The sequence below is a fragment of the Alkalimonas delamerensis genome (genome assembly GCF_030717955.1).
GTDB lineage: Bacteria > Pseudomonadota > Gammaproteobacteria > Enterobacterales > Alteromonadaceae > Alkalimonas > Alkalimonas delamerensis.
The window spans coordinates 517915-571990 of record NZ_JAUZVY010000002.1 but is presented as its reverse complement, the minus strand read 5'-3'; the positions used below and the strand labels follow the sequence as shown (position 1 = coordinate 571990).

Here is a 54076-nt window from a genome sequence, read left to right as displayed (position 1 = left end):
TTTAAGTTCGCGCAAGCGCAAACAAATCCGCAAAGAGCGGCAACGGGTGCAGGATGCCGGCGTCGAGCTGCGGGTCATTGCCGGTGCTGATGCCACCGGCCAGCTCTGGCAGCAGCTGCATCGCTTTTACCAGCGTACCTACTTAAAGCGCTCCGGTCATAAGGGCTATCTGACCGAAGCAACCTTTCTGCGTTGGGGTGAGCAGTTGTCCGATCAAGCGGTGATCTTTGCCGCTTACCACCACCAGCAGCGCCTGATAGCTGCGTCTTTGTGTTTTCGTTCGGCTGACACCCTTTATGGCCGGTACTGGGGCTGCGAAGCCGACTGGGATTTTTTGCACTTTGAAGCCTGCTACTACGCCGGCATTGAGTACTGCATCACCCATGGTTTGCAACGCTTTGATGCCGGCGCTCAAGGCGAGCACAAGCTGCAACGCGGCTTTGAGCCGGTTACGCGTTATGGCTGCTATTTGTTTCGCGATAGCCCGCTGAAAGATGCGATTAACCGCTACTTTGAAGGCGAAGAAGACATGTTGGCGCTCTATCAACGCCAGGCCCAGGCCCGGCTGCCATTTCGACAATCCAGCGAAGCTTAACGGCAAAATACCAGCAAGCGGTTATTGGCTGGCAGCGCATGGTCGGCCTGCAGCAGGAAGCCTTGTGCGGCAGCCAGTGCCACCACGGCTTCCTGGTCACGAATGCCCATGGCGGCATCGCGCTGTTTTAAGCTTTGATCAAATGCCTGATTGCTGGCGCTGGTAAATTGGCCCTGGTAATTAAAAGGGCCATAAAGGCAAAGGCTGGCACTTGATTGGCAAAACTCATCCAAGCGGGCAAAAAAGCGCTCGACCACGGGCCAAGGCATGATGTGCAGGGTATTGGCACTGAACAGTGCATCCACTTTGGCATAAGACCAGTGGCTTTGACGAATATCCAGCGGCAGAGCTTCGGGCAAGTTGGGTAAGCCGGCCTGCTGCAAGCGTCGGTTCAGATCCGGCAGGTAAGCCGGCTGGTCACTGCTTTGCCAGTGAAGGTGAGGTAGTTTGCGGGCAAAGTATTCGGCATGCTGACCAGTGCCACTGCCAACCTCCAATACCCGGCTGCAATTCACGAAGGCATCTCGCAACACCGTCAGTATCGGATCTTTGTTGTTTTCACAGGCTTGGGAAAAGGGCAAAGTTGCAATCATCGGCGGTAACTCCTGGCTGGAAACTGGGGTATACCATAACCAAGAAAAGGCGAGAATGCAGTGTAAAAGTGATCGCAGCTTCTTGGTTTGCGTACTCTAAGTAAATAATTTGACGAATCATTTGTTAGGAGAGGAGTCCTCAGTGTCGTTATCGGTCTATTCAAAACGCCAGCAAACGCTTGGTTTGCTGTTGTTTTTTGCGGTCACCTTTTGCGCTGCGGCCATCGGCAGTGTCGGCTCGATGAATGCGCCCCAGTTTTACCGGGAGCTGACCTTGCCAGACTGGGCGCCACCCGGCTGGCTGTTTGGTCCGGTATGGACACTGCTGTACAGCCTGATGGCGATTGCAGCCTGGCTGGTTTGGCGCAGTGCTTCCCTGAATACTACGGCACGGGCCATGCAGCTCTATGCGGTGCAGTTGGTGCTTAATGCGCTCTGGAGCTGGCTGTTTTTTGCCTGGTATCTGGGGGCAGCCGCCATGGTTGAGATCCTGCTGCTGTGGGTTGCCATTGTCGTCACCATGCTGCAATTTAACAAGCACAGTCGGCTGGCATGCTGGCTGCTGCTGCCATACTTGTTGTGGGTAAGTTTTGCGTCCGTACTGACGTACAGCCTTTGGCAATTGAACCCGCATTTGCTTTAAAGGAGATGGGATGACGAAGCATCAAATTCGTGTTGCACTCACCGCCACTTTACTGCTGAGTCTGCCTGCAATAATGGCCGCGGAAAGTGCCACGGAAAACCCACGCGCCGAGCCTGTGGGTTTTGTTTATGGCATTGGGGTAGGGCTCAATCAGGAGTTGTACCAGGACTACCGTCGCCGGGTGGTACCCATTCCGGTGATTGGTTACCGTGGCGATCGTTTGTCGGTCTATGGCCCTTTTATCAGTTATCAGTTGCTGCAACAAGATGGCTTGACACTAACGGCGCGGCTGGCCCCTCGCTTCGCCGGCACCGATGCCTCCAAAAGCCCGGTATTTGAAGGCATGAAAAAGCGCAGAACCTCTGCCGATGCAGGCTTTGGGCTGCGTTACGACTGGCAGCAACTGCGCTTTGAAACCAGTTGGATGCACGACATTCTTGGCAATTCCGATGGCTACGAGGTACGCAATCGCATTGGCTATCAGCATCGGTTTGGACCTGTTTTTGTGGAGCCGCACCTTAGCCTGGATTACAGCAACGCCCGCTTGGTCAATTATTACTATGGCGTGCGCCCAGAGGAAGCGACCAGCAGCCGGCCGGCGTATCAGGCGGGCAGTGCCTGGAATCCGGCCCTGGGTGTTTCGGTGGCAACGCCGATTTTCTTTGGTGGCATGACCCGTTTAGGTGTTGATCACCGCTGGTACCACGATACCATCGCAGACAGCCCTTTGACCGACAGGCAGCGCGGCTTTCAGGTGTTTTTTAGTTTTAGCCGGTTTTTCTAAGATAAAAAAAGCGCCGGCAAGCGGCGCTAAAATGTCAGCAGACGGTTGGTGTCTGGGTGTCACAAGGAACAAAAGCATCTTAGCCATACCAAGGTAGCCGGGCATTGATCTGCCGCAAAGTTACTGCTGTCAACCGCACAAATTTGTCAGTTGCAGACAGATAGGTTACAACTAACCATGATGATAACAACAGGACAAAAACATGCGTAAGACAGTGATGGCCGCGGCGCTAACCGCCGTTTTCAGTACAGCAGCAGTTGCAGAATCTCCCATCGGCTTAGTGATTCACGGTGGTGCCGGCACCATCGAGCGGGCCAACTTATCGGCCGAGCAGGAGCAGGCTTATCACGATGGACTGCGGCTGGCGCTGGAGCAAGGCTATGCGGTGCTGCAGGCCGGTGGCAGCAGCATCGATGCGGTGGTGAAAGCCGTTACCATCTTAGAAGACAATCCCCTGTTCAATGCCGGGAAAGGCGCGGTCTACACCTGGGATGAACAGCATGAACTGGATGCCTCCATTATGGAAGGCGCAACCCGCAATGCCGGTGCTGTGGCGGGTGTCAAACACGTAAAAAATCCCATCTTGCTGGCGCAAAAAGTCATGACGGAGTCGGTGCATGTGATGCTCTCGGGCGAAGGCGCCGGTCAGTTCGCGCTGGAGCAGGGTCTGGAGCAGGTGGACAACAGTTATTTCAACACCGAGTTTCGCTACGAAGCCCTCAAAAGGATGAAAGCGGCCCAAGGCTCATTGCCGCATCAAGCTGCTGTTGCCGCAGATCCCAACTGGCAAATGGGGACGGTCGGCGCTGTAGCGATTGACCGGGATGGTAACCTGGCTGCAGCCACTTCGACCGGCGGCATGACCGGCAAGCGCTATGGCCGGATTGGCGACTCGCCCATTATTGGCTCCGGCAACTACGCCGACAACAGCAGCTGCGCCGTATCTGCCACCGGCCATGGTGAGTACTTTATTCGCTATCAGGTGGCTTCTGATATTTGTGCCCGGGTGAAATATCAGGGCTTAAGCGCTCAGGATGCAGCCGATACGGTGATTCAGCAGGTACTGCTGCCAGCCGGAGGCACCGGTGGTGTGATCCTGGTGGATGCAGCCGGCAAGCTCGGCTGGTCCTTCAACACTCCGGGCATGTACCGGGGCATGATCGGCAGTCAGCAGCCTTTAACCACCGCTATTTTTGCTGAAGATTAATTGAATGAAAAAGCATCACTTGGTTGCATTTTGCTGGCAAAACAGCAGCAGTTTTGCCAGCTTGAACTAAGCTTACAGTAGGGCGTGTTGACCTAAGCCTTGATTCTGTATTTAGGGGGAAAGATGGACTTACTGAAAGTAGGTGACTACATGAACAACCATCCGGTGACCTTTACACCGGACATGACGGTTGAGCTGGCGGCTGATCGGTTGACCATCAGCAACCAGACTGGTGGCCCAGTGGTGGATGAGCACAACAAGGTGATTGGCTTTTTGTCCGAGCAGGACTGCCTGGCTTTGCTGCTAAAAGCGGCTTACCACGATCAGCAGGTGGCCCATGTGCGCGACATCATGCAAGCCGAGGTACTGTCGGTAAAGCCCTACGATGGCATCATCGATTTGGCGCAAACCATGTTGAAATTAAAACCCAAGCTTTATCCGGTGGTGGACGACAACAATCATCTGCTTGGCATCATCGGCCGCAGCCATGTGTTGGCCGCGCTTGATAAAGAAATGAACTCGCATTACCGCAAAGCCGTTTGATTGCAGCGCTTTGCGCTTCTTGCTAGCATAGCGCCCTCATTGTGTTGAGGGCCTTTTCTTTTGTCTGATTCCCAAACTTCCCAGGCGGCAAACCCTGACGTGGCAATTAACGTGCAGCAAGAGGCCAATCAGCTGCGCAGCAAGCTCGATACGCTGCTGTTAAAAGACCAGTTCTGGTTGCGTAAACGCTTGCAAGGGCTGGCTAAAATCACCAATCCTGCGAAGCAGCGCAAGGCTTTGGCCGCTATTGAAAACGATTTTCGGCGCTCGGCCAACACCCGTGCCAGCCGTGCCGCTCAGCAATTGAATCTGAATTATCCGGCCGAACTGCCGGTGGTGGCAAAAAAAGACGTTATCAAAGCCGCCATTGCCAAGCATCAGCTGGTGGTGATTGCCGGTGAGACCGGCTCGGGCAAAACCACCCAGTTGCCGAAAATCTGCCTCGAGCTTGGCCGTGGCGTTGCCGGCATGATAGGCCATACCCAACCACGGCGGCTGGCTGCGCGCAGTGTCAGCAATCGTATTGCCGAAGAGCTTGGGGTGGCACCGGGTCAGGAAGTCGGTTTTAAAATTCGTTTTGGCGATCACACCTCCGAGCAGACCCGGATTAAACTGATGACCGATGGGGTGCTGTTGGCTGAAATGCAGCAGGACCGTTTTTTAAACCAATACGATACCCTGATTATCGATGAGGCGCACGAACGCAGCCTGAACATCGATTTTTTGCTGGGCTACCTGAAGCAGCTGCTACCAAAGCGACCGGATCTGAAGGTGATCATCACCTCGGCCACCATTGATCCACAGCGTTTTTCCAAACACTTTAACGATGCGCCGGTTATCGAAGTCTCGGGCCGTACCTATCCGGTGGAAGTGCGCTACCGCCCCTTCGACGACAACGAGGGGCTGGACGATAAAGAGCGTGACCCCCTGCAAAACCTGTTCGATGCGGTGGAGGAGCTGTACCGCGAGCCGCCGGGCGACATTCTGGTTTTTTTAAACGGTGAGCGCGAAATTCGCGATACCGCCGATGCCCTGGAAAAACTGAAACTGCCGCACACCGAAATTCTGCCGCTCTATTCACGGCTCAGTGCTGGCGAACAAAACCGGGTCTTTCAATCCCATCCGGGCCGGCGCATCGTGCTGGCCACCAACGTGGCTGAGACCTCGTTAACAGTGCCGGGTATTCGCTATGTGATAGATCCCGGCACCGCCCGAATTTCCCGCTACAGCTACCGCTCCAAAGTGCAGCAGTTGCCGATTGAACCCATCAGCCAGGCCAGTGCCAACCAGCGCAAAGGCCGCTGTGGCCGGGTTGCGGCCGGTATCTGCATCCGGCTGTACAGTGAAGAAGACTTTTTAAACCGGCCCGAGTACACGGATCCGGAAATTCTGCGAACCAACCTGGCATCGGTGATTTTGCAAATGCTGTCGCTAAAACTGGGCGGTATCGAGCAGTTTCCGTTTTTGCAGCGGCCGGACAGTCGCTTTGTCACCGATGGCATTAAGTTGCTGGAGGAGCTGGCAGCGGTTGAAACCAAACGCAACGGCGGTCAGTTGCAAATGACCGAGCTGGGCCGCCAGTTGGCGCGCTTGCCGATTGACCCAAGGCTTGGCCGCATGCTGCTCGAAGCGCCCAAGCAGCAGGCACTGAGCGAAGTGGTGGTGATTGTCGCAGCGCTTTCGATTCAGGACCCGCGCGAGCGGCCGCTGGATAAACAGCAAAAAGCCGATGAGCTACACAGCCGTTTTGCCGATCAGGACTCGGACTTTGTCAGCTACCTCAAGCTCTGGCAGTACCTGCAACAGCAGCAACAGGAGCTTAGCAGCAATCAGTTTCGCAAACTGTGCAAAACCGAGTTGCTGAATTACCTGCGGGTGCGCGAATGGCAGGATCTGGTTTATCAGTTAACCCAGCTGATGCAGGAGCTGGGTTTTACCCCCAACCAGCAAACCGCCGGTTACGGTGAAATCCACCGCAGTTTGCTCAGTGGTTTGCTGGGCCAGATAGGCTGCAAAGATGCCGATGCCGATTATCTGGGGCCGCGTCAGACGCGTTTTTACGCCTTTCCCGGTAGCCACTTATTTAAACGCAAACCCAAATGGGTGATGGCGTCCGAGTGGGTGGAAACTTCCAAACTCTATGCCCGTAGCCTGGCAAAAATTGAGCCGGACTGGGTGGAACCGCTGGCCGAACATCTGGTTAGCCGCAGCTACAGCGAGCCGCACTGGCAGAAGAAGCGGGGCGCTGTCATTGCCTTTGAGCAAGTCAGTTTGTACGGCGTCATCGTGGTGGGCAAGCGGCCGGTGCAGTACAGCAAGATTGACCCTGTCACCAGCCATCAGATCTTTGTTCGTGAAGCCTTGGTGCACGAAGAGCTGGGGCAACAGGAAGCCTTTTTAGCGCACAATCGCAAACTGCTGGATGAAGTGATCGCGTTGGAAGACAAAAGCCGGCGCCGCGACATTCTGGTGGATGAAGAGGACCTGGTGCGTTTTTACGCCGAGCGGGTGCCGGTGGAGGCCAACAACAGAGCCGCCTTTGCCAAGTGGTGGCGGCAAAAGCGTAAAGAAGATCAGCGCTTTTTGCACTTTGATCCGGAAGCCCTGAAAAAACGGGCCGCCGATGATTTGGGCGAAGGTCAGTTTCCGGATCTCTGGAGCCAGGGCAATCTGAAGTTGCCGCTTCGCTACCACTTTGCTCCCGGCGAGCTGGACGATGGTGTCAGCCTGGTGATCCCGCTGGCCCTGCTGAATCAGGTGGAGGATAAGGGCTTTGACTGGCTGATCCCGGGTTTACGGCATGAGCTGTTGGTCGCTTTAATCAAATCCTTGCCGAAAAGCTATCGGCGCCACTTTGTGCCCGCGCCCAATTACGCCGATGCCTTGTTGCAATCGCTGGTGCCGGGCCAGGGCAAATTATTGGCTGCGATGACCGCTCAGCTCAAGCGGATGTCGGGCACCACAGTACCGGAAGATGCCTGGGATCTCGCCAGCCTGCCGGAGCATTTGCAGATGAACTTTCAGGTGCTGGATGCCAGCGGCAAACTGCTGGCTCAGGGCCGCTCACTGGCGCTGTTAAGGCAGCAGTTGCAAGGCGATGTGCAGCAAACCCTGAGCGAAGTGGCAGAGCCGGATATTGAGCAGGCGAAAATCACCGAGTGGAGCTTTGGTCACTTGCCCAAAGAGTACGTGCAGTTGCAGGCCGGTTATGAAATCAAAGCGTTTCCGGCGCTGGTCGATGAAGGCGACTCGGTGGCCATCAAGTTGCTGGATCACGCCGGGCAGGCCGAAGCCACCAGCTTGCTGGGGCTACGACGCTTGGTGCTGCTGAATATTCCGTCACCGGTCAAATACCTGCAGGAGTCCTTACCCAACAAGGCCAAGCTTGGGCTTTATTTCAATCCTTTTGGCAAGGTGCTGGAGCTGATTGACGACTGCATTGCCGCAGCGGTGGATGCGATGTTGGCGAAGCAGCCGTTTCCGGCGACAGCCGAAGACTTTGCCGCAGTCAAAGAGCAGGTACGGGCAGAGCTGAACGAGCAGGTGCTGCAAATAGCCCTGTTGGTCGAGCAGATTTTGTCGCTCGGTCATCAAATTCAAAAACGTTTAAAAGGCAAGGTCGAGCTGGCCCATGTGCAGGCACAGGGCGAGGTGAAACAGCATTTGGACAGCCTGTTGTTCAAAGGCTTTGTCAGTGCTCATGGCGCCCAGCGGCTGCCGGATTTGCTGCGCTATCTGAAAGCGATGGAAAAACGGCTGGAAAAACTGCCGATAGACCCGCACCGGGATCGCTTGATGATGCACGACTACCAGCGGGCCGAGCAAGCCTATCAGGCGCTGTTGGCGCAGTACAAAACGGCTGCTGTGGTCCCGGCTGGGGTGCAGGCCATTCGCTGGATGATTGAAGAATTAAAGGTGTCTTTGTTTGCGCAAACCCTGGGCACGGCCTATCCGGTTTCGGTGAAACGGATCCTAAACGCCATCGAGGAGTTTAAATAGTGCCTTTACAGGGACTGGAATCCGTTTTATAACTATCGAATACAAAAAAAGCAGGGACAAGCTCAGGAGTTGTTATTGTGAACCAAAGTGATAAGCGTCATTTTTACCGCATGATGGTCAATGCCGATGTGCAGTTGTTGATCACTGATCCGGAAGCTGGCCGCACCATCGATGGCATTTGTCGCGATTTAAGCGCTTCCGGCATGTCGGTTGATATCAATGAGCCGCTGGAAATGGGCACGTTAATTCGGGTTCGGTTGGAGTCCGCCAACAACAGCGTACCGCCGCTGGATGCAACGGCTAAAGTGATGCGTTGCGGTCAGGAAAACAGCGATTGCTACCAGCTCGGCCTGGCCTTTATTGATATGAATTAAGCAGCAGCCCGCCGGACGGGCTAGGGCGTGTTGACCTTTGCTGTTTAGATTTTGTTCGCTCTGGCGGCGCTTTGATCGCGAAACGAGGAGCGTAGTTTAGTTATTCTAAATGAGTGACGAGTGACAAAGAGCAGAGCGTCGCCAGACGAACCCTTCGGGCAGCGCTTGGCTGGCATTTCTACTGCGTTAAAGCTTGTTTCATGTAGAATAACTACACCTTACAACCTTTGCCTTGTATAAATACCAGCCAAGCAGCTGCAAAAACAAACAGCAAAGGTCAACACGCCCTTAGCTTTATTGTTCAAACCGCACGGTAAAAGTCACCGGCACCATGGGGTTGATGTTTTGCAGCCCCGCCAGATCCCGCAACCGGTTCAAACCTTCGGTTAAACCAAATTGGTCCCCGTTCACCATAATGGGTGCCTGGGTATTTACTTGCAGGCTGTTCGCAGCCAGGCGGGTGACCAAGACTTCACTTTGTACCCGTTGGGTTTGACCCACAATGCTTAGCTGCAAGGGTACCCGCAATGTGGTGCTGCTGCCTATCGCAAGGTCGGCAACGGCATCCGGATTGACGCTGCCTGTGGCGCTGATCACAGGGTAATCATCCAGTTTGAACAAATACTGCCACATGCGATCGTCGCGGATCGGGATATGGGTTTGCAGGCTTGAGACAGCAATCTCGATCTGCAAGCTGCCATCGGCTTGCCAGCTGCCGCTAAGCTGCGTGAATTGATGCACTTCGGCGGCCACATCATTTTTCAACGAAACAAAATCCAGCCGCGACGTACTGTTATCCAGCTGCCAGTTGGCACTGGCACCAAGGCTGGTCGCAAGCAGCAAAGAGCAAAGCACTGTTTTCATGCAAATACCTATCTGTGTCTGAAGGGAAAAAGCTGCTGGCAGCATACCAAAAGGCTATGCCAACAAACACCCGCCGTTTGTGTGGAATTGGCGGGTGAAGGCGGCACTTACGCGGTTAAGGCAGGTAGCAGATCAATCCTTTTAAGTAATGACCTTCCGGGTAGAAGCTGGCGACCGGGTGATCGGCATCTTGCTGCATCCGCTCCACAAACAAGCAGTCGCGACCGGCGTCCAGCGCTGCATCGGCCACTACTTTCTGGAACAAGCTGTCTTCCATCAGGCCGGAGCAGGAAAAAGTCAGAAGCAAGCCGCCCGGTTTTACCAACTGCATCGCCACCCGGTTGATGTCTTTGTAGCCACGGCAGGCGCCCATCAACTGGCCTTTGTTGTCGGCAAATTTTGGCGGGTCCAGAATCAGCAGGTCAAACTGCTTGCCTTCTTCTTTGTACTGGCGCAGCAGTTTAAACACATCCTGTTTCACATGGCTGGCTTGTTCTGGCTGCAGGCCATTTAACGCCAGTTGGCGCTCAGACAAGGCGAGGGCGCTTTCGGAGGCATCGACATTGATCACGGCTGTGGCCCCACCAAGCAGGGCTGCTACACCAAAAGTACCGGTGTAGCTAAAGCAGTTCAGCACGGTTTTGCCGGCCGCCAGTTGACGCAGGCGCAAGCGGTTGGCGCGCTGGTCCAAATAAAAACCGGTTTTATGGCCCTCGGCCACATCCACCAATATCTGCATGCCATGCTCACGAATGGTCACTTCGGTACTTGCCAGTGGCTGATGCAGCCAGCCGGATTTCAGTTCAAGCCCTTCTTTTTTGCGCACCTCGACATCGGAGCGATCGTAGATGCTGCAGCTGGGGTAGAGCGCTTTTAGCGCGGCCAGCAAATGCTTGCGATTGGCTTCGGCGCCCGCTGAAAGCAGCTGACAGACCAGCACATCGGCAAAACGGTCAATAATGATGCCTGGCAGGTCATCGGACTCGGCCGCCACCAGTCGGTAGCCAGTGGTATCCTGACCGGCAAACCAGAGGCTGCGCAGGCCCTGAGCCCGCTGAATGCGTTTTTCAAAAAAGGCCTGATCAATGGCTTCACTTTGTTGATCTGTCCAGACCCGTAAACGGATTTGTGACTTGGGTGAATAGGCCGCCCGGCACAGCCATTTTTGATCAAAGCTCACCACATCGACAGTATCACCGGCATTGGGGGTGCCTTTGACTGCATGCACCGCTTTGGAAAAGATCCACGGATGACGGCGTTTTAAGGCTTTTTCCCGGCCAGCGGCCAGGGTGACGATGGGGTAAGTTTTTGCATTGGACATGGTGCGGGTCGCCAAAGAGTAAAGGGCGGCTATTGTACTTGAAACGGATGGCGGGATCATCTGTCGGCTGCAAAAAGCTAATACTGGCAAGCTGGGACTACAACTTTGGTGTTATTGTCGACAATCTTTAGGTTGCTTTGCTTGACAATCGGTACAATAGCCACTAAAACTGCATTATCGTTTTAATCTGTCGACAATTTAGCTTGGGTGGTGTGGCAATTTGATGACAACGCAAAGCCCAATCTGGCGAATGCCGGTGACAGCAGCCGACCGTGTGCTGCTGGAAATACAGCGCGCTATCGTGGAAGGGGATATCCCGGCCGGCAGCAAAATCAGCGAGCCTGAACTGGCGCGGCGCTTTGATTTAAGCCGGGCACCACTGCGCGAGGCCCTGGCACGGCTGGAGCGCTGCCATCTGATTGAGCGCATCCCCAATGCCGGAGCCCGGGTCGTGACGCTATCGAAAGAAGGGTTGATATCGCTCTATCAATTGCGCGAAGAGCTGGAAGGCCTGGCCTGCCGCCTTGCCGCCGAGCAGATGACCGATGCCGAAATTGCTGAAGTGCGCGCCTTACTCGACCAGCACCTCAGCACCCAGCGGGTGCGCGAAGGGGAGAGCTACTACCAGGAGGCCGGCGACCTGGACTTTCATTACCGCATTATTCTAGGCAGTAAAAATCCATACTTAATCAACATTTTATGTGATGAGCTATACTTTCTGGTCCGGATGTACCGGGTGCAGTTAGGCATGAACGGGCCGCGGGTATCGCGGGCCTTTGATGAACACAAAGCCATCATTCATGCCATTGCTAACCGCGATGGTGAACTGGCCGATTTACTGATGCGCCGCCATATTGGCGCGTCGCGGCGAAACATTGAATTGCAACTAACGGGGAATCAAGCATGAGCACAAAAATAAGCGCCGGAGCCCGGCTGCGTCAGGCCATTGTCGACAATCAACCTTTGCAGCTGGTCGGCACCATCAATGCCTACACTGCCATGATGGCTGAGCGGGTCGGCCATAAAGCCTTGTATTTATCCGGTGCCGGTGTCGCCAATGCCTCCTTTGGCCTGCCGGATTTGGGCATGACTTCCCTGAACGATGTCTGTGAAGACATTCGCCGCATCACCGGCGCGACCGAAGTGCCTCTCTTGGTCGATGCCGATACTGGCTGGGGCGGCGCTTTTAACATTGCCCGTACCGTAAAAGAAATGACCCGCGCCGGTGCTGCTGGTTTTCACATTGAAGATCAGGTGGCGCAAAAGCGCTGTGGTCACCGCCCGAACAAAGAAATCGTGTCGCTGGACGAAATGGTTGACCGGGTCAAAGCCGCGGTCGATGCCCGTACTGATGAACACTTCTTTATTATGGCGCGCACCGATGCCTTAGCGCAGCAAGGCGTGGATGCGGCCATTGAGCGGGCCCTGGCCTGCCAGGCCGCCGGTGCCGATGCCATCTTTGCCGAAGCCGTGCACACGCTGGAGCAGTACCAGGCCTTTACCAAGGCGCTGGATGTGCCGGTACTGGCCAACATTACCGAGTTTGGCCAAACGCCCTTGTTCAACAAAGACGAGCTGGCCAGTGTCGGCGTGGCCATGGTGTTGTATCCACTCAGTGCCTTCCGGGCCATGAACAAGGCAGCATTAAAAGTGTACGAAAACATTTTGCAGCAGGGCGATCAGAAAGCGGTGATCGACGACATGCAAACCCGGATGGAGCTGTACGATTTTCTGAATTACCACAGCTTTGAAGAAAAGCTGGATCAGTTGTTTAGTCAGAAGAAGTAACCTTTGGATAGCTGGCCTGTGCGCCTTGCTGAGGCTTCAGACTCAGTTGGCGCAGCCAGCGCATGTCTGACTTAGCGCTCGCGCGAAGGAGTTGCGATGGTGAGCACAACAGATGTGTGAAGCCGATCGCCGAGCCAGGCTCCGGGTTTTAAAACAAACCAATGCATTTTCAAATCAACAGAACAAGAGGACAACAATCATGGTCGATAAAGCTTTAGGTGGCGCAGGTCTGCGCGGACAAGTAGCAGGACAAACCGCCCTTTGTACAGTCGGTCAATCCGGCTCCGGTTTAACCTACTACGGCTACGATATCTCTGAGCTGGCCGCTGTGGCCGAGTTTGAAGAAGTGGCCTACCTGCTGGCCCATGGCGAGTTGCCAAACGCTGGCCAACTGGCTGAGTACAAAGCGCGGTTAAAGCAACTGCGTAAGTTGCCACAGGCACTCAAAGACGTGCTGGAGCGCATTCCGGCCAGCGCCCACCCGATGGATGTGATGCGAACCGGCTGCTCGATGCTGGGCAACCTGGAAACCGAAGCGGACTTTTCAGAGGCCGATCAGCACATCGAGCGGATGCTGGCGTTGTTCCCGGCCATAGTGGTGTACTGGTACCGCTTCAGCCACGATGGCGTGCGGGTAGAAACCGACACCGACGACGACTCCATCGGCGCGCACTTCCTGCATATGCTGCACGATAAAAAGCCAAGCCCGCTGCATGAAAAAGTGATGCACGCCTCGTTAATTCTGTATGCCGAGCACGAGTTCAATGCCTCAACCTTTACCGCCCGCGTCTGTGCCTCGACCTTGTCGGACATTCATTCCTGCGTCACCGGCGCCATTGGCTCTTTGCGCGGCCCACTGCACGGCGGTGCCAACGAAGCGGCGATGGAACTGATTGAAAACATGCAAAACCCGGACGAAGCCGAGCAAACCCTGCTGGGCATGCTGGAGCGCAAAGAAAAAATCATGGGCTTTGGCCATGCGGTCTACCGTGAAAAAGATCCACGCAATGCCATCATCAAGCAGTGGTCGGAAAAACTGGCCGCTGAGTTTGGCGACAGCCGTTTGTACGATGTGTCGGTACGCTGCGAAGAAGTGATGTGGCGTGAGAAGAAATTGTTCTGCAACGCCGATTTCTTCCATGCTTCGGCCTACCATTTTATGGGCATTCCGACCAAGCTGTTTACGCCGATTTTTGTGATGTCACGGGTCACCGGCTGGACGGCGCATGTAAAAGAGCAACGTGCCAACAACCGTATTATTCGCCCAAGCGCCGATTACACCGGCCCGGCACCACGGCCGGTACCGCCGATTGCTGAGCGCTAAGTACGAAGCTATGTAAAAAGCTAAGTAAAACAGCAAGGCAAACCACAGCGAAGGGGAAGGACCAGGACAAGGATAGCCCCTTCGCTAGCTAGTGCCCGTCCAGAAAGGCGGGTACTAGCGCAGCGCAGGGATGCGCTGCCATTTTCATTGCGTGATAACGCATTGAAAATGTGAGATAAATGGAAATCGCAATTTTCATTTGTCGTTCCAGAATAAGGGCAGGAGCCCGTTTCTGGATGAAAACTAGCTAATTTCACCCACTACGACCGGGCATGCTGATGAATACCAATTACCGTAAACCACTGCCAGGCACCCAGCTGGATTACTTCGACGCCCGCGAGGCGGTTGAAGCCATTCAGCCCGGTGCCTACGATACCTTGCCATACACCTCGCGGGTGTTGGCTGAAAACCTGGTGCGCCGCTGCGATCCGGCCATGCTGACCGATGCATTGCGCCAGTTGATTGAACGTAAAAAAGAACTGGATTTCCCCTGGTTTCCGGCCCGGGTGGTCTGCCACGATATTTTAGGCCAGACCGCGCTGGTCGATTTGGCCGGCCTGCGCGATGCCATTGCCGAGCAAGGCGGCGATCCGGCTAAAGTGAACCCTGTGGTGCCAACCCAGTTGATTGTTGACCACTCACTGGCCGTTGAGCACGCCGGTTTCGATAAAGATGCTTTTGCCAAAAACCGCGCCATTGAAGATCGGCGCAACGACGATCGCTTCCACTTTATCAACTGGACCAAAAAAGCCTTTAAGAATGTTGATGTGATTCCGCCTGGCAACGGCATTATGCACCAGATCAATCTGGAGCGGATGTCGCCGGTGGTGCACGCCAAAGACGGTGTGGCTTTCCCCGATACGCTGGTCGGTACCGACAGCCATACTCCTCATGTCGATGCACTTGGCGTCATTGCCATTGGGGTGGGCGGTCTGGAAGCGGAAAGCGTGATGTTGGGCCGGGCCTCCTGGATGCGGCTGCCGGATATCATTGGCGTCGAGTTGGTGGGCAAAGCTCAGCCGGGTGTGATGGCGACCGATCTGGTGCTGGCACTGACCGAGTTTTTGCGCAAAGAAAAAGTGGTGTCCAGCTACCTGGAATTCTTTGGCGAAGGGGCCGACAGCCTGAGTCTGGGCGACAGGGCCACCATTTCCAATATGACGCCGGAATACGGCGCTACCGCGGCGATGTTCTCCATTGATCAGCAAACGCTGGATTACCTGACGCTGACCGGCCGTGAGCCGGAGCAGGTTAAGCTGGTTGAAACCTATGCCAAAACCGCTGGTCTTTGGTCGGACAGCTTAAAAACCGCCCAGTACGAGCGGGTGCTGCGCTTTGATTTATCCAGCGTCGGCCGCACCATGGCCGGGCCTTCCAACCCGCATGCCCGTTTGAACACCAGCGATCTGGCGGCGCGTGGCATTGCAGGTAGCTATCAGCTGGAAGAAGGCAAGATGCCGGATGGCGCTGTTATTATTGCAGCCATTACCAGCTGCACCAACACCAGCAACCCGCGCAATGTGATTGCCGCCGGCTTGCTGGCTCGTAATGCCAACCAAAAAGGCTTAAGCCGCAAGCCATGGGTCAAAACCTCACTGGCTCCTGGCTCTAAAGCGGTGCAGCTGTACCTGGAAGAAGCCGGCTTGCTGCCCGAGCTGGAGCAGCAGGGCTTTGGTATTGTTGGTTTTGCCTGCACCACCTGCAACGGCATGAGTGGCGCTTTAGATCCGGTGATCCAACAAGAAGTGATCGAGCGCGATCTGTACGCCACCGCTGTACTGTCGGGCAACCGCAACTTCGATGGCCGCATTCACCCTTATGCCAAGCAGGCGTTTTTGGCCTCGCCACCTTTGGTGGTGGCTTACGCCATTGCCGGCACCATTCGGTTTGATATTGAAAAAGACGTGCTGGGCCATGACAGCGAAGGCAATCCGGTGACGTTAAAAGACATCTGGCCAAGCGATGCCGAGATTGATGCAGCGGTCAAAGCGGCGGTCAAACCCGAGCAGTTCCGCAAAGTCTACGAGCCGATGTTTGATTTAAGCGTCGATTACGGCGAGCAAATCAGCCCCTTGTACGACTGGCGGCCGCAAAGCACCTACATTCGCCGCCCTCCTTACTGGGAAGGCGCCTTGGCAGGTAAGCGCAGCCTATCCGGCATGCGGCCTTTGGCGGTGCTGGGCGATAACATCACCACCGATCACTTATCGCCCTCGAACGCCATTATGCTCGACAGCGCTGCTGGTGAGTACCTGGCCAAGATGGGGGTGCCGGAGGAAGACTTTAACTCCTACGCTACCCACCGCGGCGATCACCTGACCGCCCAGCGCGCGACCTTTGCCAACCCCAAGCTGTTTAACGAAATGGTAGTGGAAGACGGCAAGGTGAAGCAGGGCTCACTGGCGCGGATTGAACCCGAAGGCAAAGTGACCCGGATGTGGGAAGCCATTGAGACCTATATGGAGCGCAAGCAGCCGCTGATCATCATTGCCGGTGCCGATTACGGCCAGGGTTCATCGCGCGACTGGGCCGCCAAGGGTGTGCGGCTGGCTGGGGTGGAAGCCATTGCCGCTGAAGGTTTCGAGCGCATTCACCGCACCAATTTGATTGGTATGGGGGTGTTGCCGCTGGAGTTTGAGCCTGGTACGACCCGCAACACCCTGCACATCGACGGCACCGAGACCTTCGATGTGCGCGGTGAGCGCACGCCAGGGGCGACGTTGACGCTGGTGATCCAACGCGCCAATGGCGACAGGGTTGACGTACCGGTGCGTTGCCGGTTGGATACCGCTGAAGAAGTGTCGATTTACGAGGCCGGTGGGGTGTTGCAGCGTTTTGCCAAGGACTTTTTGGAAGGTCAGGCGAGTTAAGCAGCTGGATCTCACTACGGGAGAGGGGATGCCCTGTTTTGTCGCCGCAGACTGTTTGACTGAGCCCTTAAAGGCGAAGGAGTTGTGCGGTGAGCAAAACAGGGTGTCTCCTCGGACGAACTCGAACTGTGACAATTTGAATAGGTGACACAGATGTTTCAACCACAGATCCGCATTCCAGCCACCTATATGCGTGGCGGAACCTCGAAAGGGGTATTTTTTAAGCTGGACGATTTGCCAGAGCAGGCGAGGGTGCCTGGCCCGGCGCGGGATGCACTGCTGCTGCGGGTGATTGGCAGCCCGGACCCTTACGGCAAACACACCGATGGCATGGGCGGGGCGACCTCCAGCACCAGCAAAACGGTGATTTTAAGCAAAAGCAGTCAGCCGGAGCACGATGTCGATTATCTGTTTGGTCAGGTCGCCATCGACAAAGCCTTTATCGACTGGAGCGGCAACTGCGGCAACTTAACGGCAGCGGTTGGCTCTTTTGCCATCAGCAATGGTTTGGTGGATGCCAGCCATATTCCGCAGAACGGCATTTGCACGGTGCGGATTTGGCAAGCCAATATTGGCAAAACCATTATTGCTCATGTGCCAATCACCAACGGCGAAGTGCAGGAAACCGGCGACTTTGAACTGGATGGGGTAACATTCCCGGCGGCAGAAGTAGTGATCGACTTTATGGATCCGGCCGATGCCACCGGCGCCATGTTCCCAACCGGCAATCTGGTCGATACGTTGGACGTCCCCGGGGTAGGCAGTTTCCCGGCCACCTTTATCAACGCCGGCATCCCGACCATCTTTTTAAATGCCGCCGACCTGGGCTTTGATGGTACCGAGCTGCAAGATGCCATCAATGGCAGTGCTGAGATTTTACAGCGCTTTGAAACCATTCGGGCTTATGGCGCACGGCAGATGGGGCTTATCAGCGATATAGCCGAAGCCGCCAGCCGCCAGCATACGCCGAAAATTGCCTTTGTTGCGCCGCCCAAAAGCTACAGCGCATCCAGTGGCAAAGCGGTAGATGCTGCAGATATCGACTTGCTGGTGCGGGCGCTTTCAATGGGCAAACTGCACCACGCCATGATGGGCACTGCGGCTGTTGCCATTGGCACGGCAGCTGCGATACCAGGCACTTTGGTCAACCTGGCTGCCGGGGGCGGCAAGCTGGATGCCGTGCGCTTTGGCCATCCCTCCGGGACGCTTAGCGTAGGGGCTGCTGCCGAGCAGCAAAACGGTGATTGGGTGGTCACCAAAGCCAGCATGAGCCGCAGCGCCCGGGTGCTGATGGAAGGCTGGGTGCGGGTGCCCGGGGATTGTTTTTAACGCTGGGTATTGAAACAACTAAAGGCGCTGTGGCGCCTTTTTTAATTACAACAACTGCGACAACGGGCTTTTCACACCGCTGGCACCACGATTGAGCACATGGGTATAAATTTGCGTGGTGCGCACATCGGTATGGCCAAGTTGCTCTTGCACGGTGCGGATATCGGCACCGGACTCCAGCAAATGGGTTGCGAAAGAATGGCGTAGGGTGTGACAAGTAACATTTTTACGAATTTCCGCTTTGCGGGCGGCGATTTTTATTTCACGCCGAACACAGGATTCATCCAGATGATGCCGACGAATGCATTTTGACTCGGGATCCAGGCTGAGTTTTATCGACGGAAACAAGTAATGCCAGCCAAGTTGCTTGGGAGCGTTCGGGTTTTTGCGTGCTAGTGCAAAGGGAAGCCAGACCCCCGCATAGTCAGGGTTCGCCAGATCTGCCTGAAAATACAGCATCACATGCTGAGTTTGTTGCTTCAGGCTTGTAACCAATTCGGGTGCAAGTGTGACCCGGCGGTTTTTGTTGCCTTTCCCCTGCCACACCATCACCGACAGATAATCGTAATCAATGTCCTGCACCCGTAGCCGAACAGCTTCCATTAAACGCAAACCACTGCCATACATCAGTTGCGCAATTAACTTGTACTTTGGATCGATCAGTCGTAAAAGTGCAGCAACCTCAGGCCGGGTTAGCACCACCGGAAGCTTAGGGCTCACCTGAGAGCGGTTAAACTGAAGGTTAAGCGACAGCGGCTTTTGCAGTACCTTGCTGTACAAAAAACTAAGTGCATTTAAAGCCGTTGCCTGTGTACGAGGCGCTACATGACGCTGATTGGCTAAATAGTTTAAAAACAGCTCGACATCAGCATCACCCAGCTTGGCAGGGTGCTGTTTTTTACTAAACAGAATGTAGAAGCGGATCCAATAAATGTAAGTATCCACCGTTCGCCTGGCATAACGACGAACCGTCATAAACTCTGCTACGTGATCAAGAAAGGGTGAAGCCATTGCACGAACCTCAAAAATAAGCATGTATAAATAAACAGTAGTCAGTAAATTTATTGTAAGCAAGTCGCTTGCAGGGAAAACCCCTGCTTTTTGCATAAAAATTTACACCTTCGTTATGAAGTTGTTGATTTAGCGCAGGTAGTTCGCTAGATTGATGAAATCGAAAAAAGATAGAAGGGAAAATCCCGCGGGGAAAGAAGGGATTTTCCAAACTACTAAGCTGTTAACTTGCAGGGAGCTTATGTCGAAAATCGATTTCCAAAAATATGGTAAGAGCGTAAGAAAGTTTAAGTACTCTCCCTTACTGGTAATAGCTGCAACCAACTCATTGAAAATTCAAACTAGGAAAAACTCGGGTAGTGGCAAACCATACATCTGGATAGATCCTAGCTGGGAGTTATTTCATTTGGGGAAAAGTGTAATATCAAGTTCTAACTACCCAGACCACAAAGGGCCTCTTTATATACAAAAGCACATGTTATGGTGTAAAAAGAAACAACAGGTCTCTGGAAAGTTTTTGCTATCCGTAAAACTGAACAAGTTCGGCCATACTGTGTTCAGACTTTCAGATAATTATGAAATTGTTAGTTATGGTTATAATCTTCAATTAGTGGACGGTGAGGATTATGACGGCTGGTACGCAGATGCAAGTTAACAAGCAAAGGCAGCCGACGCCAACAGCCGCGCGGCTGCTTTGAGCGTTGGGCGGCAAGGCCAGCAGAGTTAGGCTCTGTTAGTTTTGCTAAAGTTTTTTCAGATAACTTCCATGAATAGTGAGCTTGATTTGGAAAATCTCAGGTTAAAGGATTGGCTGGAGCCGCCGCAAAACAGTGATCGCGTCTGGTTTCAGAAGAGGGGGCGGGTCTTCGAGAAAATCCTTAACGGCATGTTGTCTAAGGAGCAAATGGAGCCACGCACGAGCATGCGGCCTTCAGGTGAAGAGATTGATGGTTCCTTTGCTATTGGAGAAAGCTTTTATCTACTTGAAGCCAAATGGCACTCTTCACCGATCCCTGCATCTTCTCTATATGCCTTCAAAGGTAAAGTTGACGGGAAACTCACTGGCACTATCGGTGTATTTTTTTCCATGTCTGACTACAGCAAAGAGGCGGTTGACGCGCTTCTGTACGGAAAGGAACTTAATCTCATTCTTTTTGGTCACGATGATCTTATCCTCATAGAGGAAGGAAAGATTAAGCTTCGCGAAGCTATGCGGGTGAAACGTCGTTATGCGTCAAACTATGGCCAGCCGTTCTATCCTTTGAAGACGTATTTGTCGGAATTAGAGGCCTCTAGCGAAGACACTACCACTCGGGATCAGGGAGCGTCGTGGAGCATTCTGGTTGAGGGTGAGAGCGATGTCGGAGCCATTGAAATCTTGCTCGGACGCTGTGGCATAAATGCTCGTTATAACGTTGTAGCAGCAGGTGGGCAGTTAGCGGTTGCGCAACTCGCCGAGCACTTAATGAGCAACAATCAAAGACACGTTGCCGCGATAGTAACGCCGATATCTGACGCGGAGCTTCAGCACGAACAGATTTCAAAGCTAATAGATTTAGGCGTAGAAATAGTCGAGTTAAAGCATGGCGTTGAGGATTGGCTAGATAACTATGTAAGTGCGGAATACCACAACGCCACATTTATGCTCACTAATCGCAATGGAAAAATGGCGCGTCGTTATGCCCGAAATGCTGACATCGAGAAATTGCGATCCGATAACCCAACATTCGAGCGTTTGCTACAAAAGCTTCAAGGGGATGCGGAAGATAGGCTGTAATAACTGGGCGCGCGCTATAGGTAACGCACATTGTAGAACTGTCTATGCATGATGAGTTGCCGCCCAACAATACGTTGCACCAGACATTTGACCCGCCGCCTACTTTTGCTTGTGCAAAAGCAGGCATCGCCGCAAATGCCGGTGAACTCAGGCGTTATAGCTAAAGGAGTAGGTTAGTGTTTCAAATCATAATGGCGGTTTTGGGTTATTGTATTGGAATCAATCATCTCGCCAAAGGCTTAGGCTATTTACCATTTAAGCAATCGCATGAAATGTCAGACGCCGAAGTCACGCGTAGAAAGCAATTGTTTATTATTTCTGGGCTGGCACTATTTGGTATAGGTGTTGTTTATACCTTAAGTTATTTTGGCGGGGTTTAGCTATAACAAACAAATATTATCGCCAGCAAAAAGCGCTGGCTGCGACGTCAACCCGCTGCGCGGCTTTCCGCGCTAAATTTGGGCGTTATATCGTGAGTGAAACATGTATAAAATTCTGAGCTTTTTTCTTTGCGCCATATGGGCAAGTTTTTGCTCGGCGATTTCAGTTTCTATTTCTGAGAAGGCGATTACAATTGAAGAGGCTGAAAAATTAGGATTTCATCGTTTAGTCAATGGAGAAAGCGACTCTTGGGACGATAGCTGGATCATAATTATTTATCCGGAAGTCGACTTAAACGGACACAAATCATCTGAAGTTTGCCTGGACATTTACGAGAACTCCGAAAAGTTAGCTTCGTCATGTACCGTAATGATAAGTTCTGAAATAAAAGGGTTTAATCGTTCAGACATTGAAGTTAGCAAGCAGAGAGCGGTTTCTGTGGATGTCAGCATTACATATGGCGGCGTGAGATATTTAATTAAAAACGTAGTATCTTTGCCGGGAAAAGATTATGAGTCCTTTAAAAAGCGATATAACAAGTAAATTTTATCGCCAGCAAAAGGCGCTGGCTGCGACGTCAACCCGCTGCGCGGCTTTCCGCGCTAAATTTAGGCGTTAGGTGGGAAATGAAAGTCTCTCTTACTTCGATGATTTTTTTGATGGCTTCATGTATTTATCCTGCAGCTTATGCGGAGCAATCAACTGAGTTTTGTGATGTCCTTCGATCATTTGTCGGTTCAGTAAACCCTAACGAAACCAAGGAGTTTGTTTTCCGAACGTCTTGGGGTTCAAACTTTAACGATACACCGGAGATCGTATTGTTTGCTAAGCGTTGCGAACATAGTGATTATCCTGCCGCCAAAAATGTATGCTCATATCTTATGGAACATGCCTCAGCTGAGTTCGCAGCTATTGCTGTAATAAATGCAATTTCATGCCTGTCTCCAGGCAGTAATTTCGGAAACCAATTAACGATTAACAGTGGCTCGTTTTCTATTAGTTATGGCACGCCAGATCGTGGCTCATTAGTTGATATTACGTTCAGCGAAGACAGCACAGTTGGTGGTATGGCTTTCAAATTGGTCGCTGATGGCTATTAAGCTATCACCTAACAATCCGCGTCATTCGGGGCCTGCGGCCCCTGCGACGCTCACAAGTTCGCGCGCTTGCGCGGGGCGTTATGAGTAACTATATGCAACAGTTAACAACGATAGTTTTGCTCTTATTTGTTTCTTGGCCCGCATTTTCATGCTCTGCCAGGATGCAAGGTGCTTTGTTAAATCATGAAGAGCTTATTGATACAACTGAGACCATTGTGTTGGCTGAACTAGTTGATACGACCATGTTGTCTTATTTCAGGACTATTGAGGTAATAAAAGGCCAAATGCCAGCTGAGTTTCAGTGGGTAAAGTTTAGAGCTAGGCAATCGCACATTGATAATGACTTTGATCAACACCGTGCACAAGAGTTCTGGAGCCAACAGGCATATCGAGCCCCGTACCCCAATGGCAGCTGTTCGCCATCATTAACATTTGATAGTGGTGAACGGTATTTAATCTTTGTTGAATCACCCGGACATGGGCATTCGGCGGAAATCATTAAGAGTGAGAGTGATCTTTGGTATCTTTTTGTGAAAGAGAGGGTTACTCATAACAAGCAAAGTCAGCCGACGCTTAACAGCGCGCGGCTGCTTTGAGCGTTAACTGCTATCGCAATAGAGAATCATGTACATACCTAAGAATCTTGAAGTAAAAGATCCATTAATAATCAGCGAATTAATCGCTGAGAATGGCTTTGGAACGCTCATTAGTGCTGATCTTAATGCAACGCACTTGCCCCTTATTTATGAACCGAACGATGATGGGCTTGGCTTGCTATTTGGTCATTTTGCAAAATCAAATTTGCACTGGCAAATTGCTGAGAACCAAAGGGTACTCGTCATTTTTCAAGGGCCACATGCCTACATTTCTCCAAGTTGGTATGTAACTAAGCCAGCGGTACCAACTTGGAATTATTCGGCTGTTCATTGTTATGGTTACCTCACTATCCTTGATGACAACGAAAATCAGCAGGCTATGGATAACCTAATTGTTAAATATGAACCTGAGCTGCTAAATAATCCTGAAATTATACCAGCTGATTATCAGTCAAAGCTTCGTAACGGTGTTGTCGGTTTTAAAATTGTTATCGACGAAATACAAGCAAAGGAAAAATTGGGGCAACATCGTAAACCAGAGGATCAAAAGGGCGTATTTGCAGGTTTGCAAGAATCTACAGATTTAAACGCTGCCGGTTTGTTTGCTTACATGGAAAAGCGTAATGTTGGTACCGGCAGTTAACAAACCGCGTCATTTAGGCCATTCGGCCCTTGCGACGCTCACAAGTTCGCGCGCATGCGCGGAGCGTTATACACGGAGAGGTCATGGTTAAGTTGCAAACAAGGTCATTGATCAGCAGCTTGATAGCTTTGCTGGGCCTTTGGCTGATATTACGCCAAGTGCCTAATTTAGCTTCATCAATTTTTATTATGCTTTCTGGTCAGGAAGAAGTACCAACCAGCATATTACAGGTATACGCAATTCACTTTTGTAGTAATTCGGTAATGGGTATAAGCCTTATTCTACTGCGCGATAAGTTATCTAGCTGGTTAGTGCCACAAGAAACGCCAGTGCAGGTGTGTTTCAGAGTATTTATTGCTGTAGGAACTGCACTTATTGGTATCTATTTTACAGGCCTTGGTGTTATTTCACTTGGTGAAAGCCTTGGAAATCAAGATCCCAACTTTGGTACGAATCCCTACCTTTATTGGCATGGTGTTTTTTCCGTGGGTATCGGAGTCATTTTATTTATGGGCTCTGTAGGCATCGGGAAGCTGTGGGCATTGTTCATAAGGTTGCGTCATGCTGGCGTATAACAAACCGCGTCATTCAGGGCCTGCGGCCCTTGCGACGCTCACAAGTTCGCGCGCATGCGCGGAGCGTTAGAAATCAGAAGAGATTAGAAAATGTTCAAACATATTTTTTTGGCAGGCATAGTAACCGTCATTCTCGCGGCTTGTGCGGGACCAGTTGCTAAGGGACCTATGTATGCACCAATCGATGCTTTAGATGAATATGCGTTGGTATATGTTTATCGACCTTATGCAAATGATGGTGTCACGCTTTGTATGAAATTTCTTATAAATGACGAGATGAATGGCTGTTTGAACAACCTTGGCTTTTTGAAAGCGAAAATACGACCTGGGATGCATGAAGTGGCATTGCAGACAAATACTTTCATGGGGCCAAAGATTGTTGAGTTTGAAGGTAGCTTTGAGGCAGGGAAGGTTTACTTTTATCGTTACTACACTACGAATGACAGTAAAACGATACCGAGTGATGCGGTTTCAACGAGATACATCCCGGCTTTCAACGCAACGCATGTGTTGACTCCAAAGTCACACGAAGAAGCAGAGCTAGAGCTTAAGCATTTGTTCGAGTCAATCTAAATGATTTCTAACAAACGCCATCAAAAACGCGCCCGTTAGGCGCTCGACTCGCAACAAGTTGCTCGCGTTTGTGGCGGGCGTTTTAGGAATTATTATGAGCTATCTTGGTCTAGCATTTTCTATTTCACTTTTAATCAGTACAACTGGAAACAGTGATCTAAGTGAAACGTCAAAGTTTCTAGCTGACTTAAGCTTTGGCGGAATAAAGCTATCAATAATTGATGGTGCCGAGAAAGGACTTGCGACAAAAGAATTTGCAGAGTGCATAGACAGAATCGACGTGAGTATTTTGGCCGAAACATACCAATCAATTTTGTACCAAAACTTTAGTTCAGAACAGTTGCAGATTTCTGATGACTTCCTCAGTTCTGAACTAGGCATCAAGTATGCCAATAGCGTTACCTGGTATATTTACAATGCACTTGGAAAATCGGCACCAGATGGCATCCAACCTTTAAATCAACAAGAAGATTCAATTGTAGAGAATATTTTTAAAGGTGCTGTCGGAGATGTTCTCGGCCCAGGCTCTAAGCTCGAATCGATAGAGGTAAAAGCACCCGTTAGAGAAAAAGTTGATGAAATTCTTAATTCTTGCCGAGACTATTTGGTTGGTTCCTAACAAACGCCTAAAGTATCGCGGCATGCAGCCGCTGGACTCGCAACAAGTTGCTCGCCGCTTAGGCGAGCGTTAGAACTCTTTTGAGGTGCTCATGAAAATTTTGATTTTTTTACTCTTATTTGTTGCGGTTCCTTTGTCTGCTACTCAGCAGATTAAAGAAACTTTTGTTTTTGAAGGTGAAATTTTTGGATTGGAAATGGGGCCGGGCTATAAGAGCCCACTTGAATCACTTTATTCATATGATGAAATTCTCCTAATGCTCGATTTGAAAGGGGGGTGTACTGCGAACTGGAGAGGATATAAAGGTACTTGGGAGGTAAAATCTAATCAGTTGTTTTTAAACTCTTTGGTTAAAGATGCATGTTCGAAAAATCCCCCCATGGTAGATAGTGTATTATTTTTTGGTGAGGAGAGTTATCCGGTAAAAGCACATTGGTTTAATGGTCAAATTAAGGTTAGGTTATCTCCGGATAGATATAAGTTTTGTAACACAACCAGTGGGAAAGAACAGATGATCGGGTATGAGTATGATGCGATGGTTTATGAATTTTCTGCAGGAGAGTTTATTTTTAAATCAAAACAAATAGCTGGACAGATATGGGAAACAGCTCTAACAAGCTGTTTAAAGTGACATTAACTCGCTATGCTCCTTACTTCACTTTAACAGTGCGCTAGGACTGATCGTAATGACCACCAATAGCGAAGATATAAATGGATTTATCGTCAAACCGATATATCAAACGATCTCTTTGTGAGATCCGCTTAGACCAAAGGCCAGAGAGGTTGTGCTTGAGTGGCTCCGGCTTCCCTAAACCTGAAGCAGGGTCGTTTGAACGCAGCATTTCCTTGAGTAATTTACGCAAAGCCTTATGTAATTGTTTGTCCTTCTCGCGCATAGTTTCATACGCTTCCCAAGTATTGCCTTCAAATACCAGTGATCTCATTCATTTGCTCGTCAGTCGGTATATAGCCTTTACTACGGTTGTGGGTTTCAAGGGAGTAGGCAATCTGTTGCATGAGGCTCTGGTTTTGGAGAACGTAAAGCGTTTCTTGCTCTCGCTCCCAGTCGTCGGCGCTCATTACAACGAAAGCCTCTCCGGCTCGTCGAGTTACCTTGAGCGGTTCATGCCTGTTAATAACTTGTTCTACAACGCTCTTCAGATTGTCTCTAAATTTGTTTACACTGATTGTATCCATGACGGTGCCTCGATGTACGGGGTTTCCGTACAAGTATACGTCAATTGCCCTAACAAGGCCAACACGGACAGCTTTTTCGTAGCGGCTCCGCCTCCACTTCAAAGCTGCGCGTGTTGGCGGCGTTATGTTTCAGGACAGTCATGAGTGAATATTTGGAATTTGAGCAATTATCCGAAATAGATGATCTGCTGAAACTAAGAGTTAAGGGCGAAAGTAGCGGCTTTGCCGGTACTGCCGATTGCTACGTCAACGAAGACCAGTTTCAATCGTTTTGCTCACAACTAGTTGGCTTTCCCAAAAATCGAGAGGATAGCATTCGGTTTTGCTCTGGTGAGAATGATCAACTGTCTCACTTCGATATTGAGTTCTCTTGCATCGATAGTTCTGGTCGCATATTGACGGTTATACAAATTGTATCCAGAGATACGCGTTATCCCAATGAGCGGCTATGCTATGTGGCTTCGTTCTCATTTAAGTTAGAACCAGCCGCATTTGATCGTTTTGTGAAAGGCTTATCTCGGGTTTCGGTAATTAATAATGTGGGTTCAAAATCGGCTTTGGTAAATGAAACATAACAATACGTATACTCGCGGCCTGCGGCCACTGGGATGTCAACTCGCTATCGGGCCTGTCGCCCGTATGCTAAGCGCTAAGTAGATACTGTGATTTTCAGTCGATTTGAACGAAGCTCAGTTGATGAAATGAAGAGTATTCTCATTTCAAACAGTACTTTAAGCGTAAAAGATAAAGTGCAGTTGGAAAAGATGATTGCTCGGTTAGACGCTAAAAAGTCACCATATCTCAGTGATTACGAAATTCATCAACTCAAACAAAAAGAAATCGATATAAAACAATCGCGAATACTTATTTTGATAACTTGGTCAATATCTATTATCGCAATTATATATTTCGGTGCTCTTCCTGGTCGGACTGGAATGATATACTGGTCTCAAGAGCCTGGCTTGTTTATAACATGTTTAGTCATCTGGATTTCTGTAGGGGTGTATTTTTATGCTAACAGTGAAGACACCTAGCAAGTTGATTAATTTCGTTCCGGCCACAAACGGCGTGGCTTCCACTGGACAGCCTACGCTGCGCGGCAGCAGCCCATTAGCGAAGCGTTACAACGTCATTTCTTCCGCTTTAGATCGCGGTAGAAATTTTCGTGTGATCCCAAGGCCATCAGTGCAAGGATAAGTGCGCCATCATCAAAACTGTAACCCAGCAAAGTCAGTTGCTTGTTCATTTTGAACTTATGGACTCGCAGAAAGGCCAGATCCCCTTTCTTTTGTTCTCCGATGTTGGGATTGGCCATTAGCTCCTTAATGGCCAAATCAAGGTCCTTTTTCTGGTTGGGCTTGAGTTTTTTCACCGCCTTTTTGAATGTAGGAGTCTGTAATACACTGGTGGCCTTAACCAAAATCGTAGGCCTCCAGCTTTCCTGCGTCCCGTTCTGCCTGCGCGATGATGGCCTGCCTCACAAACTCGTAGGGTAAATCGGGGTTATCTTCCATCATCTCGCCGATTTTCGCCCAATGTTCTATTTGCTTAGGCGGGGTTCGATTAAGTGCTTTGGCTATAATGGTAGCTTTTTCAATAAGGTTTTGATCTAAGCGAATGCTGTTTGTAGCCATTTTTACCTCCAATGATGAGCTGCCTAAATTGTAGCAAGTTGCCACAATTGAAGCAAGTTGCTACAAATCAGCCGCAAAGCGCGGCGTTGGTATGGCTCCCTACGTCAAACAGGTTGAGTCTATCATCAGCCGCTGGAAGCGTCTGCACAGCCGAGGCTAGTCCTGCCAGGCGATATCAATGAATACCCTTAGCGCTGCAATAGCGCCAGTTTTATCGCATCGTGCTTATAGGTTTTAACGTGCTCACTGACCTTTTGTGGAATGAGGGAAGTAGCGAGCACATAGCAGCAATGGCCAAGGCTGATTGGTTTGGCTTCACGAATGTCTTCTATGTAGGCAACTTCGAAAAAATTTTTATGCGTATCAAGACCAATAAAGGTTATGCTATTGTTAATCATGCTGATTTCCTGTAGTGTGTTCTCAGCAAATACAGTATGGTTCTGGTTGCGAAGCTAACCCACGTACTCGGAGGTCAGGACCTCGTGGGGAGTCATTATGTCTAGGTCTATGAAAACTTTCATTATCACTCTTTGCGTTTTATCTATAGCCGTCTTTGCATGGTTAAGTGTGCCGCATTGGCCTCGAAGTGCGTTTCAAGACTATGTATTGCTTTACTTGAATGATAAAAAGTTACAAAAACTAATAACTGAAGCAGATAAGACACCTTACAACATTATCAGATGGCTGCCAGATCAAGGTAATCAAGCAGGAGTTAGATCTGAGGCTGGTATTATTTGGGAAGAAGAACCAGCTTTAAGCCAGGAGCTTTTAGCTGCCTTTGAGCAGTTTAATACTAATTATTTTATGTTAGTCAAGAGTGAGGGATTTTGGGGTTTCCCTGGCTTTACAAAAATTAAACCGATTGAAAATAATGAAATAAATGGCTTGGCGCGACATCGTCAGATTGATTACGTTTATCGATTTGGTGGTGGGTTAATTTTTCAAGAGTGTGGTGATCAACTGACTGCATCAGAACCTGCTGGAAGATGTGATCGCTTGTTGTTTGGGGATTGGGTTCTCGAAAAGACTTGGTTTGTTAAAGGACTGACTGGTGATTAACCTAACAACCGCAACCACAAACGGCCACTACATGGCCTGGACCTCGACTCGCAACAAGTTGCTCGTGTGTTGCGGGCGTTAGGAAGTCAAAGGAGTGAAAGGTGTCATTTGAAAAGAGAAAGGAAGCTGCGATACAGGAGCTCAAAGAGTCCGGTATCTGGAAGTCGAATAGCATGCCACCGGCGTTGCTCATTCTTTGGAAGCTAGGCGTCAGGGCGAGGCCTCCGCATTACAACAGCTTTCCGAAGAACGCACTGTTAATGGGGCTATGGTTTGCTGCTGCGTGGGGAGCCCTAATGTGGCTTTTCCAATGGCGGTCCCTGGGTTTGCCCGCATCTGGCGCCTTAGCCTCCGCGTTAGTCGCAGGCATCTTCTTCGGCGTTGCTATGGCCGCGTACTACAAGTCGTCTGCTCGAAAGCATCAGCTTTCTAATTGGTTAGATTTACCCTCATAAGAAAAGGGTGCCTAACTAAGCGATGCTGCCGGATAATTTAAGGCAGCTGTTCGCGGCGTTAGGCCATAATAAGGACATTAGATGGATTTTCTGAATCGTCACCTTTGGCTGAAAAGAGCACTGATGCTCTTGGCTATTTTATTGGCAACACCATTTGCTGGTTACCTGCTGCTTTTTGTAGAGGTAGCAGGCTTGGAAATGGCATTTTCGTGCTTGCTTTTTGCGCTTAAACCCTTTTTTACCTGGGTGCGGTATCAGTGGGAAATAATTACATCAACGTTGCAGGCCATTGCAAAAAACTTTCATAAGCACCTTGCCAGTAGCCCAACAGTTTACTTTTCTCATGCTGCGGGTAGTGCTGCATTTTTTGCCATTACGGGGGTTATGTTGGTATCGGTTGCCGTTTGGTTGCCGTTATTCATGGTTGGCGTGCAGTATGTCTAACCATACGCCATTGTCGCTGCCATCGAGGCTGGGACGGCGGCCAGAATGAGGAAGCCCCACGAGTCACTGTGAGGGTTTCCGCGCTAAACTGGGTTGTTTGGCTTTTAATAAGGAAGTGAAAAATGAGATTTTTTATTTTAGTTCTTCTCCTAATTCTAACTGGTTGCAGTGCCGCTCCAAACCATCCTGCTTCGGGTGGGTTTGTCGCTAAATCAGATACGATGGAGATTATCAGGAAAGCAGCCGCATCAGCCCCGTATGGGGTGGTAGGGGAGTATGTTTTAAGTATTCAAGCCACTGGCAAACAGGGCCATGTTGTATATCTGAATACTGAGCTCGATTACCGTGATCAACGAAACGTTACAGTCGCTTTGCACCCGAATATCATCCCCCAACTAGAAGCGCAATACGGTGTTAGAGCTGAGGAGTTCTTTATCGGTAAAACAATACGGGTAGAAGGGGCTGCACAACGTGTCAGAATTGATTTTATCAATGATCAGCGAAAACCTTCAGGCAAGTATTACTTTCAAACCCACATACGAATTTTAAATGCTGCTCAAATTGAAGTTGTTAATGACAGCGCCTAATAATGCGCATCATTGTAAAATTTAAAGAATTAAGGCGCTTTGGTGGGTCATGAAGTCATCCAGTAAAAAAGCATTTATCCAAACGATTGCGTATGCACCGTGGTTTTTGGCGTTTTTTTCTCTGGCATTTTTTGGGCTGTGCTTATTTGAGAGGCCAAGCTACTTGGTACTACTTTTTAGTATTCCTTTTGGTCTGTATACCGCTTTTTTACTGCCATGCTTGTGGCATAGGAATAATGAATGGCTAGGTAGTTTATTGACGGTATTGCCTGCGGTCTATTTTTCAATTTGGCACAGCAATCCTATTGAAGCGGTTCAAACTGTCCTTGCCGCAGCGGCTGTTACCAGCTTTGTATGGCTACTATTTAAGGATAAATTTATGGGTTGTATGTCAAACAATACCTGATTGGTTGCTAATGTTTGTTCCGGCCACAAGCAACGTGGCTTTTAGGTCTAGCTGCGCTGCTGTAACCAATTAGTGACACGTTAAAATGCATCCTCTGGCACTTTTTAGCCAGCAGAAGCCGCAGCATTTTGGAATTTTTAGTTACAAATTTCGATTTTCTTTTAAGACCCGTTCGCGTTAAGTTTAGGCTCGTGTGTTAATTTTTTATCTTGCTTTTTTGTTTGTGTAGATATGGCATTTTCTGCCGGCCTGGTCTTGAGGGAAGATGTTTTGAAAACAACACGGATTGAACTTAAATTGCGCAAGGTTATTGCCGCTGCATTAACTCTTCTAGTCACTTTACCGGTAGCTGCTGCAGAGCCTTTGCAGCATTGGCAGCAGAAACTCGAGCAATCCACCTTTTCCGGTACGGTATTGGTAGCAAACTCTGATGCCATTATTTTTCAACAAAGCTTTGGCTTCGCGGACAGAGAAAATCAGCGCGCTTTTGATGAGCACACTGTGTTTGATATTGGCTCAGTGACCAAGCAATTTACCGCAACGGCCATTATGTTGTTGGTAGAGCAAGGGAAGTTATCCCTCTCCGATACCATTGATAACTTCTTTCCCAATGTGCCTGCTGATAAAAAGAATATTACGATCCATCATTTACTTACCAATTCCTCTGGATTGCCGGTAAACCCACCACGCCTAAGGGAATATGAAATTGTAGACATTGACGCTTATATCGCTCAAGTACTTAAACTGAAGTTAGTCTCCACCCCAGGCGAAGCCTATCATTATTCGAATATTGGCTTTAGCTTGTTGGCTCAGCTGATTGAAATTGCCTCCGGCCAAGACTGGGAGGCTTATATTCGGCAACATATCCTGTTGCCGGCGGGCTTAACAGAAACTGGGTATCGTCTGCTGGATGTACAGCAAGAAAGACTTGCCATAAATTACGGCGCGGACCAAAACTGGTTTCAATGGCTGTTTAGGATAGAGGCGGCAAGTCGAAGTGTGGGCGATCCGTTGCAACATCTACGTGAAAATCCAGGTAGGCGCTGGGGTGAAGGCTCCGGGTACTTGCTATCTACGGCTCAAGATATGCACGCGTGGTACCTGGCTCTTCGTTCAGGGAAGATTTTAAGTGAGGCATCGTGGGCGCAAATGCTCCATCCACATATTGCTGAAACCCCCAGCAAGATAGATTACTACGGTTACGGCTGGGTCATCTCAAACCCGCCTGAAGAGTTTACAAGTATTTGGCACGATGGCTCGAATGGCTACTCCTTTACAACTTTCTATTATTACCCAGACATTGACTTGTTCATACTCACTGCATCAAATGATCGTGATAATTATCCATACCCTTTGATGAAAGAAATGAAGAAATCGATGCAGCAAAGGGTGGCTAACAAATCAATGCAGCCGGCTCCTGTTGGTGTCGTTAGCGCGCTTGGCGGAGGCTGAATGGAACCCATAACAGGAGTTAGCCTGTGGGAGCTTTTTAAGCATCTTAAGCAGTGGTTGGCAAATTTAAAAAGGGCTGGTGATCAGCGGAAGCGTCAGTCGGTTAATGCACTTAGATCGGTGATTATCGCGGCCCGAAATACTGCAGCATACATCAGGCAAATAAACGAATCCGGTGCTCAATGTTATACAACTGAAGCAAGATTGTCTGAACAATGGACAAGACTTGGATTTGAATTGACTGATCTGGGGCTAGATAAACTAGCAAAACGGTGTGAAATAAAAGGCAGATATTGGGCAGATCCTAACCAATTTGATGATTCGTTTCTGGAAAAAGCTGATATTAGCCTGGTACGCATGGAACAACTCGCACGACAAATGGTGTCTGAAATTGAACGTTAACAAGCAAATTTTTTCGTCAGCGAAAACAACTAGTATGGCCTCAATTCGGCTGACTTCGAAAGGCTACGGTAGCATATTTTCCAGCTTTAATAGTCTGAGGCAACCATGCAAGTTTTGATTTTTTTACTCATATTTTTTTTTGTATTTCCCCTCTGTGCTACACAGCAGATTAAAGAAACTTTTGTTTTTGACGGTGAAATTTATGGGTTAGAAATGGGGCCGGGCTATAAAAGTCCACTTGAAGCACTTTATTCATTTGATGAAATACGACTAATGCTCGACCTGAAAGGGGCTTGTACTGCAAACTGGAGAGGATATAAAGGCTCTTGGGAAGTCAAATCCAATCAGTTGCTTTTAAACTCTTTGGTTAAAGATGCATGCTCAAAAAATCCACCTTTGGTAGATAGCGTATTATTTTTTGGCGTTGAGAGCTACCCAGTAAAAGCCAATTGGTTTAATGGTCAAATCAAGGTGAGGTTATCTCAAAATAGATATAAATTCTGTAACACTAACAGTCATAAAGAAAAGATGATCGGGTATGAGTATGATGCAATGGTTTATGAGTTCTCTGCCGGGGAGTTTATTTATAAATCAAAACAAGTAGTTGGGGATGTCTGGGAGTTCGCTATGTCAAATTGCTCGTATTGACAGTAACTTGCTATGCTACTTAACGGCGATTTTACAGGGTATGGGTGGTGTAAATATGCTGCGTATAAACACAACTCAACATCACAATACTCATTCATCGCGCTGCTTTTTGTGCTAACAAGGAGCCAGGTATGGCCTTAAATTTGAAAGAAGTTGATGGCGTGCCAATCAAAGCGAAACACAAAGCCAGCTGCCATTGTGGCTCGGTAGAGTTTGAACTTGATTTGCCGGATGGTTTGGTTGAGTTGCGCCGCTGTGATTGCTCGCTTTGCCGCAGACGAGGTGCAATAGCAGCTTCTATTCCTCTTTCGGGTATAAACATTGTGAAAGGAGAGGGCTTACTGAAGCTGTACCAGTTTAATACAAAGACAGCCAAGCACTACTTTTGCAGTAATTGCGGTGTCTATACTCACCACCAACGCAGATCAAACCCAACGCAGTATGGCTTTAATGTTGCTTGCCTTGAGGGCATAAACCCACTAAAAATACCCAAGGTACCGACCAACGACGGTGTGAACCATCCGGCAGATCGCAACTAATGGCTGAGAACCAGCAAGTTTTTGGTTCAGCAAAAGCTCTTGCTGAAACTTCTGGCTGCTGCACAGCTTGTTGTTTTTAACTGGGACGTTAGAACTTGATAAGGATTTTAGATGGACTTTCTCAATCGCCACCTCTGGTTAAAAAGAACATTGATGCTGCTGGTGATTGGCGTAGCACTCGCAGGGATGTTTTCACAGCGGCACGCCTTAGCCTGCGAAGCAGTAGGATTCTATGGATACCAGCAGCTAGCCCCGAATATTTTTGCAGCCCCCGGTGTGGAAAACCAAGAACAGGTCGTTAGCATCATTCAGGACGGCAAACAAAGGGTGGCGACAACCTTTGGCACCATGATTGCCACGCCAAAAATAGTGATTGTTGCTACAAAAGCCGAGGCCGCCAGGCTCGGTGCGAATTCGACAGCAACCGCCCATTTTACGCCTATGGGGACCTGCATTATCCTTGGCCCCAATGGGCAGAATGTCGATGTGGCTGCCCATGAGTTGGTTCATGCCGAAGTAGGGCAGCGAGTGGGTTGGCTCAGGCATTGGCTGGAAATCCCCGTTTGGTTTAACGAGGGGGTTGCGCTAATGGTGGATCACAGAGAGCCATTTTTAATCGACAACATTGCCATCAGCCAGGAGGCCATTGACGCCGTGAAAACCTTAAAAACCGGCCGGGCATTTTTTGCCGGTGCCAACACACACCAACACTATGTGGCAGCAAGAGTGGCTGTCAATGATCTCGAGCCATTGCAGCTGTACCAACAACTTGAGCGTATTCGAAACGGTGAGCGTTTTGAAGCTGTGTTTGAATTTTAACTGCAGCCAAGTGCAGCATAGAAGGGATCAGCCTTGAGTACACCACACAAACAGGTCAAACAATGACACCGACCAGACTGGCTCCAAAACGTGAAATTTTTGGCTGGGCGATGTTTGACTTCGCCAACCAGGCTTACACCTTGCTGATTATTACCGTGATTTATGGCGATCTCTTTACCCGGGTGGTGGTGGGGGATGCGCCGGATTACCGCACTGGCAATTTGTTGTGGAGCATCTCTTTAGCCATCAGCTATTTGTTGGTGGTGGTGGCTAATCCGGTTTGTGGCGCTGTGATGGACTTTTCCGCCAGTCGCAAGCGCTTTTTATTCGCCAGCTATCTGCTGACGATAGGCGCAACGGCTATGCTGTATTTTGTCGAGCCCGGCTGGATAGTGCCGGCCATGCTGCTGATCATTGTTTCGAACTTTGCCTACGCCATCGGTGAAGGTTTCATCGCCAGCTTTTTGACCGATCTGGGGCCGCGCAAAGCCCTGGGCTGGATCTCGGGCTTAGGCTGGAGCCTGGGCTATGTCGGTGGCCTGGTTGCGACCGCCTTTACCCTGTACTTTCTGGGCGAGGTATCGCTGGAAAACTACGGCACCATCCGTTACGTCGGGCCTTTTGCTGCCGGCTTCTTTTTACTGGCGGCCATTCCAACCTTTGTGTTTTTACGTGAGCGCGGCAAGAAACGCAGTTTGCCCGCTGGCCAAAGTCTGCTCTCGGCCGGGTTTGGGCGTTTGCGCCATACCTGGCAGCATTTGCCGGATTTTCGCGATCTTCGAACCTTATTGCTGTCGGTGTTTTTTGCCATGGCTGGCATCTACATCATCATTGCTTTTTCGTTTATTTACGGTGCTCAGGTCATTGGTTGGGATGAACAGGTCCGGGTGCTGATGTTTGTCACCGTCCAGATTACCGCTGCGCTAGGCGCCATCGGCTTTGGCTTTTTGCAAAGTGCCATCGGTGCAAGAACCACCTACATTGCAACTTTGATGCTGTGGCTGCTTGCTATTCTGGCGATTTGGCAAACCCCGAACATCACAGTATTAAGCCATGCCTGGCTGGGAGTGAACTGGCAAGCCCAGTATGTGTTCTTGTTTGCCGGTGTGCTGGCCGGTGCCAGCCTGGGCGCATCGCAATCGGCGGCCCGGGCGCTGGTCGGGGTGCTGACCCCCAATCTGAAAGCGGCTGAGTTTTTTGGCTTCTGGAGCATGACCACCAAGCTGGCGGCGGTATTTGGCATGCTGGGCCTGGGGCTAATGCAATGGGCTTTTGGCCTGGCCGATGCCATTATTTTTTGTTTGCTGCTCTTTGTGCTGGCCATTCTCACGGTCTTGCCGCTGCAAGAGGCAAGGGGCAGCGATATGGCCGAATCCTGGCAGGAACCGGATCACCCATCAAGCGACGACAAGCGTTAAGGCAACCTCAGCGATGACACCATAAAAAAAGCGGCCCAAACAGGCCGCTTGTTGCAGGGGCACACGTCGTTGTTAATCTTGTTTTGCCTGGTACAGCTTAGCCCATTCGGTCAACAGCCGGACACCGTGACCGGTACTGCCTTCCGGGTGAATGCCACTGGCACTGCTGACAAAGGCTTCGCCTGCCATATCAATGTGCACCCATGGCGTGTCCGCGGCAAAGTGCTGCAGGAAAATAGCGCCGGCCTGGGCACCCGGTGAGCCGGTATTGATTTTGTCGGCAATGCGGCTGCGGACAATGCCGTCGTAACCGTCCAGCGGCATCGGCCACACCCGCTCTTGCACCAGTTCGCCCGCTTGACGCAGGCTTTGCTCAATAGCGGCATCCTGGGTAAAAATGGCGGAGTAGGCCGAACCCAGGGCACCGACTTTGGCGCCGGTTAGGGTGGCGATATCGGCAATGACCCGGGCATTGAGGTGCTCACGGGCGTACCAGATACCATCGGCCAGAATCAAGCGGCCTTCGGCATCGGTATTGCCAACCTCAATGGTGGTGCCATCACCGGCCGTGACCACATCGCCCGGCAGATAGGCATCGCCGGAGATCATGTTGATGGACAGCGGCACCACACCCACTACATGGACTGGCGCTTTTTGTCCGGCCAACGCTTTGACGGCTCCGACCACTGCAGCGCCACCGGCTTTATCGGTGTGCATCCGCAAAATTGAAGCCGCCTGAGTTTTCAGGTTGTAGCCACCGGTATCAAAACTGTTGCCTTTACCAACGAGCGCAATGGGCTGAGCGTCGTCGTGACCACGCCAGCGCGCTACCAGCAAATGCGCTTTCATATGGCTGCCCTGACTGACGCCATAAAGAGCACCCATGCCAAGGGCTTTCACTTCTTCGGGCCCAAGAATGGTTACCTCGACCCCAAGCGGCTCCAACACGGTTTTGGCGTAGTTGGCAAAGGCTTCCGGATAACCATCGCTGCCCGGCAGGTTGGTCAGCTCGCGCGCGGTGAAAACCCCCTGAGCCAGCGCCTGCTTTTGCTCAAACTTGCTGCGGGCATCGGTAGCCAGTGCCACTTGCCAGCTGTAGCGCTGCGAAGGCCGTGCTTCAGGCTGACTCTTGTAACGATCAAAACGGTAATTGCGAAGCTCAACGCCATGGGCAAGGGCCGCGCTGATGCGGTGATTGTCCGCTGCATTGGCAATCAACTGGCTGTTCACGTGAATGCTTTCTGCCTTGGTGCCATTGACCCAGGTGCTTAAACTTGCGCCCATGGTCTCGGCCTTGGCACGGGTTAAGTCTGCCGGGTTACCGGTGCCCAGCAACAAGAGCCGGCCATAGCTTAAGCCAACCGGCGCGACGATTTCCAACTGAGCACCGGCTTTGCCATCAAAGCCCGCCACTTCGATGGCCCGGTTGATGTGGTTGCGGCTTGCTCTGTCCCAGCCAGCTAGGCGTAACTCACCGGCATTTTCTGGCACCAGCACCACCAGAATGTCTGCCGGTTGCACCGATTCGGTGATGCTAAATTGGGTGTGGGTGTAGGGGGCATGCGTTGCTGCCAGGGCCGAGGTGCTGAGCAAGCTACTGCCGGCAAGCAGGGCACCAATACTTAAGGAGAGCAAGGTTTTCATGAGGACCTCATTGTGGTTGATTGAGTTATGTTATTGTTTGTTCTTGATTTCGGTCACCTATTATCGGGACTTTTGCTGGCTTTGCAAGTTCAGGGCTCTGTCGCTGAAAATCCAATCGACGCCCCGATGCCGCTCCCGGTTTAAAATAGCCGGATGATTGACCTGGCCGGTACCGACTTGCTTGCCGGCACGTTTCAGCGCCTGCAGCATGCTGGCTGAGAGCAGGGCAAAGGAGCCAGCTACAGCGCCATGGCCCAGTTGCAGGTTTTGCTGCACTATGGCTTTGGTGTTGGTCAGCGCGACATCGACCAGACAGCTGGCTGGCAAATGGCGAAACCCTTCCAGGTGATCCGGCTCCAGACTCAGCAAGTGAAAGTCCTTATCGGGCTCCAGTGAACTGAGCTGAGCGCTTAAACGCTCAGCCAGAGCCGGGCGCTCTCGCCAGGATTCTTTTACTTCTATCATCAGATGCAATTGCCGACCGTACCGTTGAATCACCTCCTCCAGCAATGGGATGGCAGGGATTTCCTTTCGTAAGGTTGCAAAAGTAGTGTCGGCGATTCGAAGATCCGGCCGCCCAAACAAGCGACCACAGTCTGCATCATGGTGCACCACCAAGTCGCCATCCTGCGTCAAGCGCACATCAAGCTCAATGCCCCAGATCCCTTGCAGCAGACAGCGCTCAAAAGCCGCCAGGGTGTTTTCCAAAATGGCACCATGGTTCTGTGTCGCCGGTTGATGCGCCCCGCGGTGCGCCACCAGCTGTGGCTGGCCAGGGGCCACCGGCTTGCGACAAGCCGGGCTTAAGCGCCACAAGTGGTTGGCGAGGGTGTTTAAATAATCCGTCACATCTGCCAAGGCGTTTCCTCTGGTAGTAGGTTGCTGGTCAGGCCCAGATGATCCGATTGGGCATCTTTTCCTGTAAAATCATAGCCGTTAGCTTAAGGCTGAACTATCATTATACCCCAGTAAGCCATGGATGCGAGCCGTGTGCTGCATCCCAACTGTTGTATCAATCCACCATGGAGGAAACCATGCTGACCGCTTTGCCCCGAGCCTCATTCTGGCTGCACTGGTGCTGGACTTTGCTGCTGGCCGTGTTGCTGAGTACGCTGGTCCAAACCCAGTTTAACTTGTTGGCTCTGCAGCAACTGGGCGTCAGCATTCCCTGGGCCGAAAGGCTGGCAACCAGTGGCCATGATCTGCTGAATTTTACGCCGGTGTATCTGGTGCTTTTTGCCAGTTGCTACCTCATCGCCATGCCGCTGGCCCATGGGTTGTCGAGCCGACTGCAAGCGCGCTGGCGGACTCCACTGTTCGCAGTGGCGGCGGCACTTGGTCTTTGGCTGACTCTGGTCTTAGTGAATGCCTTGGCTCCCATGCCAACCCTGATTGCCGCCAGTCGCAGCTTGGCCGGCTTGCTGAGCCTGTTGCTGATTGCCGCCCTGGCGGCTGTCATTCTGGCTTGGCTGACGGCCGACTCTGCCGGGCGTTCAAACCGTCGTTCTGACCGGCAAGGGGCAGGCCAGCCTCTGATGCTGTTGCCTTTGCTGCTGTTTTTGCCGGGCATCCAGCCGCCAGCTATTGCAAAGACGGAGCTGCAGCTGGACACCCTGGTGCGTGGGCTGGAACACCCCTGGTCGCTGGCCTTTCTGCCAACTGGCCCCATGCTGGTGACCGAAAGGCCCGGTCGGTTACGGTTAATCCATACCGATGGCCGGCTTGAGCCGGAGCCGATTGGCGGCTTACCCGAGGTGTTTGCATCCGGTCAGGCCGGTTTGTTTGATGTGGTGCCTGCGCCGGATTTTGGCCAGAGTCAGCAGATTTTTCTCAGCTACGCCTGTGGCCGGATGCGAGCCAATCATACCTGTCTGGCCCGGGCAAGGTTGGATTTGAGCCAACTGAAGCTGACCGAGCTGACCGAAATTTTCCGCAGCTACCCGGCAAAAACCGGCAATGCCCATTATGGAGGCCGTGTGGTTTTTCTGGATGACGGCAGCCTGGTACTGAGCTTAGGCGATGGCTTTGACTACCGCGAAGAAGCCCAACGTTTATCCAGTCATTTGGGTGCTTTGGTACGGCTCTGGCCAGACGGCTCGGTACCGGATGACAACCCCTTGGTTGGCCAGAGCGGCGCTTTGGCAGAAATTTTCAGCTGGGGCCATCGCAATGTGCAGGGCCTGGTGTATGATAGCGCCCGCCAGCAGCTGCTGAGCCATGAACATGGTCCTAAAGGCGGGGATGAACTGAATCGGATTGTCGCCGGTGCCAACTACGGCTGGCCTGTGGTCACCCAGGGCATCGACTACACCGGAGCCCGTATCACGCCTTTTACCCAGTTTGACGGCATGACACCACCGCTGCTGGATTGGACTCCCTCGATTGCACCTTCAGGCCTGGCACTTTATCAGGGCGAGCTTTTTTCCGATTGGCAAGGTGATCTGCTGGTCGGCGCTTTAGCAGGACGGCAGTTGCAACGCGTTCGGCTAACCGACCAAGGGGCCCGCATTGAGCAAGTGTTGTTGACGGAGCTGGCCGAGCGGATCCGTGATGTCCGGGTTGGTCCCGATGGCGCTATCTACCTGTTGACCGATGATGCACGCGGGCGTTTACTCAGACTCTCGCCTTCCTATGATGATGATGGAGCAACCGCATGGTAAAGCTTTTACCGGGTGAAGTCAGTCCGATTGGCTGGCGTGAGTGGGTGGCACTGCCAGAGCTGAAGATTCCTGAGATCAAGTGCAAAGTGGATACCGGCGCACGCAGTTCAGCCTTGCATGCTTTTGCAGTGGAGCCATTTTGGCGTGAAGGGGAAGAGTGGGTGCGTTTTGGCATTCATCCACAGCAAAAAAATGAGCAGGACGTGATTTGGTGTGAAGCCAAAGTGCACGACAAAAGGGCGGTGACCGACTCCGGTGGCCACACCACAGAGCGCTATTTTATTAAAACCGAGGTGCAGGTGGGCTGCAGTTGCTTTGCCATTGAAGTATCGCTAACCAGCCGCGATACCATGCTGTTTCGGATGTTGCTTGGCCGCGAAGCCTTGCGCCATCGTTATGTCGTTGTGCCCGAAGCGTCTTACCTGCAGCCGCTTGAAACCGTACAACCTTCTTTATCTGATAAGGCATCCCCGTTATGAAAATTGCCATTTTGTCCCGCAATCCAAAGCTTTACTCCACCAAGCGTCTGGTGGAAGCTGCCCAGCAACGCGGGCACGAAGTTCGGGTGATTGATGCCTTGCGCTGCTACATGAACATCACCTCACACAACCCGGAAATTCACTACAAGGGTGAAATTCTGACCGGTTTTGATGCGGTGATCCCGCGAATAGGGGCCTCCATTACCTTCTATGGCACCGCTGTGCTGCGTCAATTTGAAATGATGAATGTCTATCCACTGAATGAATCGGTGGCTATCAGTCGGGCCCGGGACAAATTGCGCAGTCTGCAGCTGTTGTCGCGCAAAGGCATTGGCTTGCCGGTCACCAGCTTTGCCCACTCGCCGGATGATGTCGAAGACCTGCTCAGCATCGTCGGTGGCGCCCCGGCGGTGATCAAATTGCTGGAAGGCACCCAAGGCATTGGCGTGGTGTTGGCAGAAACCAACCAGGCGGCAGAAAGTGTGATTCAGGCTTTTATGGGCCTGAAGCAGCACATACTGGTGCAGGAGTTTATCAAAGAAGCCAAGGGCTCCGATATCCGTGCTTTTGTCATCGGCGGCAAAGTGGTGGCGGCGATGAAACGTCAGGCCAAAGAAGGGGAGTTTCGCTCCAATCTGCATCGTGGCGGTACTGCTCAGTTGTGCCGCATTACTCCGGAGGAGCGGGCCACCGCTATTCGCGCCGCCAAAGTGATGGGCCTGAACGTCTGTGGTGTTGACTTGCTGCGCTCCAACCATGGCCCAGTGGTGATGGAGGTCAACTCCTCGCCTGGTCTGGAAGGCATTGAAGGTGCATCCGGCAAAGACATTGCCGGCGCCATCATCGATTTTATTGAAAAAAATGCCAAACCCAACCGCACCAAAACCAAAGGGCGGGGTTAAATGGCTGCCAACCCCCGCAACAACAGCATCCGGATTGGTGGCGTTGAGGTTTTGCCCGGCGAGCGCAAAACCATCGATGTCAAAGGCAGCAAGCTGTACACTCACACGCCGGTTACTATGCCGGTGCAAGTGCTGTGTGGCCGTCAGCAGGGGCCGGTGCTTTTTGTCAGTGCCGCCATTCATGGCGATGAAATCAACGGGGTGGAGATTATCCGCCGCTTGCTTAAGGTGCCGGCGCTCAAACGCTTAAAAGGAACCTTGTTGGCGGTGCCGGTGGTGAACCTGCATGGTTTTATCAACCAGAGCCGTTACCTGCCCGACCGGCGCGATCTCAACCGCAGCTTCCCAGGTTCGAACAAAGGTTCAATGGCAGGACGGCTGGCCCGGCTTTTTATGCAGGAAATCGTCAGTCAGTCGACCCATGGCATTGATTTGCATACCGGTGCTTTGCATCGCTTTAACTTGCCGCAGATACGGGCCGATCTGGACGACCCGGAAGCGCTGCGGCTGGCCAAAGCCTTTGGCACTCCGGTGCTGTTGAACTCAGAATTGCGCGGAGGTTCTCTGCGCGAAGCCGCCGGCCAGTTTAAAATTCCAACACTGCTCTACGAAGCCGGCGAGGCGCTGCGCTTTGATGAAGTCTCTATTCGTGGTGGGGTCGAGGGTATTTTGCGGGTTATGCGGGCGCTTGATATGCTGCCGGCAACACGGCGAAAACCCCTACCAGAGCCGGTAATGGCACGTTCCAGTGCCTGGGTGCGGGCACCGCAAAGTGGTATTTTCCGGGCTTTTGTCGGTGAAGGGGCACGGGTGCAAAAAGATCAAACCGTGCTGGGGGTGGTGTCCGATCCTTTTGGCGAGTCGGAGCAGGAAATCAGAGCACCTTACAGCGGCATCATTATCGGCTTGCTAAAATTGCCCTTGGTCAATGAAGGCGATGCGGTTTATCACATTGCCCAGTTTTACCGAACCGACATTGCTGCCGACCGGGTGGAAAGCTATCAGGAAAGTCTGGAAGCGCACGATTACCCGTACAGCGATCACGCACTGACTATTTAAAGGCAACCGCATGCAGAAAAAAAACGATCAGCAATGGCAACAACAACTGAGCCCGGAGCAATACCGGGTAACCCGGCTTAAAGGCACCGAGCGACCTTTTACGGGGGACCTGTTGTATCAGGAAGCTGCCGGCAGCTACCACTGTATTTGCTGTGGTGCGCATTTGTTTGACGCGACAACCAAGTTTGATGCCGGCTGTGGCTGGCCGTCATTTTGGCAGGCGCTGGATGGCAAAGTGCGCTACCAGCCGGATCACAGTCATGGCATGGTGCGGACCGAGATCCTTTGCGCTGCTTGCGATGCACATCTGGGCCATGTGTTTGATGATGGCCCTGCACCGACGGGTCAACGCTACTGCGTTAATTCGGTTTCCTTGCAGTTTCGGCCGGAAAAAGACCTGTAACTGTTGTGGTAACCTTTCAGTTTCTATTACAATAGGCCGCCGCTCGCAAGGGCGACTCTGTATCTGTACCCATTCCATTCAGCAGACTGATGTTAAAAGGCCGAATTATGACCCTATCACACGAAGAACAGTACCAGAAGAGCTGGCAGGAGCGCCAGGAATTTGCCGAGAACATGCTGCCGTTAATCGGTCGCCTGTACCGCAACAAAGGCGTCGAAGTTGTGGTCTATGGCAAGCCTCTGGTCAATGCCACCACCATTGAGCTGATCAAAGCGCACAAAATGGTGGAGCGTTACGAAGGACAAAAACTCCGTTTGCGGGAAAGTTTTCCAATTTTAGAAGCCATCAGTCAACTGGATCTGGCCCCGGGCCGCATCGACATTGGTAAACTGGCTTATGCCTACCAGTACAAGAATTCCTCCAACGGCGCCAGTCTGCAGGATTATCTGAAGCGTGAGCTGGCAGATCTGCTGGACAACCCGGACAGTGTCGAGCCGACCGATGTGGTGCTGTACGGTTTTGGTCGTATTGGCCGTCTGCTGGCTCGTCTGATGCTGGAGCGCAATGGCCCAAGCAGCAAGCTGCGTCTGCGTGCCATCGTGGTGCGGGGCGGCAAAGAAGGGGACCTGGAAAAGCGTGCCAGCTTGCTGCGTCGTGACTCCATCCATGGCCTGTTCAATGGCAGCATTACGGTGGATCACGAGAACCAGGGTATTAAAGCCAATGGTACCTTTATCAAAGTGATCTACGCCAATTCTCCGGCCGATGTCGACTACACTCAGTACGGCATCAACAATGCGCTGGTGGTGGACAACACCGGTGTCTGGAAAGACGACAAAGCGCTGGCGATTCACTTTGAATCCAAAGGCACGGCCCGGGTGCTGCTGACCGCCCCGGCCAAAGGCGAAGTACCGAATGTGGTGTATGGCGTGAACCAGCACATGATCCTGCCGGAAAACAAAATTGTTTCTGCGGCCAGCTGCACCACCAACGCCATTACTCCGGTATTAAAAGCCTTGAATGACCAGTACGGCATTCGCAATGGCCATGTCGAAACCGTGCATTCGTACACCAACGATCAAAACCTGATCGACAACTTCCACAAGGCTGAGCGCCGTGGCCGTGCCGCGCCACTGAACATGGTGATTACCTCTACCGGTGCTGCCAGTGCTGTTGCCAAAGCCTTGCCAGAGTTAAAAGGCAAGCTGACCGGCAATGCTATTCGGGTGCCTACGCCGAACGTGTCGATGGCGATTCTGTCGCTGAACCTGGATAAGGCCACCAGCAAAGACGAGCTGAACGGCTTCTTGCAAGACTCGGCTCTGTTTTCAGAGCTGCAGGATCAAATCGATTACACCAGCTCGACTGAGATTGTGTCTTCCGATCTGGTCGGCTCACGCTATGCCGGTGTAGTCGACTCGCAGGCCACCATCGTCGATGGCGATCGCTGTGTGTTGTACGTCTGGTACGATAACGAGTTCGGTTACAGCGTGCAGGTGATTCGCGTGATGAATGAAATGGCCGGCATCAAATACCCAACCTTGCCACTAAGCCGCTAAGCCGCTTAGTCCATAGGCGCACATTGCAATCCCGGTGAGCTGTCACAGCCACCGGGATTTTCATAGCAGCATCCCATCGGCATTCGCCATAACTATTTTTCATCCAGAAACGGGCTCCTGCCCTTATTCTGGAACGACAAATGAAAATTGCGATTTCCATTTGCCTCACATTTTCAATGTGTTACCACGCTGTGAAAATGGCAGCACATCCCTGCGCTGCGCTAGTGCCCGCCTTTCTGGACGGGCACTAACTAGCAACTTGCATTCCGTTTTGCGCCTTCATTGCATGCAAAAAATGAACAGATTCTTTTTTCTGTAATTTGACTGTCATATCAGCCGGTTAGAATAAAGAGTCGATTATCGGACGAAAACAGGGTTGAACCTTTGGTAGCGATGTCTTATCTATTAATGGCGGACTGAATGCAATTGTCTTGCGTTCAGTGTTGTTATTAGCAACGATTGAGGAAGACTGCCGTATGAAACGACAAAAACGTGATCGTCTTGAACGTGCACACGCACAAGGTTACCGGGCCGGAGTCACTGGCCGTTCGAAAGAAATCTGTCCTTACCAAAATCTCGAAGTGCGCTCCCAGTGGTTAGGGGGCTGGCGTGAAGCTATGGAAGACCGTGGTACCGGTCTTTATAACAAGGGGATCTAACCCCTCCGACTGAATCCCATTCACAAGCCCCGTTTTACGGGGCTTGTTGCATTCCAGGGGCAGATTAAAAGCTGGTGGTATCGGTAAACAAGCCCACTTTTAAATCTTTGGCGGTGTAAATTTCACGGCCATCGACACTGACCGAGCCATCGCCAATCCCCATAAAGAGTTTGCGCTTGATCACCCGCTTCATGTTGATGCGGTAAGTCACTTTCTTGGCAGTAGGCAGGATCTGACCGGTAAATTTCACTTCACCGACGCCAAGGGCCCGACCTTTGCCCGGACCGCCGGACCAGCCAAGGAAAAAGCCAACCAGCTGCCACATGGCATCCAGCCCCAGACAGCCAGGCATCACCGGATCGCCCTGGAAGTGACAGGCAAAGAACCACAGCTCAGGGGTGATATCCAGCTCGGCAATAATTTCGCCTTTGCCAAAGTCGCCACCTTCCTCTGAGATGTGCAGAATGCGATCCATCATCAGCATCTGGTCAATGGGCAATTGGCTGTTGCCCGGGCCAAACAACTCCCCACGGCCACAGGCCAGCAATTCTTCTTTTGTAAAGCTATTCTTCATCATGTATCTTGATTCCATCACACAAGGGCTAAACTTTCTGGGGATGGAGCTTAGCGAACACTTGTACGCTAAGCAAGTCCGATTAGTGCAAAAGGTCGCGCCCTGAGTCTGTTTTTCACCACGTTATCTGCTCTGGGGAACACATGAGCCAAGAGAATCGTAGCAACGAAGAGATTAAAGAAGAGCATAAAGAGGCGCTCAACAATGCCGAGAAGCAGCGCCGTTACCGTGAGCGCCAAAAACAAGCCGGTAAAAAAGAGTTGCGGGGTTATCTGACCCCGGAAGCCTTGCGCTGTTATCAGGACATTCAACAAAAAACCGATTGGAACGACAGCACCCTGATCAGCAATGCGCTGCGCTTAATGTATGCCGCCCATAAATGCGGTCAGATTGGCCTGTTGAACCGCTGGCTGAACGAGCATGATCGGTAGCCATGGCCCGTGCCTGTACCGTATAATGGGGCTCTTTTAACGACTGCGAGTGGTTATGATTTTATTTGTACGTGATCTGACGGTCATTGATTTTTCCTACCTGTGTCCGCAACGCGGCGTGTTGGGTGAAAGCCTGATTGTCGATGTGGAGCTGGAAGGCGGCCTGGATCAGGCCTCGATGGTGCTGGACTTTGGTCTGGTAAAGAAAATCATCAAAAAAGCCATCGACAGCAGCCTGGATCATGCGCTGGCCATTCCGGTGCAGTCGGCTGCGACCAGGCTTGAACAGCAATCTGAGCAGCTGGTGGTGCGTTTTGACAGTGCCCGTGGCAGCATCCAGGTGGCCGGTCCGCAACAAGCCTTTGCGCTGCTTGATGCCGAGCAGGTCGACCACAGCGCCATTGAAGAATTTATTTTGCAGCAACTGGCTGGTCTGTTGCCCGACAGTGTGCAGCAGATCCGACTGACATTACGGCACGAACAAAGTCAGGGCTTCAGTTACCAATACAGTCATGGACTGAAGAAGCACGATGGCAACTGCCAGCGAATCGCCCATGGTCACCGCTCTTTGATCCGCATTTATCAGGATGGCATGTTATCGCCGCGGTTAAACAAATACTGGGCTGATCGTTGGCAGGATATTTACTTGCTGACGGCCGAGGATCAATGCAGCGCTGCAGACTTGCAGTGGCTTACGCCAGCTAAGGACGATCTCTGTTCACGTTATCAATCCGGTCAGGGCCAGTTTGAGCTTTGTCTGCCAGCCAGTCACTGCGAAGTCGTGCCTTGCGACACTACGGTAGAGTGCCTGGCCGACTTTATTGCCGGACAATTGCAGCAGATCGACAATTCACATCAGTATCGGGTGGAGGCTTATGAAGGGGTGGGGAAAGGCGCTATTGCTGAGCGCTAGTCTGTGGCTCAGTGGCTGGGCTCTGGCCGAACTCAGCCCGGAACAGATCCAACTGCAAGGCACCCTGACCCAGGGCAGCCTGATCCGGGCACAGGTTCCAGCCGGCAGCCAGGTTTGGTTCAACCAGCAGCCGCTGGAAGTCAGTCCAACCGGGCAACTGGTATTTGGCATTGGTCGTGACGCTGCGCTTGAACACGAGCTGCGGGTCGAGTACCAGGGGCAGTCGTTGCGGTTGCCTTTGCAATTCAGTGCCAGGGACTACGATATTCAGCGTATCGAAGGGGTTGAGCAACGCTTTGTCAGTCCGCCGCCGGAAGTACTGGCCCGGATCCGCGCTGACAGTCAGGCGGTTGCAGCGGCACGCCAGCAGCGCTCTGAGCTGACTTATGCCTTTGAACAACCGAAGTGGCCGGCATACGGCCGCATTACCGGTGTCTACGGTTCTCAGCGCATTTTCAATGGTCAGCCACGCAATCCGCATCTTGGGCTGGATATTGCCGGCCCGGTTGGCAGTCCGGTTTATGCACCTTTAAGTGGTGTGGTGACTCTGGCCAGCGATCTTTATTACTCGGGTCTGACGCTGATTATTGATCATGGCTATGGCGTCAGCAGTACCTTGATGCATCTCGATGCCTTTCGGGTCGAGGTTGGTGACAAAGTCGAGCAGGGGCAGCTGGTCGCCGATATGGGCGCTACCGGCCGGGTAACAGGCCCGCATCTGGACTGGCGTATCAACTGGTTTCAGGAGCGGCTGGACCCGGCATTGCTGATGCCCGAGCCCGCGCCGCCATTGCAGGATCCCAATCGTTAAACTTGCGGCTCGCGGGCAGCTTTGGCCCACCAATGGGCCAGCAGCTGTGCATCTGTTACGGTAAGCTGCGCCACGGTGGCCGGTGGCTCGGTCAGCACCATGTTGGACGACAACAGCCGATCGCGCCGGAAGAACTGCACCTCAATCGGCTGTTGTTTAGGTAAGCGTTTCAACAGCTCGGCCTGACTGCTCTGGTTCAGACGGTAGCCCGCCAGCGCCAACACCTCATCACCCACCATCAAGCCTGCCTGATGCGCCGGGCCGCCATGATAGACGGCAGTCAGCTTCAGGCAGAGCTCATTGCCCTGGGACAGGGCCCCCAACCAGGCAGATTGCTGTGGGCTGCCTTCTTCGGTTTCTTTCGCCGGCCCATTGAGATCATCCTGCCCTTGCGGCTGGCGAAAGCTCAGTGAAAGCCCAAGCGCAGGCAGCAGCTCCGCCAGCGGCAGAATTTCCGGCTGTTGCACCCAGGCCGTCAATCTGGTGGCTAGTTCAGGCAATTGCCAATTCTGTAAGATGGCCTGAATGGCGCCATCCGGGGTGCCACCATCAAGGTGCTGCGTCCAAAGTTGTCGCATCAACTCGGGCAGGCTGCGCTGCTGTTGGCTCAAAGCCGCATCCAGGCAAAGGGCAACCAGAGCGCCTTTGGCATAATAGCTGGCCACGGCATTGACGGCATTTTCATCCTGCTTGTAGAACTTGGTCCAGGCATCAAAGCTGCTGTCTTCTAGCGATTGCACGGTATTGCTTGGATTACGCGTAACCCTGCTGATGGTTTTTTCCAAAGCGCGCAGGTAATCCGCCTCGTTTTGCAGGCCGCTGCTGTACAGCGCTAAATCATCCAGGTAGGAGGTAAAGCCCTCATAAATCCAAAGTTGGCGGCTGTATTGTTCCTGCGCCAGGCGGTAGGGGTGAAATTCGGCAGGCTTTAACCGCTTGATCCACCAGGTATGCAGGTACTCATGGCTGCACAGACTGAGCAAGGTCTGATAGCCCTCGCTGAGCGCCGGCTGGTTGCTCGCGGGCAGATCAAAGCGGCTGCACAGCAGCAGCGTTGAATCGCGGTGCTCCAGCCCCCCAAAGCCGCTGTCGGTCACCCAGGTCAGGAACCAATAGGCCGACAAGTCGTCGGGCAGGGCACCGAAAAGGGCTTTTTGTTGCTGGCAAATCCGCGCCAGATCGGCACTAAAACGCGCCATGTCAAAACAGTTTCGGCCGCTGACTACCAGGTAGTGGGGCACGCCATCGATGTCAAAGCGGCTGACTTCAAAATGCCCGGCCAGCAAGGGGCTGTCAATCAGCTGTTGGTAATCAGCCGCCAGGTAGCAGCCAAAGCCAAGCTCTGGGGTGCCGGCCATGGCCGGCAAGGCTGTAGCCAGCCGCCAGTCTTTGGCCCATGCCTCGGTGGGCTTTAGCACCTCCAACTGGTGCGGCTCGGACTCAAAACCTGCGACCGAAAGGCAGAGGCAGGCCGGGTTTAGAATGGCGATTTCATCGTCCAGATAGGCCGCCCGCACCGAGCGATCAAAAGCATAAATCTGGTAACGCACCGTCACCGGTTCACCGCGGTGAGCAATCTGCCAGTTTTGCTTGTCGATTTTTACCGGGCTCAGTGCGCCCTGTGCGTCACAAGCGCTCAGCCAGACGATGTTGCGGGCAAAGTCACGGATCATGTAACTGCCTGGGATCCAGGCGGGCAATTGCAACTGCAAGGGGGCATCCTGACGGGGGCGAACTTGCAGCTCCACCTCAATCAGGTGGGCGGCAATATCGACGGAACGGAGCTGGTATTGAATCAAGGCCTTCATATATACTGAATTCTCCTACAGACTCTGTTTGACGATTGTAACACGACAAGGATCTCTCATGGCGGAAGAAACCATTTTCAGTAAAATTGTCCGAAAGGAAATCCCAGCCGATATTCTCTATCAGGACGAGCTGGTCACCGCATTTCGCGATATCCATCCCAGAGCCCCCAGCCATATTCTGATCATTCCCAATCAGTTAATCCCAACCGTCAACGATGTTGAGCCTGTCCACGAAGCTGCCCTGGGCCGACTGTTCACCGTAGCGCGCAAACTGGCGGCAGCCGAAGGCATTGCCGAGGATGGTTATCGGCTGATTATGAACTGCAACCAGCATGGTGGTCAGGAGGTGTATCACATTCATCTGCACCTGGTAGGTGGCCAGCCACTTGGCCCGATGCTAAGCTCAATGCGGTAACCAGCGACAACTGCGGGCCGCAGCATTGCATTTGATGCGGGTTGACGTACAATGCGCGCCCGCAGTCCAAAACCGAGCAGCCACTGATGAGCACAGAGAACCAAGACGCCCTCATTGCCAAACGCATGCAGCATGCATTAACCCGGGTCACTAAAACCGTGTTCCCCGGCCGAACCAACCACCACAACACCTTGTTTGGTGGCGAGGCCCTGGCCTGGATGGATGAAGCGGCCTTTATCGCTGCCACCCGTTTTTGCCGCAAACCTCTGGTGACGGTATCGTCCGACCGGGTCGATTTTAAAGAAGCCATTCCGGCCGGCAGTTTGATTGAGTTGGTGGCCAAGGTCGATCATGTTGGTCGCACCAGCATTCGGGTGCATGTGGATATTTTTCTGGAGCACATGTATCAGGACGATCAGCACAAAGCCATTTCCGGCAGCTTTACCTTTGTCGCATTGGGGCCTGATCGCAAACCCATCCCAGTGCTGGCGGGGCTGGCTGAATAACTTGACTTTGTTAACAATCGGATTAGTCTGGTAGGGCCAGTCGTTTCTTACAGGTGGTCCTATGAAAACAGCACAGCAATGGTTTGACGACTACGCGGTCAGTCACCAACACCCGGTCAATAAAGCCATTCACTGGCTGGCAGTGCCCGTCATTTATGCCACTGTGTTTGGCTTGCTGTGGTCCCTGCCGATGCCGTTGGCTGGTTTTAGTGCCAATGACATCAATTGGTCCATGTTGATAGCCTTGCCGGTGCTGGTGTTCTATTTTCGCTTGTCCTTTGCCCTTGGGGCTGGCATGACTTTGTTTACCGCGCTGGTGTTCACGCTGCTGCGCTGGCATGAGCAAGCCTTAACCACGCCACTGTGGCTGACCAGCTTAGCGCTTTTTGTGCTGATGTGGTTGCTGCAGTTTATTGGCCACAGGATTGAAGGCAAAAAACCTTCTTTTTTTCAGGATATTTTCTTTTTGCTGATAGGCCCGGCCTGGCTGCTGAGCTTTGTGTTGCAGCGTTTGGGCATCCGGTATCAAGGCTGATGCGACTAATGAAGCAAGAATCAGGTTTAACCGGTCCGCAGTGGTGGTCTGATTGGGTATAATAGTCCTTACCAAAGGCCCTGGGGATCGTGCTTTGCTGCGCAATATTGACGACAAAAAACATCTGCAGTTCTGGCTGCTTCATACCCTTGGCTGGATTGGCTTTGCGGTGGTGCATTACCTTGGCTCTTTGGTGCAGGAAATGCGCGATGCCTATCTTTGGGTGGTGATGCTGGATGCGTTTGTTGGCTGGCTGTTGACCATACCGCTGCGCTACGTCTATCAACGCGCCTGGCACTGGCACCCGCTGAAAATGATCATCACGGTACTGATGTTGGCCACCCTGGTGGCCGTGATCTGGACTATTTTTAAAAATCACTCCTACTGGGAAATTTACCGGCATGGCTTTACCCCCAAAAGCTGGAGCTGGATGCAAATTTATCTGAGACACGCGCCGGTATCTTTTTATGTGATTCTGAGCTGGAGCGGGCTCTACTTCGGAATTAAATACTACCAGACCCTGCAACGTGAAAAGCAAAAGCTGTTAACTGCAACCAACAGGGCGCACGAAGCTCAGTTAAAAATGCTGCGCTACCAGCTGAACCCGCACTTTCTGTTCAACACCCTGAACGCGATCGCCACTCTGGTACTGACACGGGAAAACGATACGGCTGAGAAAATGGTGACCCGGCTCAGTGACTTTTTGCGCTATTCCCTGTACAAGGATCCAATTAAAAAGGTACCACTGCAACAAGAAATCAGTGCAGCCCGATTGTACCTTGAAATCGAAAAGGTGCGCTTTTCTGAGCGGCTGAAAGTAAGCTTTGAAGTCGGGGATGATGCCTGCCAGGCGCTGGTGCCCAGCTTAATCTTGCAACCTCTGATTGAAAATGCCATAAAGTACGCGGTTGCCAACAGAGTTGAGGGCGGCACCATTGCGATTTCGGCCAAAAAATTTGGTCACGACCTTTTACTGGAAGTTGCGGATGATGGGCCAGGTGTGCCGCTGGACAGAGGCCTGCCAAAGTCCGAGCACAGTGGCGTAGGCCTGGTCAACACCCGGGAGCGTTTAGCGGCTTTGTACGATCATAATTTTTCACTGGTGCTGACCCACAATGAGCCGCAAGGGCTGAGAGTGAATATCCGAATTCCTTATGAACTTGAAACAGCGGGATCCTGAACAATGCTGAATGTGGTGGTGGTTGATGATGAGCCTCTTGCGCGCAAGGGGATGTTGTACCGGCTCAATGAGTATCCCACACTCAAGGTGGTAGCCGAATGTGGCAATGGCAAAGAAGCACTGGACGCCATTGCTCAGCACCAGCCCGATCTGGTCTTTCTGGATGTGGAAATGCCGGGCATGGATGGTTTCGCTGTTCTGGAGCAGTTGCAGCAGCAACAGCTGCCAATGCCCTACGTTATTTTTGTCACCGCCTACGATCACTATGCGTTGGCAGCTTTTGATGTCAATGCCATCGATTATGTGCTGAAACCGGTTGAAGCTGAGCGGCTGAGGCTGGCTATCGACAAAGCCATCAAGGCCTTTGAAAGCAAGGATGTGCAAAAGCATAAGTCGCAATTGGCTCAGGTGGTATCTCGCTTAACCGGGGATGATGCTGAAACCATCCTGGAGCGACTTAGCAATGAAGAGCCGGTAGTCGACTCCCGCTACCCTGAAGCCATTAGCATCAAAGACAGTGGCGAAATTACCCGGGTGATGGTGGTGGACATTCACTGGGTGGATGCGGCTGGCGATTACATGTGCATTCATACCCGGGATGGCCAGACTCATATTCTGCGCAAAACCATGAAAGAACTGGAGCAGGAACTGGATCCCCGCTTGTTTGTGCGTGTGCATCGCTCTGCCATTGTCAATGTCAATACCATCGTCAAGCTGCAGATGCTGCCCAATGGCGAGCATCAACTGGTGCTGAGCAACGAGCAAACGGTGAAAGTGAGCCGCAGTTACAAAGACAGAGTGAAACAAGTCTTCAAAGGTGCCTAGGCCTTTTCTCCAAGCGCCACCTTCAATCGCTGGCAACCTGTTGTTGCCAGCGCAGCAGGTAAGGGTCGATGCGTTTTTTTCCTTCACCACTGGCTTGCAGCGGGTACAGAGAAGCGGTGTGGTTGACTTCACCGGCCATCATCA

Annotated in this window: 65 protein-coding genes (2 of these 65 running past the window's edge); 51 read left to right on the top strand and 14 right to left on the bottom strand. The window is 51.8% G+C overall.

Going from position 1 to position 54076, the window contains the following annotated elements:
• A protein-coding gene (locus Q3O59_RS07045; protein ID WP_305944895.1) for a GNAT family N-acetyltransferase crosses the window boundary here: on the top strand, nucleotides 1-595 show its 3' portion. Its footprint begins 563 nt before the window's first position; the window shows 595 of its 1158 coding nt (coding positions 564-1158); its start codon lies beyond the left edge, outside the window; it ends in the stop codon at nucleotides 593-595.
• Here Q3O59_RS07045 and Q3O59_RS07040 read toward each other — a convergent pair.
• Entirely contained in the window at nucleotides 592-1188 is a 597-nt protein-coding gene (locus Q3O59_RS07040; protein ID WP_305944894.1) for a DUF938 domain-containing protein, read from the bottom strand. The genes Q3O59_RS07045 and Q3O59_RS07040 overlap by 4 nt on opposite strands.
• Nucleotides 1189-1330: 142 nt before the next feature.
• Here Q3O59_RS07040 and Q3O59_RS07035 point away from each other — a divergent pair, with 142 nt between their 5' ends.
• The 6 genes from Q3O59_RS07035 (at nucleotide 1331) to Q3O59_RS07010 (ending at nucleotide 8738) form a co-directional block, all read left to right on the top strand.
• Nucleotides 1331-1831, top strand: a complete 501-nt coding sequence (locus Q3O59_RS07035; RefSeq protein ID WP_305944893.1) for a TspO/MBR family protein — start codon at nucleotides 1331-1333, stop codon at nucleotides 1829-1831.
• 10 nt (nucleotides 1832-1841) lie between these two features.
• Nucleotides 1842-2615, top strand: coding sequence for a MipA/OmpV family protein (locus Q3O59_RS07030; RefSeq protein ID WP_305944892.1), 774 nt, complete (start codon nucleotides 1842-1844; stop codon nucleotides 2613-2615).
• Nucleotides 2616-2817: 202 nt separating this feature from the next.
• On the top strand, nucleotides 2818-3822 hold the full coding sequence (locus Q3O59_RS07025; RefSeq protein ID WP_305944891.1) for an isoaspartyl peptidase/L-asparaginase family protein: 1005 nt from the start codon (nucleotides 2818-2820) through the stop codon (nucleotides 3820-3822).
• A gap of 123 nt (nucleotides 3823-3945) precedes the next feature.
• The gene (locus Q3O59_RS07020) at nucleotides 3946-4365 is read left to right on the top strand and encodes a CBS domain-containing protein (RefSeq protein WP_228592236.1); all 420 of its coding nucleotides are present in this window, start codon (nucleotides 3946-3948) and stop codon (nucleotides 4363-4365) included.
• A 99-nt stretch (nucleotides 4366-4464) separates the two neighbouring features.
• Nucleotides 4465-8364, top strand: coding sequence for an ATP-dependent RNA helicase HrpA (hrpA, locus tag Q3O59_RS07015; protein ID WP_369812362.1), 3900 nt, complete (start codon nucleotides 4465-4467; stop codon nucleotides 8362-8364).
• A gap of 74 nt (nucleotides 8365-8438) precedes the next feature.
• Nucleotides 8439-8738, top strand: a complete 300-nt coding sequence (locus Q3O59_RS07010) for a PilZ domain-containing protein (RefSeq protein ID WP_305945123.1) — start codon at nucleotides 8439-8441, stop codon at nucleotides 8736-8738.
• A 294-nt stretch (nucleotides 8739-9032) separates the two neighbouring features.
• On the opposite strand, the gene Q3O59_RS07005 is transcribed toward Q3O59_RS07010, so the two are convergent.
• Complete coding sequence (locus Q3O59_RS07005; protein WP_305944890.1) at nucleotides 9033-9602, bottom strand: YceI family protein; 570 nt, start codon at nucleotides 9600-9602, stop codon at nucleotides 9033-9035.
• A gap of 115 nt (nucleotides 9603-9717) precedes the next feature.
• Nucleotides 9718-10923 (bottom strand): class I SAM-dependent methyltransferase, encoded by a 1206-nt coding sequence (locus Q3O59_RS07000; RefSeq protein ID WP_305944889.1) that lies wholly within the window; start codon nucleotides 10921-10923, stop codon nucleotides 9718-9720.
• 223 nt (nucleotides 10924-11146) lie between these two features.
• Between Q3O59_RS07000 and Q3O59_RS06995 the strand changes: the two genes are divergently transcribed.
• From Q3O59_RS06995 to prpF, 5 genes are all read left to right on the top strand, one after another.
• A complete protein-coding gene (locus tag Q3O59_RS06995; protein ID WP_305944888.1) occupies nucleotides 11147-11830 on the top strand; it encodes a GntR family transcriptional regulator in 684 nt (227 codons plus the stop codon).
• Nucleotides 11827-12711, top strand: coding sequence for a methylisocitrate lyase (gene prpB, locus Q3O59_RS06990; RefSeq protein ID WP_305944887.1), 885 nt, complete (start codon nucleotides 11827-11829; stop codon nucleotides 12709-12711). Before Q3O59_RS06995 ends, prpB begins: the two co-directional genes overlap by 4 nt.
• Before the next feature lie 199 nt (nucleotides 12712-12910).
• Nucleotides 12911-14035, top strand: coding sequence for a bifunctional 2-methylcitrate synthase/citrate synthase (gene prpC, locus Q3O59_RS06985; RefSeq protein ID WP_305944886.1), 1125 nt, complete (start codon nucleotides 12911-12913; stop codon nucleotides 14033-14035).
• 278 nt (nucleotides 14036-14313) lie between these two features.
• On the top strand, nucleotides 14314-16905 hold the full coding sequence (gene acnD, locus Q3O59_RS06980; RefSeq protein ID WP_305944885.1) for a Fe/S-dependent 2-methylisocitrate dehydratase AcnD: 2592 nt from the start codon (nucleotides 14314-14316) through the stop codon (nucleotides 16903-16905).
• A 153-nt stretch (nucleotides 16906-17058) separates the two neighbouring features.
• A complete protein-coding gene (prpF, locus tag Q3O59_RS06975) occupies nucleotides 17059-18234 on the top strand; it encodes a 2-methylaconitate cis-trans isomerase PrpF (RefSeq protein ID WP_305944884.1) in 1176 nt (391 codons plus the stop codon).
• Nucleotides 18235-18279: 45 nt separating this feature from the next.
• On the opposite strand, the gene Q3O59_RS06970 is transcribed toward prpF, so the two are convergent.
• Entirely contained in the window at nucleotides 18280-19245 is a 966-nt protein-coding gene (locus tag Q3O59_RS06970) for an integron integrase (protein ID WP_305944883.1), read from the bottom strand.
• A 154-nt stretch (nucleotides 19246-19399) separates the two neighbouring features.
• On the opposite strand from Q3O59_RS06970, the gene Q3O59_RS06965 reads away from it, so the two are divergent.
• The 11 genes from Q3O59_RS06965 (at nucleotide 19400) to Q3O59_RS06915 (ending at nucleotide 26140) form a co-directional block, all read left to right on the top strand.
• Nucleotides 19400-19900, top strand: coding sequence for a hypothetical protein (locus tag Q3O59_RS06965; protein ID WP_305944882.1), 501 nt, complete (start codon nucleotides 19400-19402; stop codon nucleotides 19898-19900).
• A gap of 111 nt (nucleotides 19901-20011) precedes the next feature.
• Nucleotides 20012-21022 carry a hypothetical protein gene (locus Q3O59_RS06960; RefSeq protein WP_305944881.1) on the top strand — a complete coding sequence of 337 codons (1011 nt, stop codon included), beginning with the start codon at nucleotides 20012-20014 and terminating at the stop codon, nucleotides 21020-21022.
• A gap of 176 nt (nucleotides 21023-21198) precedes the next feature.
• A complete protein-coding gene (locus tag Q3O59_RS06955) occupies nucleotides 21199-21402 on the top strand; it encodes a hypothetical protein (protein ID WP_305944880.1) in 204 nt (67 codons plus the stop codon).
• A gap of 103 nt (nucleotides 21403-21505) precedes the next feature.
• The gene (locus Q3O59_RS06950) at nucleotides 21506-21946 is read left to right on the top strand and encodes a hypothetical protein (protein ID WP_305944879.1); all 441 of its coding nucleotides are present in this window, start codon (nucleotides 21506-21508) and stop codon (nucleotides 21944-21946) included.
• Between the two features lie 83 nt (nucleotides 21947-22029).
• The gene (locus Q3O59_RS06945) at nucleotides 22030-22503 is read left to right on the top strand and encodes a hypothetical protein (protein WP_305944878.1); all 474 of its coding nucleotides are present in this window, start codon (nucleotides 22030-22032) and stop codon (nucleotides 22501-22503) included.
• A gap of 92 nt (nucleotides 22504-22595) precedes the next feature.
• Entirely contained in the window at nucleotides 22596-23099 is a 504-nt protein-coding gene (locus Q3O59_RS06940; RefSeq protein WP_305944877.1) for a hypothetical protein, read from the top strand.
• Nucleotides 23100-23127: 28 nt separating this feature from the next.
• Nucleotides 23128-23742: an FMN-binding negative transcriptional regulator gene (locus Q3O59_RS06935; RefSeq protein WP_305944876.1), complete on the top strand. Its 615-nt coding sequence runs from the start codon at nucleotides 23128-23130 to the stop codon at nucleotides 23740-23742.
• 83 nt (nucleotides 23743-23825) lie between these two features.
• Nucleotides 23826-24317 (top strand): hypothetical protein, encoded by a 492-nt coding sequence (locus tag Q3O59_RS06930; protein WP_305944875.1) that lies wholly within the window; start codon nucleotides 23826-23828, stop codon nucleotides 24315-24317.
• 90 nt (nucleotides 24318-24407) lie between these two features.
• Nucleotides 24408-24890, top strand: a complete 483-nt coding sequence (locus tag Q3O59_RS06925; protein ID WP_305944874.1) for a DUF2846 domain-containing protein — start codon at nucleotides 24408-24410, stop codon at nucleotides 24888-24890.
• Between the two features lie 94 nt (nucleotides 24891-24984).
• Nucleotides 24985-25509, top strand: coding sequence for a hypothetical protein (locus tag Q3O59_RS06920; RefSeq protein ID WP_305944873.1), 525 nt, complete (start codon nucleotides 24985-24987; stop codon nucleotides 25507-25509).
• Between the two features lie 91 nt (nucleotides 25510-25600).
• Nucleotides 25601-26140 (top strand): hypothetical protein, encoded by a 540-nt coding sequence (locus Q3O59_RS06915; protein WP_305944872.1) that lies wholly within the window; start codon nucleotides 25601-25603, stop codon nucleotides 26138-26140.
• 40 nt (nucleotides 26141-26180) lie between these two features.
• Here Q3O59_RS06915 and Q3O59_RS06910 read toward each other — a convergent pair whose 3' ends face one another.
• A complete protein-coding gene (locus Q3O59_RS06910; protein ID WP_305944871.1) occupies nucleotides 26181-26453 on the bottom strand; it encodes a Txe/YoeB family addiction module toxin in 273 nt (90 codons plus the stop codon).
• Nucleotides 26434-26706 carry a type II toxin-antitoxin system Phd/YefM family antitoxin gene (locus Q3O59_RS06905; protein ID WP_305944870.1) on the bottom strand — a complete coding sequence of 91 codons (273 nt, stop codon included), beginning with the start codon at nucleotides 26704-26706 and terminating at the stop codon, nucleotides 26434-26436. The genes Q3O59_RS06910 and Q3O59_RS06905 overlap by 20 nt, the downstream gene beginning before the upstream one ends.
• Nucleotides 26707-26846: 140 nt before the next feature.
• Here Q3O59_RS06905 and Q3O59_RS06900 point away from each other — a divergent pair, with 140 nt between their 5' ends.
• Both Q3O59_RS06900 and Q3O59_RS06895 read left to right on the top strand, forming a co-directional pair.
• Nucleotides 26847-27281, top strand: a complete 435-nt coding sequence (locus tag Q3O59_RS06900; protein WP_305944869.1) for a hypothetical protein — start codon at nucleotides 26847-26849, stop codon at nucleotides 27279-27281.
• A gap of 126 nt (nucleotides 27282-27407) precedes the next feature.
• Nucleotides 27408-27740, top strand: coding sequence for a hypothetical protein (locus tag Q3O59_RS06895; RefSeq protein WP_305944868.1), 333 nt, complete (start codon nucleotides 27408-27410; stop codon nucleotides 27738-27740).
• A gap of 95 nt (nucleotides 27741-27835) precedes the next feature.
• Here Q3O59_RS06895 and Q3O59_RS06890 read toward each other — a convergent pair whose 3' ends face one another.
• The 3 genes from Q3O59_RS06890 to Q3O59_RS06880 all read right to left on the bottom strand — a co-directional run bounded on the left by Q3O59_RS06890 (nucleotide 27836) and on the right by Q3O59_RS06880 (nucleotide 28738).
• Entirely contained in the window at nucleotides 27836-28126 is a 291-nt protein-coding gene (locus Q3O59_RS06890; RefSeq protein ID WP_305944867.1) for a type II toxin-antitoxin system RelE/ParE family toxin, read from the bottom strand.
• Nucleotides 28119-28340, bottom strand: a complete 222-nt coding sequence (locus Q3O59_RS06885; protein WP_007113097.1) for a TA system antitoxin ParD family protein — start codon at nucleotides 28338-28340, stop codon at nucleotides 28119-28121. Before Q3O59_RS06885 ends, Q3O59_RS06890 begins: the two co-directional genes overlap by 8 nt.
• Nucleotides 28341-28528: 188 nt before the next feature.
• Nucleotides 28529-28738: a hypothetical protein gene (locus Q3O59_RS06880; protein WP_369812361.1), complete on the bottom strand. Its 210-nt coding sequence runs from the start codon at nucleotides 28736-28738 to the stop codon at nucleotides 28529-28531.
• 97 nt (nucleotides 28739-28835) lie between these two features.
• Here Q3O59_RS06880 and Q3O59_RS06875 point away from each other — a divergent pair, with 97 nt between their 5' ends.
• From Q3O59_RS06875 to Q3O59_RS06830, 11 genes are all read left to right on the top strand, one after another.
• Nucleotides 28836-29399: a hypothetical protein gene (locus Q3O59_RS06875; protein ID WP_305944866.1), complete on the top strand. Its 564-nt coding sequence runs from the start codon at nucleotides 28836-28838 to the stop codon at nucleotides 29397-29399.
• A 101-nt stretch (nucleotides 29400-29500) separates the two neighbouring features.
• The gene (locus Q3O59_RS15875) at nucleotides 29501-29854 is read left to right on the top strand and encodes a DUF6404 family protein (RefSeq protein WP_369812360.1); all 354 of its coding nucleotides are present in this window, start codon (nucleotides 29501-29503) and stop codon (nucleotides 29852-29854) included.
• Nucleotides 29855-29935: 81 nt separating this feature from the next.
• A complete protein-coding gene (locus Q3O59_RS06870; protein ID WP_305944865.1) occupies nucleotides 29936-30298 on the top strand; it encodes a hypothetical protein in 363 nt (120 codons plus the stop codon).
• A gap of 122 nt (nucleotides 30299-30420) precedes the next feature.
• A complete protein-coding gene (locus Q3O59_RS06865) occupies nucleotides 30421-30885 on the top strand; it encodes a hypothetical protein (RefSeq protein ID WP_305944864.1) in 465 nt (154 codons plus the stop codon).
• Between the two features lie 49 nt (nucleotides 30886-30934).
• On the top strand, nucleotides 30935-31291 hold the full coding sequence (locus tag Q3O59_RS06860; protein WP_305944863.1) for a hypothetical protein: 357 nt from the start codon (nucleotides 30935-30937) through the stop codon (nucleotides 31289-31291).
• Nucleotides 31292-31522: 231 nt separating this feature from the next.
• Nucleotides 31523-32743, top strand: coding sequence for a serine hydrolase domain-containing protein (locus Q3O59_RS06855; protein WP_305944862.1), 1221 nt, complete (start codon nucleotides 31523-31525; stop codon nucleotides 32741-32743).
• Nucleotides 32744-33145: a hypothetical protein gene (locus Q3O59_RS06850; protein ID WP_305944861.1), complete on the top strand. Its 402-nt coding sequence runs from the start codon at nucleotides 32744-32746 to the stop codon at nucleotides 33143-33145.
• A 105-nt stretch (nucleotides 33146-33250) separates the two neighbouring features.
• Nucleotides 33251-33793: a hypothetical protein gene (locus Q3O59_RS06845; protein ID WP_305944860.1), complete on the top strand. Its 543-nt coding sequence runs from the start codon at nucleotides 33251-33253 to the stop codon at nucleotides 33791-33793.
• 131 nt (nucleotides 33794-33924) lie between these two features.
• Complete coding sequence (locus Q3O59_RS06840) at nucleotides 33925-34332, top strand: GFA family protein (RefSeq protein ID WP_228591808.1); 408 nt, start codon at nucleotides 33925-33927, stop codon at nucleotides 34330-34332.
• A gap of 111 nt (nucleotides 34333-34443) precedes the next feature.
• The gene (locus Q3O59_RS06835; RefSeq protein WP_305944859.1) at nucleotides 34444-35151 is read left to right on the top strand and encodes a hypothetical protein; all 708 of its coding nucleotides are present in this window, start codon (nucleotides 34444-34446) and stop codon (nucleotides 35149-35151) included.
• Nucleotides 35152-35213: 62 nt separating this feature from the next.
• A complete protein-coding gene (locus Q3O59_RS06830; protein WP_305944858.1) occupies nucleotides 35214-36569 on the top strand; it encodes an MFS transporter in 1356 nt (451 codons plus the stop codon).
• 72 nt (nucleotides 36570-36641) lie between these two features.
• Here the strand turns inward: Q3O59_RS06830 and Q3O59_RS06825 are convergent, their stop codons facing one another.
• Complete coding sequence (locus tag Q3O59_RS06825; protein ID WP_305944857.1) at nucleotides 36642-38213, bottom strand: leucyl aminopeptidase family protein; 1572 nt, start codon at nucleotides 38211-38213, stop codon at nucleotides 36642-36644.
• A 60-nt stretch (nucleotides 38214-38273) separates the two neighbouring features.
• Nucleotides 38274-39062, bottom strand: a complete 789-nt coding sequence (locus Q3O59_RS06820; protein WP_305945122.1) for a glycerophosphodiester phosphodiesterase — start codon at nucleotides 39060-39062, stop codon at nucleotides 38274-38276.
• Nucleotides 39063-39247: 185 nt separating this feature from the next.
• Between Q3O59_RS06820 and Q3O59_RS06815 the strand changes: the two genes are divergently transcribed.
• The 7 genes from Q3O59_RS06815 (at nucleotide 39248) to rmf (ending at nucleotide 45934) form a co-directional block, all read left to right on the top strand.
• The gene (locus Q3O59_RS06815; protein WP_305944856.1) at nucleotides 39248-40873 is read left to right on the top strand and encodes a PQQ-dependent sugar dehydrogenase; all 1626 of its coding nucleotides are present in this window, start codon (nucleotides 39248-39250) and stop codon (nucleotides 40871-40873) included.
• The gene (locus Q3O59_RS06810; protein ID WP_305944855.1) at nucleotides 40867-41352 is read left to right on the top strand and encodes an ATP-dependent zinc protease family protein; all 486 of its coding nucleotides are present in this window, start codon (nucleotides 40867-40869) and stop codon (nucleotides 41350-41352) included. Before Q3O59_RS06815 ends, Q3O59_RS06810 begins: the two co-directional genes overlap by 7 nt.
• Nucleotides 41349-42254 (top strand): 30S ribosomal protein S6--L-glutamate ligase, encoded by a 906-nt coding sequence (gene rimK / locus Q3O59_RS06805; protein WP_305944854.1) that lies wholly within the window; start codon nucleotides 41349-41351, stop codon nucleotides 42252-42254. The genes Q3O59_RS06810 and rimK overlap by 4 nt, the downstream gene beginning before the upstream one ends.
• Nucleotides 42255-43313 carry a succinylglutamate desuccinylase/aspartoacylase family protein gene (locus Q3O59_RS06800; protein WP_305944853.1) on the top strand — a complete coding sequence of 353 codons (1059 nt, stop codon included), beginning with the start codon at nucleotides 42255-42257 and terminating at the stop codon, nucleotides 43311-43313.
• A 10-nt stretch (nucleotides 43314-43323) separates the two neighbouring features.
• The gene (gene msrB, locus Q3O59_RS06795) at nucleotides 43324-43716 is read left to right on the top strand and encodes a peptide-methionine (R)-S-oxide reductase MsrB (RefSeq protein ID WP_305944852.1); all 393 of its coding nucleotides are present in this window, start codon (nucleotides 43324-43326) and stop codon (nucleotides 43714-43716) included.
• 107 nt (nucleotides 43717-43823) lie between these two features.
• Nucleotides 43824-45275: a glyceraldehyde-3-phosphate dehydrogenase gene (locus tag Q3O59_RS06790; RefSeq protein ID WP_305944851.1), complete on the top strand. Its 1452-nt coding sequence runs from the start codon at nucleotides 43824-43826 to the stop codon at nucleotides 45273-45275.
• 476 nt (nucleotides 45276-45751) lie between these two features.
• Entirely contained in the window at nucleotides 45752-45934 is a 183-nt protein-coding gene (rmf, locus tag Q3O59_RS06785) for a ribosome modulation factor (protein ID WP_228589817.1), read from the top strand.
• 64 nt (nucleotides 45935-45998) lie between these two features.
• Here rmf and fabA read toward each other — a convergent pair whose 3' ends face one another.
• Nucleotides 45999-46511, bottom strand: coding sequence for a 3-hydroxyacyl-[acyl-carrier-protein] dehydratase FabA (fabA, locus tag Q3O59_RS06780; RefSeq protein ID WP_228589815.1), 513 nt, complete (start codon nucleotides 46509-46511; stop codon nucleotides 45999-46001).
• 140 nt (nucleotides 46512-46651) lie between these two features.
• Here fabA and Q3O59_RS06775 point away from each other — a divergent pair, with 140 nt between their 5' ends.
• The 3 genes from Q3O59_RS06775 to Q3O59_RS06765 are packed head-to-tail and all read left to right on the top strand — an operon-like array spanning nucleotide 46652 to nucleotide 48663.
• Nucleotides 46652-46939, top strand: a complete 288-nt coding sequence (locus Q3O59_RS06775; protein ID WP_305944850.1) for a hypothetical protein — start codon at nucleotides 46652-46654, stop codon at nucleotides 46937-46939.
• Between the two features lie 55 nt (nucleotides 46940-46994).
• Nucleotides 46995-47852: a 6-carboxytetrahydropterin synthase gene (locus tag Q3O59_RS06770; RefSeq protein ID WP_305944849.1), complete on the top strand. Its 858-nt coding sequence runs from the start codon at nucleotides 46995-46997 to the stop codon at nucleotides 47850-47852.
• Entirely contained in the window at nucleotides 47815-48663 is an 849-nt protein-coding gene (locus tag Q3O59_RS06765) for a M23 family metallopeptidase (RefSeq protein ID WP_305944848.1), read from the top strand. The genes Q3O59_RS06770 and Q3O59_RS06765 overlap by 38 nt, the downstream gene beginning before the upstream one ends.
• Here Q3O59_RS06765 and Q3O59_RS06760 read toward each other — a convergent pair.
• Nucleotides 48660-50471, bottom strand: a complete 1812-nt coding sequence (locus Q3O59_RS06760; protein WP_305944847.1) for a M61 family metallopeptidase — start codon at nucleotides 50469-50471, stop codon at nucleotides 48660-48662. The genes Q3O59_RS06765 and Q3O59_RS06760 overlap by 4 nt on opposite strands.
• Before the next feature lie 58 nt (nucleotides 50472-50529).
• Between Q3O59_RS06760 and hinT the strand changes: the two genes are divergently transcribed.
• From hinT to Q3O59_RS06735, 5 genes are all read left to right on the top strand, one after another.
• Entirely contained in the window at nucleotides 50530-50886 is a 357-nt protein-coding gene (gene hinT, locus Q3O59_RS06755; protein WP_305944846.1) for a purine nucleoside phosphoramidase, read from the top strand.
• A gap of 86 nt (nucleotides 50887-50972) precedes the next feature.
• Nucleotides 50973-51392 (top strand): acyl-CoA thioesterase, encoded by a 420-nt coding sequence (locus Q3O59_RS06750; RefSeq protein WP_228589803.1) that lies wholly within the window; start codon nucleotides 50973-50975, stop codon nucleotides 51390-51392.
• A 61-nt stretch (nucleotides 51393-51453) separates the two neighbouring features.
• Nucleotides 51454-51927, top strand: coding sequence for an Mpo1 family 2-hydroxy fatty acid dioxygenase (locus tag Q3O59_RS06745; RefSeq protein ID WP_305944845.1), 474 nt, complete (start codon nucleotides 51454-51456; stop codon nucleotides 51925-51927).
• Nucleotides 51928-52024: 97 nt separating this feature from the next.
• Entirely contained in the window at nucleotides 52025-53107 is a 1083-nt protein-coding gene (locus Q3O59_RS06740; protein WP_305945121.1) for a sensor histidine kinase, read from the top strand.
• Between the two features lie 3 nt (nucleotides 53108-53110).
• Entirely contained in the window at nucleotides 53111-53932 is an 822-nt protein-coding gene (locus Q3O59_RS06735; protein ID WP_305944844.1) for a LytR/AlgR family response regulator transcription factor, read from the top strand.
• Nucleotides 53933-53954: 22 nt separating this feature from the next.
• Here the strand turns inward: Q3O59_RS06735 and Q3O59_RS06730 are convergent, their stop codons facing one another.
• Nucleotides 53955-54076, bottom strand: the 3' end of a protein-coding gene (locus tag Q3O59_RS06730) for an ATP-dependent 6-phosphofructokinase (protein ID WP_305944843.1). 874 nt of this gene lie beyond the right edge of the window; only the last 122 of its 996 coding nucleotides appear in the window; its start codon lies beyond the right edge, outside the window; its stop codon occupies nucleotides 53955-53957.

Excerpts from the sequence above, each read along its gene's own strand:
- Q3O59_RS06950 (WP_305944879.1), top strand. The coding sequence starts at position 21,506 with ATGTATAAAATTCTGAGCTTTTTTCTTTGCGCCATATGGGCAAGTTTT.
- Q3O59_RS06865 (WP_305944864.1), top strand. The coding sequence starts at position 30,421 with ATGAGATTTTTTATTTTAGTTCTTCTCCTAATTCTAACTGGTTGCAGT.
- Q3O59_RS07025 (WP_305944891.1), top strand. The coding sequence starts at position 2,818 with ATGCGTAAGACAGTGATGGCCGCGGCGCTAACCGCCGTTTTCAGTACA.
- prpF (WP_305944884.1), top strand. The coding sequence starts at position 17,059 with ATGTTTCAACCACAGATCCGCATTCCAGCCACCTATATGCGTGGCGGA.
- Q3O59_RS06845 (WP_305944860.1), top strand. The coding sequence starts at position 33,251 with ATGCAAGTTTTGATTTTTTTACTCATATTTTTTTTTGTATTTCCCCTC.
- Q3O59_RS06920 (WP_305944873.1), top strand. The coding sequence starts at position 24,985 with ATGAGCTATCTTGGTCTAGCATTTTCTATTTCACTTTTAATCAGTACA.
- Q3O59_RS06885 (WP_007113097.1), bottom strand. The coding sequence starts at position 28,340 with ATGGCTACAAACAGCATTCGCTTAGATCAAAACCTTATTGAAAAAGCT.
- Q3O59_RS06825 (WP_305944857.1), bottom strand. The coding sequence starts at position 38,213 with ATGAAAACCTTGCTCTCCTTAAGTATTGGTGCCCTGCTTGCCGGCAGT.
- Q3O59_RS06935 (WP_305944876.1), top strand. The coding sequence starts at position 23,128 with ATGTACATACCTAAGAATCTTGAAGTAAAAGATCCATTAATAATCAGC.
- Q3O59_RS06905 (WP_305944870.1), bottom strand. The coding sequence starts at position 26,706 with ATGGATACAATCAGTGTAAACAAATTTAGAGACAATCTGAAGAGCGTT.
- Q3O59_RS06940 (WP_305944877.1), top strand. The coding sequence starts at position 22,596 with ATGCAACAGTTAACAACGATAGTTTTGCTCTTATTTGTTTCTTGGCCC.
- Q3O59_RS06765 (WP_305944848.1), top strand. The coding sequence starts at position 47,815 with ATGAAGGGGTGGGGAAAGGCGCTATTGCTGAGCGCTAGTCTGTGGCTC.
- Q3O59_RS06965 (WP_305944882.1), top strand. The coding sequence starts at position 19,400 with ATGAAATCGAAAAAAGATAGAAGGGAAAATCCCGCGGGGAAAGAAGGG.
- Q3O59_RS06735 (WP_305944844.1), top strand. The coding sequence starts at position 53,111 with ATGCTGAATGTGGTGGTGGTTGATGATGAGCCTCTTGCGCGCAAGGGG.
- rmf (WP_228589817.1), top strand. The coding sequence starts at position 45,752 with ATGAAACGACAAAAACGTGATCGTCTTGAACGTGCACACGCACAAGGT.
- fabA (WP_228589815.1), bottom strand. The coding sequence starts at position 46,511 with ATGATGAAGAATAGCTTTACAAAAGAAGAATTGCTGGCCTGTGGCCGT.
- Q3O59_RS06815 (WP_305944856.1), top strand. The coding sequence starts at position 39,248 with ATGCTGACCGCTTTGCCCCGAGCCTCATTCTGGCTGCACTGGTGCTGG.
- prpB (WP_305944887.1), top strand. The coding sequence starts at position 11,827 with ATGAGCACAAAAATAAGCGCCGGAGCCCGGCTGCGTCAGGCCATTGTC.
- Q3O59_RS06895 (WP_305944868.1), top strand. The coding sequence starts at position 27,408 with ATGAAGAGTATTCTCATTTCAAACAGTACTTTAAGCGTAAAAGATAAA.
- Q3O59_RS06915 (WP_305944872.1), top strand. The coding sequence starts at position 25,601 with ATGAAAATTTTGATTTTTTTACTCTTATTTGTTGCGGTTCCTTTGTCT.
- Q3O59_RS06870 (WP_305944865.1), top strand. The coding sequence starts at position 29,936 with ATGGATTTTCTGAATCGTCACCTTTGGCTGAAAAGAGCACTGATGCTC.
- rimK (WP_305944854.1), top strand. The coding sequence starts at position 41,349 with ATGAAAATTGCCATTTTGTCCCGCAATCCAAAGCTTTACTCCACCAAG.
- Q3O59_RS07020 (WP_228592236.1), top strand. The coding sequence starts at position 3,946 with ATGGACTTACTGAAAGTAGGTGACTACATGAACAACCATCCGGTGACC.
- Q3O59_RS06900 (WP_305944869.1), top strand. The coding sequence starts at position 26,847 with ATGAGTGAATATTTGGAATTTGAGCAATTATCCGAAATAGATGATCTG.
- Q3O59_RS06745 (WP_305944845.1), top strand. The coding sequence starts at position 51,454 with ATGAAAACAGCACAGCAATGGTTTGACGACTACGCGGTCAGTCACCAA.
- Q3O59_RS06930 (WP_305944875.1), top strand. The coding sequence starts at position 23,826 with ATGGTTAAGTTGCAAACAAGGTCATTGATCAGCAGCTTGATAGCTTTG.
- Q3O59_RS06875 (WP_305944866.1), top strand. The coding sequence starts at position 28,836 with ATGTCTAGGTCTATGAAAACTTTCATTATCACTCTTTGCGTTTTATCT.
- Q3O59_RS06855 (WP_305944862.1), top strand. The coding sequence starts at position 31,523 with ATGGCATTTTCTGCCGGCCTGGTCTTGAGGGAAGATGTTTTGAAAACA.
- Q3O59_RS06750 (WP_228589803.1), top strand. The coding sequence starts at position 50,973 with ATGAGCACAGAGAACCAAGACGCCCTCATTGCCAAACGCATGCAGCAT.
- Q3O59_RS06835 (WP_305944859.1), top strand. The coding sequence starts at position 34,444 with ATGGACTTTCTCAATCGCCACCTCTGGTTAAAAAGAACATTGATGCTG.
- Q3O59_RS06995 (WP_305944888.1), top strand. The coding sequence starts at position 11,147 with ATGACAACGCAAAGCCCAATCTGGCGAATGCCGGTGACAGCAGCCGAC.
- Q3O59_RS06850 (WP_305944861.1), top strand. The coding sequence starts at position 32,744 with ATGGAACCCATAACAGGAGTTAGCCTGTGGGAGCTTTTTAAGCATCTT.
- Q3O59_RS06860 (WP_305944863.1), top strand. The coding sequence starts at position 30,935 with ATGAAGTCATCCAGTAAAAAAGCATTTATCCAAACGATTGCGTATGCA.
- Q3O59_RS06840 (WP_228591808.1), top strand. The coding sequence starts at position 33,925 with ATGGCCTTAAATTTGAAAGAAGTTGATGGCGTGCCAATCAAAGCGAAA.
- Q3O59_RS06760 (WP_305944847.1), bottom strand. The coding sequence starts at position 50,471 with ATGAAGGCCTTGATTCAATACCAGCTCCGTTCCGTCGATATTGCCGCC.
- Q3O59_RS06945 (WP_305944878.1), top strand. The coding sequence starts at position 22,030 with ATGAAAGTCTCTCTTACTTCGATGATTTTTTTGATGGCTTCATGTATT.
- Q3O59_RS06800 (WP_305944853.1), top strand. The coding sequence starts at position 42,255 with ATGGCTGCCAACCCCCGCAACAACAGCATCCGGATTGGTGGCGTTGAG.
- Q3O59_RS06925 (WP_305944874.1), top strand. The coding sequence starts at position 24,408 with ATGTTCAAACATATTTTTTTGGCAGGCATAGTAACCGTCATTCTCGCG.
- Q3O59_RS06910 (WP_305944871.1), bottom strand. The coding sequence starts at position 26,453 with ATGAGATCACTGGTATTTGAAGGCAATACTTGGGAAGCGTATGAAACT.
- prpC (WP_305944886.1), top strand. The coding sequence starts at position 12,911 with ATGGTCGATAAAGCTTTAGGTGGCGCAGGTCTGCGCGGACAAGTAGCA.
- hinT (WP_305944846.1), top strand. The coding sequence starts at position 50,530 with ATGGCGGAAGAAACCATTTTCAGTAAAATTGTCCGAAAGGAAATCCCA.
- acnD (WP_305944885.1), top strand. The coding sequence starts at position 14,314 with ATGAATACCAATTACCGTAAACCACTGCCAGGCACCCAGCTGGATTAC.
- Q3O59_RS07000 (WP_305944889.1), bottom strand. The coding sequence starts at position 10,923 with ATGTCCAATGCAAAAACTTACCCCATCGTCACCCTGGCCGCTGGCCGG.
- Q3O59_RS06775 (WP_305944850.1), top strand. The coding sequence starts at position 46,652 with ATGAGCCAAGAGAATCGTAGCAACGAAGAGATTAAAGAAGAGCATAAA.
- Q3O59_RS07005 (WP_305944890.1), bottom strand. The coding sequence starts at position 9,602 with ATGAAAACAGTGCTTTGCTCTTTGCTGCTTGCGACCAGCCTTGGTGCC.
- Q3O59_RS06790 (WP_305944851.1), top strand. The coding sequence starts at position 43,824 with ATGACCCTATCACACGAAGAACAGTACCAGAAGAGCTGGCAGGAGCGC.
- Q3O59_RS06880 (WP_369812361.1), bottom strand. The coding sequence starts at position 28,738 with ATGATTAACAATAGCATAACCTTTATTGGTCTTGATACGCATAAAAAT.
- Q3O59_RS06830 (WP_305944858.1), top strand. The coding sequence starts at position 35,214 with ATGACACCGACCAGACTGGCTCCAAAACGTGAAATTTTTGGCTGGGCG.
- msrB (WP_305944852.1), top strand. The coding sequence starts at position 43,324 with ATGCAGAAAAAAAACGATCAGCAATGGCAACAACAACTGAGCCCGGAG.
- Q3O59_RS06770 (WP_305944849.1), top strand. The coding sequence starts at position 46,995 with ATGATTTTATTTGTACGTGATCTGACGGTCATTGATTTTTCCTACCTG.
- Q3O59_RS06810 (WP_305944855.1), top strand. The coding sequence starts at position 40,867 with ATGGTAAAGCTTTTACCGGGTGAAGTCAGTCCGATTGGCTGGCGTGAG.
- Q3O59_RS06970 (WP_305944883.1), bottom strand. The coding sequence starts at position 19,245 with ATGGCTTCACCCTTTCTTGATCACGTAGCAGAGTTTATGACGGTTCGT.
- Q3O59_RS07040 (WP_305944894.1), bottom strand. The coding sequence starts at position 1,188 with ATGATTGCAACTTTGCCCTTTTCCCAAGCCTGTGAAAACAACAAAGAT.
- Q3O59_RS07030 (WP_305944892.1), top strand. The coding sequence starts at position 1,842 with ATGACGAAGCATCAAATTCGTGTTGCACTCACCGCCACTTTACTGCTG.
- Q3O59_RS06960 (WP_305944881.1), top strand. The coding sequence starts at position 20,012 with ATGAATAGTGAGCTTGATTTGGAAAATCTCAGGTTAAAGGATTGGCTG.